General features: G+C 59.8%; 46 protein-coding genes, 2 tRNA genes, 3 rRNA genes and 4 pseudogenes (2 of these 55 only partly in view). 28 read left to right on the top strand and 27 right to left on the bottom strand.

What is annotated here, in order from left to right; all coding sequences use genetic code 11:
* Together ACYZTM_RS05655 and ACYZTM_RS05650 are read left to right on the top strand one after the other, a co-directional pair.
* A protein-coding gene (locus tag ACYZTM_RS05655) for a non-ribosomal peptide synthetase (RefSeq protein WP_461987516.1) crosses the window boundary here: on the top strand, positions 1–6,383 show its end. 6,601 nt of this gene lie to the left of the window's left edge; the window shows 6,383 of its 12,984 coding nt (coding positions 6,602–12,984); the start codon falls outside the window, past its left edge; it ends in the stop codon at positions 6,381–6,383.
* 175 nt (positions 6,384–6,558) lie between these two features.
* Complete coding sequence (locus ACYZTM_RS05650) at positions 6,559–7,371, top strand: alpha/beta fold hydrolase (protein ID WP_461987514.1); 813 nt, start codon at positions 6,559–6,561, stop codon at positions 7,369–7,371.
* A 118-nt stretch (positions 7,372–7,489) separates the two neighbouring features.
* On the opposite strand, the gene dsbG is transcribed toward ACYZTM_RS05650, so the two are convergent.
* From dsbG to ACYZTM_RS05630, 4 genes are all read right to left on the bottom strand, one after another.
* Positions 7,490–8,260 carry a thiol:disulfide interchange protein DsbG gene (gene dsbG / locus ACYZTM_RS05645; RefSeq protein ID WP_131060089.1) on the bottom strand — a complete coding sequence of 257 codons (771 nt, stop codon included), beginning with the start codon at positions 8,258–8,260 and terminating at the stop codon, positions 7,490–7,492.
* The gene (locus tag ACYZTM_RS05640; protein WP_461987512.1) at positions 8,236–9,102 is read right to left on the bottom strand and encodes a TlpA family protein disulfide reductase; all 867 of its coding nucleotides are present in this window, start codon (positions 9,100–9,102) and stop codon (positions 8,236–8,238) included. The genes dsbG and ACYZTM_RS05640 overlap by 25 nt, the downstream gene beginning before the upstream one ends.
* On the bottom strand, positions 9,102–10,835 hold the full coding sequence (gene dsbD / locus ACYZTM_RS05635) for a protein-disulfide reductase DsbD (RefSeq protein WP_461987510.1): 1,734 nt from the start codon (positions 10,833–10,835) through the stop codon (positions 9,102–9,104). The genes ACYZTM_RS05640 and dsbD overlap by 1 nt, the downstream gene beginning before the upstream one ends.
* A gap of 82 nt (positions 10,836–10,917) precedes the next feature.
* On the bottom strand, positions 10,918–11,610 hold the full coding sequence (locus ACYZTM_RS05630; RefSeq protein WP_131060092.1) for a hypothetical protein: 693 nt from the start codon (positions 11,608–11,610) through the stop codon (positions 10,918–10,920).
* A 295-nt stretch (positions 11,611–11,905) separates the two neighbouring features.
* Between ACYZTM_RS05630 and ACYZTM_RS05625 the strand changes: the two genes are divergently transcribed.
* From ACYZTM_RS05625 to ACYZTM_RS05605, 5 genes are all read left to right on the top strand, one after another.
* On the top strand, positions 11,906–12,589 hold the full coding sequence (locus ACYZTM_RS05625; RefSeq protein WP_131060093.1) for a response regulator: 684 nt from the start codon (positions 11,906–11,908) through the stop codon (positions 12,587–12,589).
* The gene (locus tag ACYZTM_RS05620; RefSeq protein WP_131060094.1) at positions 12,586–13,911 is read left to right on the top strand and encodes an ATP-binding protein; all 1,326 of its coding nucleotides are present in this window, start codon (positions 12,586–12,588) and stop codon (positions 13,909–13,911) included. Before ACYZTM_RS05625 ends, ACYZTM_RS05620 begins: the two co-directional genes overlap by 4 nt.
* A gap of 252 nt (positions 13,912–14,163) precedes the next feature.
* Positions 14,164–14,649 (top strand): GNAT family N-acetyltransferase, encoded by a 486-nt coding sequence (locus ACYZTM_RS05615; protein ID WP_461955008.1) that lies wholly within the window; start codon positions 14,164–14,166, stop codon positions 14,647–14,649.
* Positions 14,650–14,726: 77 nt separating this feature from the next.
* Positions 14,727–16,139, top strand: a complete 1,413-nt coding sequence (locus ACYZTM_RS05610) for a diaminobutyrate--2-oxoglutarate transaminase (protein WP_461987507.1) — start codon at positions 14,727–14,729, stop codon at positions 16,137–16,139.
* An 81-nt stretch (positions 16,140–16,220) separates the two neighbouring features.
* Positions 16,221–16,448, top strand: coding sequence for an MbtH family protein (locus ACYZTM_RS05605; protein ID WP_131060097.1), 228 nt, complete (start codon positions 16,221–16,223; stop codon positions 16,446–16,448).
* A gap of 174 nt (positions 16,449–16,622) precedes the next feature.
* Here ACYZTM_RS05605 and ACYZTM_RS05600 read toward each other — a convergent pair whose 3' ends face one another.
* The 8 genes from ACYZTM_RS05600 to ACYZTM_RS05565 form a co-directional block, all read right to left on the bottom strand.
* Positions 16,623–17,594, bottom strand: coding sequence for a metal ABC transporter substrate-binding protein (locus ACYZTM_RS05600; protein ID WP_461987504.1), 972 nt, complete (start codon positions 17,592–17,594; stop codon positions 16,623–16,625).
* Positions 17,595–18,494 carry a metal ABC transporter permease gene (locus ACYZTM_RS05595; RefSeq protein WP_461987502.1) on the bottom strand — a complete coding sequence of 300 codons (900 nt, stop codon included), beginning with the start codon at positions 18,492–18,494 and terminating at the stop codon, positions 17,595–17,597.
* Positions 18,494–19,195: a metal ABC transporter ATP-binding protein gene (locus ACYZTM_RS05590; protein WP_371928412.1), complete on the bottom strand. Its 702-nt coding sequence runs from the start codon at positions 19,193–19,195 to the stop codon at positions 18,494–18,496. The genes ACYZTM_RS05595 and ACYZTM_RS05590 overlap by 1 nt, the downstream gene beginning before the upstream one ends.
* Positions 19,196–19,326: 131 nt before the next feature.
* On the bottom strand, positions 19,327–20,253 hold the full coding sequence (locus tag ACYZTM_RS05585; RefSeq protein ID WP_461987500.1) for a metal ABC transporter substrate-binding protein: 927 nt from the start codon (positions 20,251–20,253) through the stop codon (positions 19,327–19,329).
* A gap of 35 nt (positions 20,254–20,288) precedes the next feature.
* The gene (locus ACYZTM_RS05580) at positions 20,289–20,861 is read right to left on the bottom strand and encodes a DUF6162 family protein (protein ID WP_131060101.1); all 573 of its coding nucleotides are present in this window, start codon (positions 20,859–20,861) and stop codon (positions 20,289–20,291) included.
* The gene (locus ACYZTM_RS05575) at positions 20,858–21,181 is read right to left on the bottom strand and encodes a hypothetical protein (protein WP_131060102.1); all 324 of its coding nucleotides are present in this window, start codon (positions 21,179–21,181) and stop codon (positions 20,858–20,860) included. Before ACYZTM_RS05575 ends, ACYZTM_RS05580 begins: the two co-directional genes overlap by 4 nt.
* Positions 21,178–21,720, bottom strand: coding sequence for a thiamine pyrophosphate-binding protein (locus ACYZTM_RS05570; RefSeq protein ID WP_131060103.1), 543 nt, complete (start codon positions 21,718–21,720; stop codon positions 21,178–21,180). Before ACYZTM_RS05570 ends, ACYZTM_RS05575 begins: the two co-directional genes overlap by 4 nt.
* On the bottom strand, positions 21,717–22,910 hold the full coding sequence (locus ACYZTM_RS05565; protein WP_461987497.1) for a PepSY-associated TM helix domain-containing protein: 1,194 nt from the start codon (positions 22,908–22,910) through the stop codon (positions 21,717–21,719). Before ACYZTM_RS05565 ends, ACYZTM_RS05570 begins: the two co-directional genes overlap by 4 nt.
* A 430-nt stretch (positions 22,911–23,340) precedes the next feature.
* On the opposite strand from ACYZTM_RS05565, the pseudogene ACYZTM_RS05560 reads away from it, so the two are divergent.
* Positions 23,341–23,643 (top strand): annotated as a pseudogene (locus ACYZTM_RS05560) (aconitase family protein); the annotation flags it as partial.
* On the opposite strand, the pseudogene ACYZTM_RS05555 reads toward ACYZTM_RS05560, so the two are convergent.
* Both ACYZTM_RS05555 and ACYZTM_RS05550 read right to left on the bottom strand, forming a co-directional pair.
* Positions 23,631–23,834 (bottom strand): annotated as a pseudogene (locus ACYZTM_RS05555) (alpha/beta fold hydrolase); the annotation flags it as partial. The pseudogenes ACYZTM_RS05560 and ACYZTM_RS05555 overlap by 13 nt on opposite strands.
* Before the next feature lie 425 nt (positions 23,835–24,259).
* The gene (locus ACYZTM_RS05550; RefSeq protein WP_461987495.1) at positions 24,260–24,718 is read right to left on the bottom strand and encodes a VOC family protein; all 459 of its coding nucleotides are present in this window, start codon (positions 24,716–24,718) and stop codon (positions 24,260–24,262) included.
* A gap of 254 nt (positions 24,719–24,972) precedes the next feature.
* On the opposite strand from ACYZTM_RS05550, the gene ACYZTM_RS05545 reads away from it, so the two are divergent.
* The 3 genes from ACYZTM_RS05545 (at position 24,973) to ACYZTM_RS05535 (ending at position 27,705) form a co-directional block, all read left to right on the top strand.
* Positions 24,973–26,187, top strand: a complete 1,215-nt coding sequence (locus tag ACYZTM_RS05545; RefSeq protein WP_461987493.1) for an SfnB family sulfur acquisition oxidoreductase — start codon at positions 24,973–24,975, stop codon at positions 26,185–26,187.
* A 3-nt stretch (positions 26,188–26,190) separates the two neighbouring features.
* Positions 26,191–26,856, top strand: a complete 666-nt coding sequence (locus tag ACYZTM_RS05540; RefSeq protein WP_461987491.1) for a methionine ABC transporter permease — start codon at positions 26,191–26,193, stop codon at positions 26,854–26,856.
* Between the two features lie 78 nt (positions 26,857–26,934).
* Positions 26,935–27,705 carry a MetQ/NlpA family ABC transporter substrate-binding protein gene (locus ACYZTM_RS05535; RefSeq protein WP_461987489.1) on the top strand — a complete coding sequence of 257 codons (771 nt, stop codon included), beginning with the start codon at positions 26,935–26,937 and terminating at the stop codon, positions 27,703–27,705.
* A gap of 92 nt (positions 27,706–27,797) precedes the next feature.
* On the opposite strand, the gene soxR is transcribed toward ACYZTM_RS05535, so the two are convergent.
* A complete protein-coding gene (soxR, locus tag ACYZTM_RS05530) occupies positions 27,798–28,271 on the bottom strand; it encodes a redox-sensitive transcriptional activator SoxR (protein WP_461987487.1) in 474 nt (157 codons plus the stop codon).
* Positions 28,272–28,366: 95 nt separating this feature from the next.
* Here soxR and ACYZTM_RS05525 point away from each other — a divergent pair, with 95 nt between their 5' ends.
* Positions 28,367–28,732 carry an antibiotic biosynthesis monooxygenase gene (locus tag ACYZTM_RS05525; RefSeq protein ID WP_461987485.1) on the top strand — a complete coding sequence of 122 codons (366 nt, stop codon included), beginning with the start codon at positions 28,367–28,369 and terminating at the stop codon, positions 28,730–28,732.
* Here the strand turns inward: ACYZTM_RS05525 and ACYZTM_RS05520 are convergent.
* The 4 genes from ACYZTM_RS05520 to msuE all read right to left on the bottom strand — a co-directional run bounded on the left by ACYZTM_RS05520 (position 28,729) and on the right by msuE (position 32,911).
* Entirely contained in the window at positions 28,729–29,832 is a 1,104-nt protein-coding gene (locus tag ACYZTM_RS05520; protein WP_131060111.1) for a sigma-54 interaction domain-containing protein, read from the bottom strand. The two genes, ACYZTM_RS05525 and ACYZTM_RS05520, sit on opposite strands and share 4 nt — an antisense overlap.
* Positions 29,833–29,870: 38 nt before the next feature.
* Complete coding sequence (locus tag ACYZTM_RS05515; RefSeq protein ID WP_461987483.1) at positions 29,871–31,058, bottom strand: acyl-CoA dehydrogenase family protein; 1,188 nt, start codon at positions 31,056–31,058, stop codon at positions 29,871–29,873.
* Between the two features lie 133 nt (positions 31,059–31,191).
* Positions 31,192–32,337, bottom strand: coding sequence for an FMNH2-dependent alkanesulfonate monooxygenase (gene ssuD / locus ACYZTM_RS05510; protein WP_131060113.1), 1,146 nt, complete (start codon positions 32,335–32,337; stop codon positions 31,192–31,194).
* A gap of 10 nt (positions 32,338–32,347) precedes the next feature.
* Positions 32,348–32,911: an FMN reductase gene (msuE, locus tag ACYZTM_RS05505; RefSeq protein ID WP_461987480.1), complete on the bottom strand. Its 564-nt coding sequence runs from the start codon at positions 32,909–32,911 to the stop codon at positions 32,348–32,350.
* Between the two features lie 400 nt (positions 32,912–33,311).
* Here msuE and ACYZTM_RS05500 point away from each other — a divergent pair, with 400 nt between their 5' ends.
* From ACYZTM_RS05500 to ACYZTM_RS05485, 4 genes are all read left to right on the top strand, one after another.
* Positions 33,312–33,581, top strand: a complete 270-nt coding sequence (locus ACYZTM_RS05500; RefSeq protein ID WP_131060115.1) for a hypothetical protein — start codon at positions 33,312–33,314, stop codon at positions 33,579–33,581.
* A gap of 102 nt (positions 33,582–33,683) precedes the next feature.
* Entirely contained in the window at positions 33,684–34,298 is a 615-nt protein-coding gene (locus ACYZTM_RS05495) for a LysE family translocator (protein ID WP_461987478.1), read from the top strand.
* Between the two features lie 204 nt (positions 34,299–34,502).
* Positions 34,503–35,660 carry an aminotransferase class V-fold PLP-dependent enzyme gene (locus ACYZTM_RS05490; protein ID WP_461987476.1) on the top strand — a complete coding sequence of 386 codons (1,158 nt, stop codon included), beginning with the start codon at positions 34,503–34,505 and terminating at the stop codon, positions 35,658–35,660.
* 65 nt (positions 35,661–35,725) lie between these two features.
* On the top strand, positions 35,726–37,534 hold the full coding sequence (locus ACYZTM_RS05485; protein ID WP_461987474.1) for an aminopeptidase P family protein: 1,809 nt from the start codon (positions 35,726–35,728) through the stop codon (positions 37,532–37,534).
* Here the strand turns inward: ACYZTM_RS05485 and ACYZTM_RS05480 are convergent.
* Positions 37,527–38,228 (bottom strand): annotated as a pseudogene (locus ACYZTM_RS05480) (substrate binding domain-containing protein); the annotation flags it as partial. The gene ACYZTM_RS05485 and the pseudogene ACYZTM_RS05480 sit on opposite strands and share 8 nt — an antisense overlap.
* 63 nt (positions 38,229–38,291) lie before the next feature.
* On the opposite strand from ACYZTM_RS05480, the pseudogene ACYZTM_RS05475 reads away from it, so the two are divergent.
* Positions 38,292–38,761 (top strand): annotated as a pseudogene (locus ACYZTM_RS05475) (zinc-binding dehydrogenase).
* Here ACYZTM_RS05475 and ACYZTM_RS05470 read toward each other — a convergent pair.
* Entirely contained in the window at positions 38,758–39,348 is a 591-nt protein-coding gene (locus ACYZTM_RS05470) for a 2-hydroxychromene-2-carboxylate isomerase (protein ID WP_131060119.1), read from the bottom strand. The pseudogene ACYZTM_RS05475 and the gene ACYZTM_RS05470 overlap by 4 nt on opposite strands.
* Positions 39,349–39,387: 39 nt before the next feature.
* Positions 39,388–40,116, bottom strand: a complete 729-nt coding sequence (locus ACYZTM_RS05465; RefSeq protein ID WP_461987472.1) for an SDR family oxidoreductase — start codon at positions 40,114–40,116, stop codon at positions 39,388–39,390.
* 93 nt (positions 40,117–40,209) lie between these two features.
* On the opposite strand from ACYZTM_RS05465, the gene ACYZTM_RS05460 reads away from it, so the two are divergent.
* Positions 40,210–40,782, top strand: coding sequence for a TetR/AcrR family transcriptional regulator (locus tag ACYZTM_RS05460; protein WP_131060121.1), 573 nt, complete (start codon positions 40,210–40,212; stop codon positions 40,780–40,782).
* Here ACYZTM_RS05460 and ACYZTM_RS05455 read toward each other — a convergent pair.
* Both ACYZTM_RS05455 and rhtA read right to left on the bottom strand, forming a co-directional pair.
* Positions 40,769–41,050 carry a hypothetical protein gene (locus ACYZTM_RS05455; RefSeq protein ID WP_131060122.1) on the bottom strand — a complete coding sequence of 94 codons (282 nt, stop codon included), beginning with the start codon at positions 41,048–41,050 and terminating at the stop codon, positions 40,769–40,771. The genes ACYZTM_RS05460 and ACYZTM_RS05455 overlap by 14 nt on opposite strands.
* 168 nt (positions 41,051–41,218) lie before the next feature.
* Positions 41,219–42,106: a threonine/homoserine exporter RhtA gene (gene rhtA / locus ACYZTM_RS05450; RefSeq protein ID WP_131060123.1), complete on the bottom strand. Its 888-nt coding sequence runs from the start codon at positions 42,104–42,106 to the stop codon at positions 41,219–41,221.
* A 661-nt stretch (positions 42,107–42,767) separates the two neighbouring features.
* On the opposite strand from rhtA, the gene ACYZTM_RS05445 reads away from it, so the two are divergent.
* The 5 genes from ACYZTM_RS05445 (at position 42,768) to rrf (ending at position 47,992) form a co-directional block, all read left to right on the top strand.
* Positions 42,768–44,306 (top strand): 16S ribosomal RNA (locus ACYZTM_RS05445).
* Positions 44,307–44,429: 123 nt separating this feature from the next.
* A tRNA-Ile gene (locus ACYZTM_RS05440) sits at positions 44,430–44,506 on the top strand.
* A 9-nt stretch (positions 44,507–44,515) separates the two neighbouring features.
* Positions 44,516–44,591 (top strand) — tRNA-Ala (locus ACYZTM_RS05435).
* A 239-nt stretch (positions 44,592–44,830) separates the two neighbouring features.
* Positions 44,831–47,722: ribosomal RNA gene (locus tag ACYZTM_RS05430) — 23S ribosomal RNA — on the top strand.
* Between the two features lie 154 nt (positions 47,723–47,876).
* Positions 47,877–47,992: ribosomal RNA gene (gene rrf, locus ACYZTM_RS05425) — 5S ribosomal RNA — on the top strand.
* Together the 16S, 23S and 5S rRNA genes with 2 tRNA genes alongside form the textbook arrangement of a ribosomal RNA operon.
* Positions 47,993–48,107: 115 nt before the next feature.
* Here rrf and ACYZTM_RS05420 read toward each other — a convergent pair.
* Both ACYZTM_RS05420 and ACYZTM_RS05415 read right to left on the bottom strand, forming a co-directional pair.
* Positions 48,108–48,515 carry an LLM class oxidoreductase gene (locus ACYZTM_RS05420; protein WP_461987469.1) on the bottom strand — a complete coding sequence of 136 codons (408 nt, stop codon included), beginning with the start codon at positions 48,513–48,515 and terminating at the stop codon, positions 48,108–48,110.
* A 48-nt stretch (positions 48,516–48,563) separates the two neighbouring features.
* Positions 48,564–49,031, bottom strand: a complete 468-nt coding sequence (locus tag ACYZTM_RS05415; RefSeq protein ID WP_461987467.1) for an LLM class flavin-dependent oxidoreductase — start codon at positions 49,029–49,031, stop codon at positions 48,564–48,566.
* Between the two features lie 273 nt (positions 49,032–49,304).
* Here ACYZTM_RS05415 and mrdA point away from each other — a divergent pair, with 273 nt between their 5' ends.
* The 5 genes from mrdA to qhpG all read left to right on the top strand — a co-directional run bounded on the left by mrdA (position 49,305) and on the right by qhpG (position 57,022).
* Entirely contained in the window at positions 49,305–51,197 is a 1,893-nt protein-coding gene (mrdA, locus tag ACYZTM_RS05410; RefSeq protein WP_461987465.1) for a penicillin-binding protein 2, read from the top strand.
* 249 nt (positions 51,198–51,446) lie between these two features.
* Positions 51,447–53,351, top strand: a complete 1,905-nt coding sequence (locus ACYZTM_RS05405; RefSeq protein WP_461987463.1) for a sigma-54-dependent Fis family transcriptional regulator — start codon at positions 51,447–51,449, stop codon at positions 53,349–53,351.
* Positions 53,351–55,069, top strand: a complete 1,719-nt coding sequence (locus ACYZTM_RS05400; RefSeq protein WP_461987461.1) for an ABC transporter ATP-binding protein — start codon at positions 53,351–53,353, stop codon at positions 55,067–55,069. The genes ACYZTM_RS05405 and ACYZTM_RS05400 overlap by 1 nt, the downstream gene beginning before the upstream one ends.
* The gene (gene qhpE, locus ACYZTM_RS05395; RefSeq protein ID WP_461987459.1) at positions 55,059–55,736 is read left to right on the top strand and encodes a subtilisin-like serine protease QhpE; all 678 of its coding nucleotides are present in this window, start codon (positions 55,059–55,061) and stop codon (positions 55,734–55,736) included. The genes ACYZTM_RS05400 and qhpE overlap by 11 nt, the downstream gene beginning before the upstream one ends.
* Complete coding sequence (gene qhpG / locus ACYZTM_RS05390; protein ID WP_461987457.1) at positions 55,733–57,022, top strand: flavin-dependent monooxygenase QhpG; 1,290 nt, start codon at positions 55,733–55,735, stop codon at positions 57,020–57,022. Before qhpE ends, qhpG begins: the two co-directional genes overlap by 4 nt.
* A gap of 113 nt (positions 57,023–57,135) precedes the next feature.
* Here qhpG and ACYZTM_RS05385 read toward each other — a convergent pair whose 3' ends face one another.
* Positions 57,136–57,202, bottom strand: partial view of an aldehyde dehydrogenase family protein gene (locus ACYZTM_RS05385; protein WP_461987455.1) — the 3' end only. The gene runs 1,424 nt beyond the window's last position; 67 of the gene's 1,491 nt are visible here — the last part of the coding sequence; its start codon lies off the right edge, out of view — the gene reads right to left on this strand; it ends in the stop codon at positions 57,136–57,138.

The raw sequence follows: 57,202 nt of genomic DNA, 5'->3' as shown, positions 1-57,202 counted from the left end.
CTCCGGCGTTGACGTTTGCGGGTCAAACCCTGAGCTACGCCGAACTCGACAGCCGCGCCAATCGCCTGGCCTGGATGCTCCGCGAGCGCGGCGTTGGCCCGCAGGTTCGCGTCGGCCTGGCGCTTGAGCGTTCGCTGGAAATGGTCATCGGCCTGTTGGCGATCCTCAAGGCCGGCGGCGCTTATGTGCCGCTGGACCCGGAATACCCGCTGGATCGCCTGCATTACATGATCGAAGACAGCGGCATCGGTCTGCTGCTCAGCGATGCGGCGATGTTCGACGCGCTCGGCGAGTTGCCGACAACCGTCGCTCGCTGGTGCCTCGAAGAGGACGCCGCCGAGTTGGCCAATTACCCAGCCACTGAACTGCCGTTTATCAGCCTGCCACAACATCAGGCGTACCTGATTTACACCTCGGGCTCTACTGGCAAACCAAAAGGCGTGGTGGCGTCCCACGGTGAAATCGCCATGCACTGCCGCGCCGTGATCGAGCGCTTCGGCATGCGCCCGGACGACTGCGAGCTGCATTTCTATTCAATCAACTTCGACGCCGCGACCGAGCGTTTGCTGGTGCCGTTGTTGAGTGGGGCGCAAGTCGTTCTGCGTGCGCAAGGCCAGTGGGACGCGGAAGAAATCTGCGGTCTGATTCGCCGTCACAACATCAATATCCTCGGCTTCACCCCAAGCTACGGTAGCCAGTTAGCGCAATGGCTGGCGACCCAGGGCGAAACCCTGCCGGTGCGCATGTGCATCACGGGTGGCGAAGCTCTGACCGGCGAACACCTGGCGCGAATTCGCGCGGCGTTCAAACCGAGCCTGTTTTTCAACGCCTATGGCCCGACCGAAACCGTGGTCATGCCGCTGGCGAGCCTGGCACCTGAGCAACTGGAAGAAGGCTTGGGCAGCGTGCCGATCGGCAGCGTGATCGGCGCGAGGGTGGCGTACATTCTCGACGCTGACCTGGCCTTGGTGCCGCAAGGCGCGACCGGCGAGTTGTACGTCGGCGGTGCCGGCCTGGCGCAGGGTTATCACCAGCGTCCGGGCATGACCGCCGAGCGGTTTGTGGCGGATCCGTTCGCAGCCAATGGCGGGCGTCTGTACCGCACGGGCGACCTTGTGCGCCAGCGTGCCGATGGTCTGGTGGAGTACCTCGGGCGCATCGACCATCAAGTGAAGATTCGCGGCTTCCGCATCGAACTCGGTGAAATCGAAACCCGCCTGCTGGAGCATGAGTCGATCCGCGAAGCCGTGGTGCTGGCCCTCGACGCACCGAGCGGCAAACAACTGGTCGGCTATCTGGTGACCGACGTCGCCGAGCAGGACGAGACGCAACAAGCGGCGCTGCGCGAAGCGCTGAAGATTCACCTCAAATCGCAGTTGCCGGATTACATGGTGCCGACGCACCTGATCCTGCTGGCCAGCATGCCGCTGACCGCCAACGGCAAACTCGACCGCCGCGCGTTGCCGGCACCGGACCCGGAACTGAACCGTCAGCACTACGTGGCGCCGAGCAACGAGCTGGAACTGACCTTGGCCGGCATCTGGTGCGAAGTGTTGAACGTTGAGCAAGTGGGCCTCAACGACAACTTCTTCGAACTGGGCGGCGATTCGATCCTGTCGATCCAGGTGGTCAGCCGTGCGCGGCAGCAGGGCATTCATTTCAGTCCGCGTGACCTGTTCCAGCACCAGACCGTGCAGACCCTGGCTGCCGTGGCGACCCGCACGGAGCAGGTCGCTGCCGAGCAGGGCTTACTCGCTGGCGAATCGCGTCTGACGCCGATTCAGCACTGGTTCTTCGACACCGACATTCCCCAGCGTCAGCACTGGAACCAGGCGTTGATGCTGGAACCGACCGTCGTGCTGGAACCCCATCGCCTGGAGCAAGCGCTGCTGGCGGTGATCGAACAGCACGATGCGTTGCGCTTGCGTTTCATCCAAGCCGGCGCGCAATGGCACGCCGAGCATCAGCCGATTTCTGACGTGCCGGTGTTGTGGCAAGTGCGTGTTTCGTCCATGGACAAATGCGCCGCGCTGTTCGCCGATGCCCAGCGCAGCCTCGACCTCGAACATGGGCCGCTGATGCGCGTGCTGCTGGTCGATGGTCCTGAAGGCCAACAACGGTTGTTCATCGCCATTCACCACCTGGTGGTGGACGGTGTTTCGTGGCGTGTTTTGCTGGACGATCTGCAAACCGTTTACCGTCAGCTGGACGCGCAACAGTCGGTCAAACTGCCGGCGAAAACCAGTGCGTTCAAGGATTGGGCCGCACGCTTGCAGGCGTATGCCGGCAGTGAATCCCTGCGTGAAGAACTGAGCTGGTGGCAATCTCGGCTGGCTGGGCCGAGCGTTGAGTTGCCGTGTGATCGTCTGCAAGGTGGCCAGCAAAATCGTCATGCACAAACCGTCAGCGTGCGGTTGGATGCCGAGCGTACTCGCCAGTTGCTGCAACAGGCCCCGAGCGCCTATCGCACCCAGGTCAACGATCTGCTGTTGACTGCGTTGGCCCGGGTGCTGTGCAACTGGAGCGGACAGGAATCGGCGCTGATTCAACTCGAAGGCCATGGCCGCGAAACCCTGTTCGACGAGATCGACCTGACCCGCACCGTCGGCTGGTTCACCAGCGCTTATCCATTACGCCTCGTGCCGGCGAACGGGCAGGGCGCTTCGATCAAGGCGATCAAGGAACAACTGCGCGCCGTGCCGCACAAAGGTCTGGGTTATGGCGTGCTGCGTTATCTGGCTGATGACCTGAGTCGTCAGACCCTGGCCGCGTTGCCGGTGGCGCCGATCACCTTCAACTACCTCGGTCAATTCGACCAGAGCTTCGGCGCGGACGCGTTGTTCCGTCCACTGGACGAGCCCGTCGGCGCGGCCCACGATCCGCACGCGCCGCTGCCCAATGAGCTGAGCGTCGACAGCCAGGTTTATGGCGGTGAACTGGTGCTGCGCTGGACGTTCAGCGCCGAACGCCACGAACCGCAAGCAATCACCGACCTGGCGAATGCTTACCTGAGCGAACTGCAAAGCCTGATCGCGCATTGCTTGCAGGACGATGCCGGCGGCCTGACGCCGTCCGACTTCCCGCTGGCCAAACTGACTCAGCCACAGCTTGACGCGCTGCCGATTCCGCCCGCGGTCATCGAAGACGTCTACCCGCTGACCCCGATGCAGGAAGGCATGCTGCTGCACACCTTGCTGGAACCGGGCACCGGCCTCTACTACATGCAGGATCGCTACCGCATCAACAGCGAACTCGATCCGCAGCGTTTCGCCCAGGCCTGGCAAGCGGTGATCGCCCGCCACGAAGCCCTGCGCGCCTCGTTCTGCTGGAACGTCGGCGAAGACATGCTGCAAGTGATACACAAACCCGGCAGCACGCCGATTGAAGTCCTCGACTGGACCGCGATTGCCGAAGCTGAGCAGGAGCCAAAACTGCAAGCACTGCTCAAAAGCGAGCGCGAAGCCGGGTTCGATCTGCTCAATCAGGCACCGTTCCACCTGCGCCTGATCAAGGTCGGCGCGGCGCGTTACTGGTTTATGATGAGCAACCACCACATCCTCATCGATGCCTGGTGCCGCTCGCTGTTGATGAACGATTTCTTCGAAATCTATACCGCCCTCGGCGAAGGTCGAGAGGCACAACTGGCCGTACCGCCGCGTTATCGCGACTACATCGGCTGGCTGCAACGCCAGAGCCTGGCTGAGGCGCGGCAGTGGTGGAAATCCAACCTGCAAGGTTTCGAGCGGACCACGCCGATCCCGAGCGACCGACCATTCCTGCGCGAACATGCCGGTGAAAGCGGCGGCATGGTCGTCGGTGACCGCTACACCCGCCTCGATGCCCGTGACGGTGCGCAACTGCGCGAACTGGCGCAAGCGCATCAGCTGACCATCAACACCTTCGCTCAAGCGGCGTGGGCACTGGTGCTGCGGCGATTGAGCGGTGATCGCGACGTGTTGTTCGGTGTCACGGTGGCCGGGCGTCCGGTGGAAATGCCGGAAATGCAACGCACCGTCGGGCTGTTCATCAACAGCATTGCGCTGCGGGTGAAAATGCCCGAAGACGATCAACGTTGCAGCGTGCGCCAGTGGCTGAGCGGTTTGCTCGACAGCAACATGCAACTGCGCGAGTACGAATACCTGCCGCTGGTGAGCATCCAGGAAAACAGTGAACTGCCCAAGGGCCAGCCGCTGTTCGACAGCCTGTTTGTGTTCGAAAACGCGCCGGTGGAAGTCTCGGTGCTGGACCGTGCGCAGAGCCTCAATGCCACGTCGGATTCGGGCCGCACCCACACCAACTTCCCGCTGACGGCGGTCTGCTATCCGGGCGATGACCTGGGGCTGCACCTGTCTTACGACCAGCGCTATTTCGACGAATCGACCGTCGAGCGCATGCTCGGTGAGTTCAAGCGGTTGCTGCTGGCGCTGGTCGACGGTTTCCATGGCGACATGGCCGATCTGCCGCTGCTGGGCGCCGAGGAACAGGATTTCCTGATCCATGGCTGCAACCAGAGCGAGCACGATTACCCGCTGGAGCAAAGTTATGCCGCGTTGTTCGAAGCGCAGGTCGCTCAGCATCCGCAGCGCATTGCCGCCAGTTGCCAGGACCAGCAACACAGTTACGTTGAGCTGAACCAGCGCAGCAACCGCCTCGGTCATGCGTTGATCGCGGCCGGGGTCGGGCTGGATCAACCGGTGGCGTTGTTGGCTGAACGTAACCTCGATTTGCTCGGCATGATCATCGGCAGCTTTAAGGCGGGGGCGGGTTATCTGCCGCTGGATCCGGGGCTGCCGAGTCAGCGCCTGAGCCGGATCATCGACCTGAGCCGCACACCGTTGCTGGTCTGCACGCAGGCCTGCCGCGAGCAAGCCATCGCACTGCTGGAAGAGTTCGGTTGCGCCATTCGGCCGAAGTTGCTGGTCTGGGAAGAGGTGCTGGCGAGCGGTGTCTCGGTGGCGAATCCGGGTATTTACAGTGGCCCGGACAACCTCGCTTACGTGATCTACACCTCGGGTTCCACCGGTTTGCCGAAAGGCGTGATGGTCGAGCAGCGCGGCATGCTCAACAACCAATTGAGCAAAGCGCCGTACTTGAATTTGAGCGATGCCGACGTGATCGCCCAGACGGCTTCGCAAAGCTTCGACATTTCGGTCTGGCAGTTCCTCGCCGCGCCGCTGTTCGGGGCGCGGGTGGACATCGTGCCGAACACCATCGCCCATGATCCACAAGGGTTGCTGGCGCACGTGTCGACCCAAGGCATTACCGTGCTGGAAAGCGTGCCGTCGCTGATTCAGGGCATGCTCGCCCAGGAACGCATGAGCCTCGATGGCCTGCGCTGGATGTTGCCGACCGGTGAAGCAATGCCACCGGAGCTGGCGCATCAATGGCTGCTGCGTTACCCGGACATCGGGCTAGTGAATGCCTATGGCCCGGCGGAATGCTCGGACGACGTGGCGTTCTTCCGCGTGGACATGGCCTCGACCCGTGGCAGCTACCTGCCGATCGGTACGCCAACCGACAACAACCGTTTGTACCTGCTCGATGGCGCGCTGGAATTGGTGCCGTTGGGTGCGGTGGGCGAGTTGTGTGTCGCCGGCACCGGGGTCGGGCGCGGTTATGTCAGCGATCCTTTGCGCACCGCTCAGGTGTTTGTACCGAACCCGTTCGGCGCGTCGGGGGATCGTCTGTATCGCACCGGCGACCTGGCCCGTCGGCGCAGTGACGGTGTGCTGGAATACGTCGGGCGTATCGACCATCAAGTGAAGATCCGCGGTTACCGCATCGAACTGGGTGAAATCGAAGCGCGTCTGCATGAGCAACCGCAAGTGCGTGAAGCGGCGGTCGGCGTGCAAGAAGGCGTGAACGGCAAGCATCTGGTTGGCTATCTGGTGGCGGCTGACTCGGCGCTGAACCCGTCCGAATGCCTGGAACGCATCAAGCAACGCTTGCGCGCCGAACTGCCGGAATACATGGTGCCACTGCATTGGTTGTGGCTGGACCGGATGCCGCTCAATGCCAACGGCAAACTCGATCGCAAGGCGCTGCCGGCGCTGGAGATCGGGCGGTTGCAAAGCCAGGACTATCAGGCGCCGCGCAATGAGCTGGAGCAGACGTTGGCGGATATCTGGGCTGAGGTGCTGAAGGTCGAACAGGTAGGCGTGCGCGACAACTTCTTCGAGCTGGGCGGGCATTCGTTGCTGGCGACGCAGATCGCTTCGCGGGTGCAAAAAGCCCTGCATCGCGATGTGCCGTTGCGGGCGATGTTCGAGTGCAGCACGGTGGCGGAGTTGGCCGAGTACATCGACGGGTTGGCGGCGAGTGACATCACCGAGGAGAAGGTGGATCGCCTGAATGACCTGATGGCGGAGTTGGAGGGGCTGTAATTCTCTAGCGTCTGCGCGGGCCCCTTCGCGGGCAAGCCTCGCTCCTACAGGTTTTCACGCATCCCTGTAGGAGCGAGGCTTGCCCGCGAAGGGGCCGCCGCAAGTACCACAAGGTTGACTGCGGATCGCCGGCGGCACAGTCTCCCGACTCCAGTTTTCACCAAGGAGACAGTCAATGCCCTTCGTAACGATTGACGGACAAGCCCTTCACTACATCGATCAAGGCACCGGCCCGGCAGTGCTGCTGGCTGGCAGCTACCTGTGGGACCAGGCCATGTGGGCGCCGCAGATTGCTGCGTTGTCGCAACACCACCGAGTTATTGCCCTGGACCTGTGGGGTCACGGTGAATCCGGGCCACTTCCCGAAGGCACGCAATCGCTGGATGACATCGCCCGTCAGGCCTTGGCGCTGCTCGATCATCTGGACGTTGATCGTGTCACGCTGGTCGGTCTGTCGGTGGGTGGCATGTGGGGCGGGCGACTGGCGCTGGCCGCGCCACAGCGGATCAACGGCCTGGTGCTGATGGACACCTACGTCGGCGTCGAGCCGGAACCGACTCGCCAATACTATTTCTCGTTGTTCAAGCAGATCGAAGACTCCGGCATGATCGCGCCGCAGCTGCTCGACATTGTGGTGCCGATTTTCTTTCGTCCGGGGATCGATCCGCAGTCGGCGCTGTATCAGGATTTCCGCGCCAAACTGGCTGCGTTGCCGTCCGAACGTCTGCGTCAAAGCATTGTGCCGATGGGGCGGATTACGTTTGGTCGGGATGATCTGTTGCCGCGTCTGGGCGAGCTGAATCCTGAAACGACGTTGGTGATGTGTGGCGATCAGGACAAACCGCGGCCGCCGTCGGAAACGAAGGAAATGGCTGCGTTGATCGGTTGCCCGTACGTGCTGGTGCCGGAGGCGGGGCATATCTCCAATCTGGAGAATCCGCAGTTTGTGACCGAGGCGTTGTTGAAGTTTCTGGCTGAAAGAAATTAGTCGATCTTTCGGACGCCTTCGCGGGCAAGCCTCGCTCCTACAGGATTGTGTCGATCACAGAATCGCGAACGACACGATCCTGTAGGAGCGAGGCTTGCCCGCGAAGGGGCCGGTGAGATCACTTCGGCCCTAGAATCTTCACCAACTTGTCCGGCGAAGGCGCGCCTTGCTGTTGTTGCAGCTCGCCCTTGTCATCCATGTAGAAAATCGCTGGGGTGGCCTGCAGCTCCAGGTCTTCCATCAGTTGCATGTTTGCCGCCAGTTTCGCCTGAATCGCTGGCGGCACGTCTTTCAAGGCTTTCAGCGAGCTGCTCTTGCCTGACTTTTCGTGATCTTCCAGCGCCTTGCTCGGGTCCTTGGCGGCCAGCAGCGCGGCGGATTTGCCCGGGCTGTCTTCGCGAATGATCCCGACCATGATGTGCCGCAGCTGTACCTTGCCAGCCTTGACCCATGGCCGCGCCTGTTCCCAGAACATGTTGCAGTAAGGGCAGTTCGGATCGCTGAACAGATAGACGACGCGCGGCGCATCCTTTTTGCCGTCACCGATCCAGTTGCTGGCCTCCATCTTGCCCCAGACTTCCTTGGCCATCGGTGCATAAACCAGTTTCTGCAATGGCGCGCTGCTCAGGTCATTGCCGTCGGCGTCGTACAAATTACCGAGCAACACGTGCTTGCCGTCCGGAGTCAGGTACAGCGCCATGCCGCGGCTCTGGTATTGCGCGGCATAACCGCGCAGACCGTCGGGTGCGTCGAACTGACCGACGATTTTTGCGCCCTTGGCTTCGATCTTCTTGATCGCCTCAGGCAATTCTTCGGCGGCCTGCACCGACGGCAGGTGCAGCAACGCTGCGCCCAGGGTCAGCGTCAGCAGGTGGCGGAGGCGGGGCATGGCAGTTTCCTTGAAGAGGTGGCCGGTACGGCAGGAGAGGGTGTGTCGAAGTTTTCCAGGGCGCGGGCCAGGCTGGCGTCCGAGAGTTCGCCCAAATGGCTGCCCAGCAATCGACCGTCGGGGCTATAGAACAGCGTAGTCGGCAATGCCATGGAACCCACGGCCTGACCCAATCGGCCGCTGCCGTCGAACAGCACGTTGGTCAGGCTCAGGCCCTGGGTTTCGAGGAAGGTGCTGACGCTTTGCATGCTTTCGGCCTGATTGACGAACAGGAAGGTCAGGTCCGGGCGCTGTTGCTGGGCGTTTTCCAGCACCGGCATTTCCCGGCGGCACGGCGGGCACCAGGTGGCCCAGAGATTGATGACCAACGGCCCACCCTTGTAGTCCGCCAGTTGCACGGTTTCGCCGGCGGCATTGCGCAGGGCGATTTCCGGCAGGCGCGTGCCTTGTTCGTAAATACTCAGGGAGAAGGTCGCCAGCAGCCAGAACGCCAGACCGCTGGCCACGCCGAAGCCCAGCGGGCGGCGCAAACCCGGTCGACGCCAACCGCGAAACAGCGCGGTGAGCAACAGCACAATCACCCCGGGCCAGGCGAGGAAACCGCCATCGCGCAGGTCGATGATCTGCCACGGATCGTTGCGATAGTGCGCCCAGTAGGCGACCACGAAACCGATCCGCGCCGCCAGCATTCCGAGCAAAAACAGGCTGAACAACGCCGACTCGGGGTTTTCGCCACCGCGCTTGGCCACCCGCCAGCCGACAAACGTCGCCAGCGCCAGGGCACTGATCAGCAGCAAATGGTTAAGCGCGATGGCAAAGGTGCCGAGGGTAAAGGTCAGCATTAACGGGCGTCTCGGGTGGTGGTCCAGCGTTGCAGGAAGGTGTCGGCATCGACCTCGCCGGTGATGCGCTGGCTGCGGCGCTCCTGGCCGTCTGCGCCGATCCACAGAAAACTCGGTGGCCCCGGCACTTTATAACGGCCGAGCAGTTCGCGGCTGGCGGCATTGTCGGCGGTCACGTCCAGCCGTAGCAAGCGCACATCACTTAGCGCTTCCATCACATTGGCTTTGCCGAAGACCTGTTTTTCCATGACCTTGCACGACACACACCAGTCGGCGTAGTAGTCCAGCAGCACCCATTGGCTCTGGGCCTGGGCGGCGTCCAGTTCCCGTTGCAGCGCGGCGGGGTCATTGATGGTCGTGAACGCCTCATGACCGGTCGGACGAGCAGCGTTGCCGGAAGCGGAGGCGCTGTAGACCTGCAACGGTTTGAGCAAATCATCACCGCCACCGGCGGCGCCGATCATCAGCAGACCACCCCAAATCCCGAGCAACAGCGAACTGGCGCCGAACAGATGGGCGACCCGGCCGAACCCTTCCGACTGTTTCCAGGCGCTGTAAGCGGCAATCAGCAGCAAGGCACCGCACAAACCGATCCACAGCGATTGGTCCAGCACCGGGCGCAACATCAGCAGCGCAGTGGCGAGGAACAGGAAACCGAACACGCCTTTAAGCAGGTTCATCCACGCGCCGGGTTTGGGCAGAAATCGATTGCCGACGGTCACCAGCAACAACAGCGGCACACCAATGCCGATCCCCATGGTGAACAGAATCAGGCCGCCATGCAGCGCATTGCCGCTTTGCGCGATGTAGAGCAGGGCGCCGGCCAATGGCGCGGTCATGCACGGGCCGACCAGCAACCCCGACAATGCCCCCAGCACACCGGCACCGATCAGACTGCCGCCGCGTTGATTGCGCGAGACATTTTCCAGCCGATCACGCACGGCCACCGGCAATTGCAGCTCAAAGAAACCGAACATCGGCAACGCCAGCAGGACAAATATCGCCGCGAAGCTGCCCAGCAGCCACGGGTTCTGCAACAGGGCCTGAAGGTTCGCACCAAGCAGCGCGGCCAGCACGCCCATCGCCGCATACACCAGCGCCATGCTCACCACGTAACTGGTGGCCAATGCGAAACCGCGTTTGGGCGTGGCCCCACTGCCGACGATCAACCCGGCCAGGATTGGCAGCATCGGCAACGAGCAAGGGGTGAAGGCCAGCAACAGGCCCAGACCAAAGAACACCAGCAAGCTCCAGCCCAGCGCCCGTTGTTGCAGGCCGCTGGCCAGGGCCTGGTCCGGTGCTTCGTTTGCGGGGGCCGCGACGCTGCCGCCCAGATCCACGACCTGGGTTTGCGGTGGATAACACAAACCGGCATCGGCACACCCCTGGAATCCCACCTTGATCTGACCGGTGGCACCCGCCGGAATCTTCAGCTCCAGGCCTTGGCGATAAACCTGTTGTTCGCCGAAGAACTCATCACTGTGCGCTTCGCCTTCAGGTAATGGCGGATGCTGCTCCGGGGGCAAACCCTCGAATTTCAGGCGTTTCTGATAAAGGTAGTAACCATCGGTAATCTGCCAATAAAGCTGTGTTTCACCCGATTCAAGGCGTTCGGAGGTAAAGACGAAGGCCTTTTCCACCGGCAGGAATTCAGGTTTGGTATCGAACGGATTGGTCCCTGCCTGGGCCACACCCGAGATCAAGAGAACAAAAAACAGAAACAGTCGACGCATGGGTAAGCCTTATCCCTGTGCAAGTGAGGTGCACAATGGGAGGCGGCGATTAACCGATGATTAACCGCGCCTCCACGGGGACTCAGTCGCGGAACAAACCTGGCCAAGCCTCGTCATTCATCCCGTGCGGGCCGGAATGCAGATAGTTTTGCTGGATGTTGTAGATGAGAAATTGGCCTCTATCCAAAAAAATATAGTAGTAACTGTCGGCAAACGTTCTATCGTTTTGTGCGGCTGTAACGATGCGGTGTTTAAATGGCTCTAATCCTGGCATGGAGGTGGCGGTAATTTTTTCGTGGATCAATCGATTTTTTAGATAGTCAAAAGAGAGGTAGTGTCCGTCGTTCAGAAGGAAACGAAACAGGAACTTTTTGCCCCCAAGTTGCCACCAGGTCCCCGCTACAATGCGGTCGAAATAAGGGAATATTGGTGCCCATATCGAACGTTCAACGCGATAGTGGTTTACTGCCTTGTCTTGATCCTGGTCGTATTTACAGACCATCGGGGTTTCGCCGTGGTAATAAAACAACCAGGTAAAATCGTCGGAGCCGTCACTGTTGTTCAAGTCTGTGGTGGTGAAGCCGAATCGCAGGTGTTTGGCGTATTGGTGAAAGCCAGGCCATGAGTCTTGCGTGGTTTCTCTAGGGTAACTCTCAGGGACTCGATGATCCCCCAGATCAAATCTTGTGTAGGTGTTTGTGTCTTTAAAGAAAAAGTAAATGCGGTCTTTGCCGGCGCGCCAATCGGTGGCGACAAAGTTGTTGAAGTTTGGCATGGGCTGACTCCTTTCAGCTGAGTGAGGACTCTTTCTTTTGTCGGATGAAGTCTTCATGTCTTTATATCGTTAGTTTTTGTGTTGCGTGTTTTTCTGCGGGAGTAAGCTTATCGTAGTAAGTCTTTTTATAATAAAAATTTTTAAAGTTGTTTGTTTCGCTGTGCAACTAAGTTGTTCGAGCAGGCTCGTGTAATCAAGATGACAGAAAGCTGCGCTGTTCGTCAGGCGCCGCAGTTGCCATAATTGCGCCTTAATCCTCAACTGCTTGAATCGCGTTTTTACTCCTGGAGCGCCCATGCACGTACTGGTTTGCGAAGACGATGAGCTGATCGCCAGCGGCATAGTCGCCGGCCTCACCGCTCAAGGCCTGACGGTGGAGCACGTCGCTACCGCGTCGGCTGCCCGGGCGATGCTCAAGGTGGCTGAGTTCGACGTCATGGTGCTCGACCTTGGCTTACCCGATGAGGACGGCCTGAAGCTGTTGCAGCAGTTGCGCCACGGCGGCCTGGAGATTCCGGTGCTGATTCTCACGGCGCGGGACGCGGTCACTGACCGCGTTGACGGGTTACAGGCCGGCGCCGACGATTACCTGCTCAAGCCGTTCGACCTGCGTGAACTCGCCGCACGCCTGCACACTTTGTTGCGACGAGTGGCGGGGCGCAGCGTCAATCTGATCGAACACGGCCGTCTGACCTACGACCCGAGCAGCCGCGAAACCATGCTCGGCGGTCAGTCCGTCGACCTTTCGCGCCGTGAACAGTCGCTGCTGCAGGCCTTGTTGCATAACCGTGGCCGGGTACTGTCCACCGAACAACTGAAAGACAGCGTTTATGGTTTTAACGATGAGCTGGAAAGCAACGCCCTCAACGTGCATATCCATCACCTGCGGCGCAAACTCGGCAATGGCATTGTCGAGACCGTGCGCGGTCTGGGTTATCGCCTGGGGCCGGCCGATGGTGGAGAGGAATTGAAAAAGTGATGAGCCTGCGTTTGCGCCTGAGCCTGACGCTCGGCGCCGCCTTTGCGCTGATCTGGGCCCTGGCGGCGGCCTGGATGCTCAGCGATCTGCGCAACCAAATGATGTTTTCCCTCGACCAGCGGCTGGTGGCATCGGCGCGCATGGTCGCCGGCCTGATGGAGCAGTTGCCGGCGTTGCCGAGCAAGGGCGAGGGCACGCATTTCAGCGCTGAACAACTGAATATCCCCGGTGGCATGGCCTGCCAGGTCAGTTCGTTGCGCGGCGAAATCCTCGCCCGCAGTCACACCGACCCGCAACAAACCCTGGAAGCCGAGAAAATGGGCTTTCACGATCAGATGATCGACGGTGCGCCGTGGCGCAGCTTCACCCTGGCCCGCGGTGATCTGCGCATCACCACAGCCGATCGGCAAATCGAGCGCGAGGCGCTGAACATGTCGATCCTGCTGGCCGCTTCGGTGCCGGTGGGCGTGGCCTTGCTTGGCTGCTTGTGTCTGTTGTGGCTGGGGATCGGTCAGGGGCTGGCGCCACTGAACCGGATGCGCGATGCCTTGATGCGCCGTAGCGCAGACTCTCTCGAGCCCTTGCAGATTCAGCCGTTGCCCAGCGAACTTCAACCGTTGCTGGACACCCAGAATCAGCTGTTCCAGCGCATCGGCAAGACCATCGAACGCGAACGCCGCCTGACCGGTGACGCGGCCCACGAATTGCGCAGCCCGCTGACGGCGATCAAAACCCACCTGCAAGTGGCGCGCATGACCGAGGGCGCGGCCCGGGATCAGTCCCTGGCCCGAGCCGAAGAGGGCGCCGACCGCATGCACCGCACGCTGGAACAATTGCTGTTGCTGGCGCGGGTCGAGGGCAGTCTGTCGTTCGATGACGGCGTGCAATGCAGCGCCGAGCAAGTGGCGAAACTGGCGATTCAGGATGCCGCCAGCGGTGATCGTCGACGGATCAAACTCTCTATGCCGGCGAAGTTCTCCGATGCACCGGTGCAAATGCCCGCGGTGCTGTCGATCGCCGCATTGCGCAACCTGCTGGACAACGCCCTGCGCCATACCCCGGGCGATGGGGCGGTGGAACTGAGCCTGGAAACCACCGGCAGTCGTGCGCGCTTTCTGGTCCGCGACCACGGCCCGGGCATTGCCGAAGACGACCTGCAACACCTGACCCAACGCTTCTGGCGCCACGGCCAGAGCACCGGGTGCGGATTGGGCCTGGCGATTGTCCAGGCGATTGTCCAGCGGTGTGGCTGCACCCTGCATTTTGACAGCCGACCGGATGGGTTGCGTGTTGAATTGACGATGCCGTTACAACCCATCTAACCAACCCCCAATCCCCTGTGGGAGCGAGCCTCTGTGGCGAGGGGATTTATCCCCGTTGGACTGCGCAGCAGTCCCATTTTTTGGGGCCGCTTCGCAGCCCAACGGGGATAAATCCCCTCGCCACAAAAGCCCGCTCCCACAGGGATCTGCTGTGTTGCACATCAAATGTAACTTCTCTCCATTGGTATTCCGACGGCCACCAGCGCTATCGTCCCCGGCAGCTTTTTCTCAATGGATTGAGGTAACAGCGCCATGGATGCATCGATTCACATCTGCAAGGCAACCCCCGCCGACGCCGGCATCATCAGCCGGATCGTCGAGCGCTCCATTCGCGTCGGCTGCGCGCTCGACCATCGCAACGACCCTCGAACCGTCGCCACCTGGACCCACAACAAAACCATCGAACACGTGCAACCCTGGCTGACCGACCAACGGTTGTACCTGAACATCGCCCTGTTGCAGGACAAACCGGTTGGTGTCGCCATGGCGGCGATCAGTGGCAAGGTTGCGTTCTGCTACGTGCAGCCGGAATGGTTTCGTCGCGGTGCCGGAGAGGCGCTGGTACACGACCTCGAAGGCTGGTTGATCAACCGGGGGCTGGCTCAGGCACGACTTAACAGCACCCGCACCAGCGAGGCCTTTTACCGCCATTTGGGTTACCGGCCCTGCGCCGAAATCTTCACCGTGGCCGGGCTCCACGCCATTCCCATGCGCAAAGCACTGACACCGCCTTCATAGAAAGCTGATCGAGGGTCTAAATCCTCGGCGCCCTGATGCGTTTCCAGAACAGGAAAACCTTATTGAGGGGTCGAGAGATGTCAGTCGCTACCAGCCTTATGGAAGATCAGTCGACCCGGATCACTCCGGCGCCGGCCGAGACGCTTTATCAATTCAACGAATCGCCGCTGCTGGCCCGTCAAAACCAGCAGGAATCGAATGCCCGCAGCTACCCGCGGCGCATTCCCCTGGCGCTCAAACGCGCCAAGGGTATTTATGTCGAAGACGTCGAAGGCCGCCGTTTCATCGACTGCCTGGCCGGCGCCGGGACCCTGGCCCTGGGGCATAACCATCCGGTGGTGATCGAAGCGATCCAGCAAGTGCTGACCGATGAGTTGCCACTGCACACCCTCGACCTGACCACGCCGGTCAAGGATCAATTCGTCCAGGACCTGTTCGGTCTGCTGCCACCGACCCTGGCCGCTGAAGCGAAGATCCAGTTCTGCGGCCCGACCGGCACCGACGCGGTGGAAGCCGCGCTGAAACTGGTGCGCACCGCCACCGGACGCAGCACCGTCTTGTCGTTCCAGGGCGGTTATCACGGCATGAGCCAGGGCGCCCTGAGCTTGATGGGCAGCCTGGGGCCGAAAAAACCGTTGGGTGCCTTGCTCAGCAACGGCGTGCAGTTCATGCCGTATCCCTACGATTACCGCTGCCCGTTCGGGCTCGGCGGCGCGCAAGGGGTGAAGGTCAACCTGAGCTACCTGGAAAACCTGCTGAATGATCCGGAGGCCGGCGTGCAATTGCCGGCGGCAGTGATTGTCGAGGCAGTGCAAGGCGAGGGCGGGGTGATCCCGGCCGATCTCGATTGGTTGCGTGGCCTGCGACGTATCACCGAAAAGGCCGGCGTGGCGCTGATCGTCGATGAAATCCAGAGCGGTTTCGCCCGCACCGGCAAAATGTTCGCCTTTGAGCACGCCGGGATCATTCCCGACGTTGTGGTGATGTCCAAAGCCATCGGCGGCAGCCTGCCGCTGGCGGTGGTGGTCTATCGCGACTGGCTCGACACCTGGCTGCCGGGCGCCCATGCCGGGACCTTCCGCGGTAATCAGATGGCCATGGCGGCGGGTTCTGCGGTGATGCGTTACCTGACCGAATACAAGGTCTGCGAGCACGCCGCCGCCATGGGCGAACGCTTGAGCGAACACCTGCGCATCCTGCAGCGGGACTACCCGCAACTGGGCGATATTCGCGGGCGCGGCTTGATGCTGGGCGTTGAACTGGTCGATCCGACGGGTACGCCCGATGCACTGGGTCATCCACCGATCTTCGGTCGCCTGGCGCCACTGGTGCAGCGTGAATGCCTCAAGCGCGGGCTGATTCTTGAGCTGGGCGGCCGTCATGGCGGCGTGGTGCGCTTCCTGCCGCCACTGGTGATTACCGCTGCGGAAATCGATCGGGTGGCCGAGATATTCGGCCGGGCCATGGCCGCTGCGACTACCAGCCTGTAAATTTTTCCGCACCAGGAACGTTCCTTCTACATACCGGCTGCGCACGCAGTGCAGCCCACCCTACAGCGATGGAGATACACCATGACGTCAGTATTCGACCGCGAGGACATCCTCTTTCAGGTCGTGGTCAACCACGAAGAGCAATACTCGATCTGGCCCGACTACAAAGCCGTGCCTGGCGGCTGGCGCACCGTGGGCAAGAGCGGTCTGAAAAAGGAATGCCTGGCCTACATCGAAGAAAACTGGACCGATATGCGCCCGTTGAGCTTGCGTCAGAAGATGGACGAGCAGGCGGCAGTCGCGAACTAAGTCACGGCGCAAAAAGAAGCCCGCTGGACTGTTAGCAGTCAGCGGGCTTTTTCATGTCTTGTATTTGTATTGCCTGTCAGGCCGTCTTCGCGGGCAAGCCTCGCTCCTACAAGGATTGCGCAAGACCTGTAGGAGCGAGGCTTGCCCGCGAAGAATAACGCGGTCCAACTGACGTTACGCCCCGCTCAACCCCTTGATCAGCAAACCCACATTCCCTTCCAGCTCAGCCACCGGATCCGCCGCGTCCACACTCAACACCACCAACCGACTGCCAGATTCGGTAATAACCGCTTTCACCGCCTCCGACGGCTGTCGATGATGCAACACCACCGCCACATCATTGTCCTTTAGCGTCGCGCCCAATTGCTTGAGTGCTTCAGGTGTCCACTCGGCATCCGGGCGTGCATCGAGACCGATCAGCTCCAGATTCAGCCCGCCAATCAAATAGCTAAAGTGATCGCTCAGGCTCATCACGCTGAGGTTATCGGCACTGGCCAGGTGTGCTTCGCTGTCCGCGCTGAGCTTGAGCAACCGCTGCTTCAACGCCGCCAGGTTAGCCTCGATTTTCGGCTTGGCCTCGGGCGCCAGGCGCACCAGGTCTGCCGCCATCACATCCGCCATCCGCCCCATGTTGTTGCTGGAAAACCACGGCTGACTGTTCAACCCGTCGACCTTGTTGCCCGGCTGCACGGCGATACCGGCCAAGGCGCCGTCCACCGGGCGGGCGGCATCGATTTCAATGATGCGGATGTTGCTGCGACGAGCATTCGGGTACAGCGGATCGTCCGGCCACAATGAGCGCAGACCAATCACCGCATCTGCGTCGGTCGCCAGTTTGGCCAGCGCCGGAGCGCCACGCCCGGTGAAGTACGCCGTCTGCCGGGTCCCGGGCAGGTTGGCCGGTGCCGCGCGCTCGATGGAAACATCGGTGCCCTCCAGCAGCAAGCTGCCCAGGCCAAACGTAATTGGCAACGAGGCCAGGACCAGCACCTTGTGCGTCGATGTCGCGGCGAAGAGCGCGGTATTGCCGACACCATTACTGGCCAGCATGCGCATCGGTTCGAAGTGGTCGGCGGCGAACACGCTGAAAGAAGCGGATCCACACAGGGCCACGGTCAGGGTCAATTGACGCAGAGAAAAAGACATTTATCCGAGATTCCCTTTCAGACTTGGGACAACGCCACGCGCAATCGCGGCCAGGGCAAAAGCGATACCGGCAACCAGAATGATTGCGGCACCGGACGGAATCGGCAGGTCGAAGATGATCGGCGCGAGGATCCCGCACAGCGTGCTGACCGTGGCGATCAGCACCGAGCACCAGAAGAAGCCCTTCAGCGATTGGCTGAGCAAGCGTGCTGCCGCGGCTGGAATCACCAGCAGTGCACCGACCAGAATTGCGCCGATGACTTTCACCGCGGCCACGGTGATCAGGGTCACCAGAATCACAAACAGATAATCCAGGGTCTTCACCGCCACACCGCGAACCGCCGCCAGTTGCGGGTTGAAACTGGCCAGCATGATGCGGTTGTACAGCGGCAAGGCCAGCGCCATGACCAGTGAGCCGACGATGGACAGCACCAGCAGGTCATTACCGTTGACCGTCAGCACCGAACCGAACAGCACGTTTTCGAGGATGTGCACGTTGATCTTGCCCGCCAGGATCAGCAGCAGGCTCGCGCCCAGCGCCAGCGACACCGAGAGAAACACGCCGATCAACGTGTCCGGTGCCAATCCCGTGCGGTTGCGCAGGTAGTTGAGCAGGATGCCGAACAGCAGGCAGTAACCGAACAGGCTGCCGTAAGGCCCGGTGTACGGTTCGCCGAGCAGGATGCCGATGGCCACGCCGGTCAAGGCCGCGTGGCCCACCGCTTCGGAGAAAAACGCAAAGCGCTTGACCACCACCAGCGTGCCCAGACCGCCCAGCACCGGCCCGATCAGCAAACCGGCGAGCAGCGCGTTGACCACAAATCCGTAGGCCAACGCTTCAGGCAGGTAACCCGAAGACGCCCATCCCTGGACCATCAAACGAAAGGCTTCATAACTCATCAGGCAGCGCTCCGTGGATGGGTGGAGAACAGGGTCAGCAAGCGCTCCGGAGTCAATGCCTGCTTGGGCGTGGCATCGAACAGCACCCGGCGATTGAGCCCGGTGACGCGATCCGCCAGCCGTCCGACCGCTTCCAGATCATGCTCGATCCACAGCACGGTGATCCCGCTCTGGCGCCAGTCGCTGAGCAGCCGTTCGAACACCTGGATACCGGCCTCGTCGAGGGCCGACATCGGTTCGTCGAGCACCAGCAACTGCGGCGCCGGGATCAGCCCTTGAGCGAGCAACACGCGCTGACGCTCGCCGCCGGACAGCGCGCCCATGCGCCGCTTGCGCTTGTCCTGCATGCCGACCTGTTCCAGGGCTTCACCGATCGCTGCCGCGTAATGCTTGCTCAAACCGAGGAATGCGGGACGGCGCTGGCACATGGCGGCCATGAAATCGTCGACGGTCATTGGCAGGCCGCGATCGAATTCCAGCGCCTGAGGTACGTAGCCGATGGTCCCGGGTGTACCGGGCCATTGCAGGCTCAAGCGGCCCTGATGCGGCATCTGTCCGAGCAGGGTCTTGATCAACGAGCTCTTGCCGCCACCGTTGGGGCCTACCAGCGCATGCACGCTGCCGGGCTGGACCTGGAACGTCACGTGGTCGAGGATCGTCGTTCGCCCAAGCGTCAAACTGACCTCCACAAAATCCAGCATCGGCCCCGCACTTTGTGGGAGCGGGCTTGCTCGCGAAGAGGGAGTGTCAGTCGACATCAATGTTGACTGACCCACCGCTTTCGCGAGCAAGCCCGCTCCCACAGGGGATTCGCTGATGGTTTCTTTAGCCGTCATTGGCCCGACTCCTGAATCGCCCGCACCACCGTATTGAGGTTCCCGGTCATTTCCTTCTCATACTTGTCGGCGCTGTATTCGCCATAGGAAATGTGCGACAGCGGGTAGAGCTTCACCCCGGACTCACGCTGGATGGTCTCGACGTAGGTAGACGGGAAATCCATCTCCGAGAAGATCACCTTCACGTCCAGTTCCCGCAGTTGATCGATGGTCTTCTTCAACTGGCTCGGGCTCGGCTCGATGCCGTGGGCCGGCTCGACCACGGCGGTCACTTCCAGGCCGAATTCACGCAGCAGGTAGTCATACGCCGCATGCACCGTGGCCACCCGCAGTTCGGCGTTCGGCGCCTCGGTCAGTTTCGCCAGGGCGTCGGCGCGCATCTGCCGCAGGCGTTTGCCGTAGGCGCGGGCGTTCAGGGTGTAGGTCTTGGCATTGGCCGGGTCGAGCTTGCCCAGCTCCCGGGCGATGTTGTTGACCTGGGCAATCGAGGCGCTGATCGACAAGAAGGTGTGCGGGTTCACGACCTTGCCGGCACCACGTGCGGCGACCCCGGTGGCGGCCAGCAGCGGCACGTTTTCGTTGGCTTCGATCACCGGGACGTTCGGCGTTTCGCTGGCGGCGATCATGCGGTCGGCGAAGTCGTCATGACCGACGCCGTTGAGCACGACCACGTCCAGCCCGCTGATGCGCTTGATGTCTTCGGCGCGGGGCTCGTAGGCGTGCGGGTTGAAACCGGCCGGAATCAGCGGCACCACCTCGGCCTTGTCACCGACGATGTTGGCCACGTAGCTGTAGTAAGGGTGCAGGGTGATGCCGATGCGCAGGCGCTTGGCTTCCTCGGCGCTGGCCAGTGGCGTCAGCAGCAAGGCAAGCACGCCGACCAGCAGCGGGCGCAGGAATGAGCGTTGAGATGAAATAGGCATGGGAAAGCGGTCTTCTCTCGGGTGAAGGCGAGGGTTCAGTGCCGGTGCTGGCGGGTCACGCCGGCATCGAATTGCGCGACGATCTGCTGCCAGCCAGCGCTTTCGAGCGCGGCGTCAGTGAGGTCGGTCGGGGCCGCGAGGGCTTTGCCGCGGTGGAGCCAGACATCGGGTGCGTCGTCGTCAGCGGTCAAACGCATCAGAAACGAACCGGCCACGGCGGGCGTCTGGCTCTGACCGAAGTAAGCCTTGGCGGCGAGCAACTGCCAGGCATGGCCGCCGCGGCTGACGGAACTGGCGTCCTGGGCGAATGGCGCGAAGCCTTCATCGGCAAGATTTTGTGGTGTCGGCAGCGCTTGCTGTTCCTGGCGCAGCAGGTGAATTTCGTCCAGGGTCACCCGCAGGTCGGCGTAGATCCCTTGCTCGGATGCGCTCAGGTCGCGGCGGGCATCCAGTTGATGGCTGCCGACGCTGCTGACTTCCTGAGACTCATGGCGCCACGCGACCACAGAACCGGCCACCGCCAGGATCATCAGGCACAGCAGCAACACAAACAGGGTTTCATGGCCGGCACCGGCCGGGCGGACGACCTGCGTAGTTCGCGTACTCATGGGGCTTCGATGTCCGCTTGGTCGATCTCGACGACGTGGCCGGGGCCGGCGTCGAACAACACGTAAAACTCGGCGCCGGGCTTCTTGAAGGTCAGGGTCGAATCGGCGCCGAGCTTGCCCGGTACCAGGATGGTTTCGTCGTAGCCGATCACGTCCAGCGTCACCCCCGGCGCGCCGCTGCCGTCGGAGAAACCGCCCGTGCATTGGATTTGTTCGGCGTCGATGGCTTTGCATTCGCACATCGGGTTGTGGGCCAGGGCGCTGGCGCTGAAGCCGGCGCAGAGCACCAGCAAAGCCGCGTTTAGAGAACGTAGCGTCATGGTTTGCCTCCTTGTTTGTTCAGCCACGCGAGGGTGGCGGGGGATGCCTGGCTCAGGGGGATCGACGCTTGATGCATCGCGCCGTCCCAGCCTTCCATGGTGATCCACAGTTCGGCGTCGGCTTTGGTCTTTTCCGGAATCGGCAACATGGCGCCCATGCGATACGGCGTGCCGAAGAAAATCACCCCGGCGGCGCGCAGGCTGCGCGGTTTGCCGATGCGCAAGTACGTCGCCTTGACCTGATCGCGACAGCTGTCGCACAGCGCCGCGTTGAAGTTCTTCATATAGCCGGCCGGGCCGTCAAGGGTCGGTGCTTCGTTGCGCAATTCGGCGAGGCGCAGGCTCCAGGGCCCGACCTGAACTTCACCGATTTCCCGCTCACCAAGGCCGGTGTCGCCGCGAAACAGCGCCGCGTCGGCAAAGTACTTGGGCATGAACCCCAGCGGCACCAGCAACAGCAGAACGTTGATGTGGAAGCGCCATTTGTGCCAGAAGCGGCTGAGTTTCGAGGCCGGTTTGTCGGCGGCGAACAGGCTCATTGGCTGACCTCCGTGGTTTCACGGCTTGTGACGGCGGCCGCGAGCGGACGTTTGTCTTTTCGCTTGAGGGCATTGGCCGTGGCGAGGGCGCTGCGTTTGGTCCAGATCAACAGGCCGCTGAGGACCATCATGCTCAGGATCAAACCGAAGAAGAACCAGATCAGCTTGATCCAGATGCCGCCGAAATCACCGGTATGCAACGGCCGCATGGATTCGGTCACCAACTCAAGGCCGGAACGGTCCGACAGCAAGCGGGTGGCGGCGATATCGCCGGTGTACGGGTTGATCTCGGCGGTCTGGAACATCAAGGGATACCAACTGCGACCGCCCACCGTGAGGTAGCTGTAGGCATTGGCGGGCATGCTGACGAAGCTGTCTTCCAGACCGGGGATGCGTTCCTTGGCCTGCGCAATCGCCGCCTCCAGACTGATCATCGGCGCGGGCGAGCCATCGGTGCTCACTGGCACGCTCTCACGGGGGACCACCAATGCCACGGGAGCAGTGGAAATCGACACTTGGTTATCGAACATGAACGCTTGAATCAGGAACCAGGTGCTGGTGATGGAGATCACCGCGATGAACCAGATCGACCAGATGCCGCTCAGGCGGTGAAAGTCGCCCCAGAAAATCCGTGCGCCATGACGGATGCGCAACGTCGGGCGCAAGAAGCCCTTCCAGAAACGCTTGTAGACCACCAGCCCGGTCACCAGGGACGCCAGCAAGGGCAGGCTCAGAAACGACACCAGGTACCAGCCCCAGCTGTAACCGTTGGTGAACGGCACCAGCCACCAGCCATGCAATGCACGGGTAAAGGCCTGGAAATTGAATGGCGGGGCGGTGCCCTGAATCACGCCGCTGTACGGGTTGACGTAAACCGTCAACGAGCGACCATCGGGGTAGCTGAGGTTGACATCAAGCGCGAAGTGCGACTCGTCGGGCCGGCTGATGCCCTCGACCAGCGTGTTCGGTTCCGCCTTCTTGATGGCGGCGATGATCTGGTCATAGCTGAGCAGCGGCGCATCGGCCGACGGCTGACTGGCGCGCATTTGCGGGTTGGCCAGCCAGACGATTTCCTGACTGACCACCGCCAGCGTGCCGGTGACACAAACGATCAGCACGAAAAACCAGATCGGCAAGGCCAGCCAGCTATGGACCAGAAACCAGAGTTTTGAGCGGGATTTCTTCGACATGATTAAAGGTCTTGTATCGATGAGAGGGCCTCTGCTGCGGGCTTCCCAGCGGTGAGGTCCATGAAAGCCGGCCCGTGGCTTTTGCCTACGCGGACTGACTGCATCTATATAGGACGGATGAGGATCGGAAATCCCGAAGCGGCATATGAAAGTAAATGTTTCGCGTTCCCGCCAACCCACACACACAACCCCTGTAGGAGTGAGCCTGCTCGCGATAGCGGTGGTTCAGCCAACATCAACGTGACTGACACACCGCTATCGCGAGCAGGCTCACTCCTACAAGAGATGTGCATTCACTTCAGGCTGGGTGTTCCTCGATCCAACACGAACCATGGTTCACGGGATCACTGTCCGGCCATTGATGGCGATGGCCCACTCCCTAAGATGGAACTCAGACGCCTTTCACCCGCGAGCCTGAGCGAGCACCTCCATGACTCGAGCAAGAACCCTCTACGACAAACACATCGACTCCCACACGGTGTGTCGCGTCGATGACCAGTGCCACGTCCTGTTGTACATCGATCGCCAAGTCATCAACGAATACACCAGTCCCCAGGCGTTCAGCGGTTTGCGCGAAGCCGGACGCGGAGTCTGGCGTGGCGGAACCGCGCTGGCCGTGGTCGATCACGTCAACCCCACCGCCCCGGTGCGCGTCGCCGCCATGCCGGACCCCGGTGGCGCGCGGCAGGTGTCGTACCTGGCGGAAAACTGCCGGGACTATGGTTTGCCACTGTCACCGTTACCGCGCAGGTCGGCGGCGACCACGGTGAAGTGCTCGGCCAGTTGTTCGGCGACCTTGTGCCAGATGACGTGGGTCTGCGGGTGACCGTGCAGCAACAGCAGGCCCGGCCCGCTGCCGCCGATGCGGTAGGCAATGTCCACACCGTTGACGTGGCGCTGGTCTTTCAGGAATCCGGCGAACATGGGGCGAGTCCTTGTTGTAGTTGCCTGCATCCTGAAATCGTTGCGCGGTCAGGGCAAGGCGCAAAGCGTGGTGCGCTTGTTCATGAAGTGTGTTCGAGGAGATAGGCGGTGCCTTTGAGGGCCTCTTCGCGAGCAAGCCCGCTCCCACATTTGATCTTCATCAGGCACAAGTTGTGTGTTCACAGAAAATCAAATGTGGGAGCACTCTGGCTGGGCACCACGCTTGTACTGTTCGAGGTCGGCTCGTTCAACTGTTCGGGCTCAATAACCAGAGTGGAGAGGTGAATGGCAGCATGGGCTCCCACACGTGCTTTAAGCACCCCGGGCGTTCAGCTTGCCACTCACCGCTCTCATCCTCAGTCTAAATCCTGCGCAAGACACAAGCGGGCTTGCTCGCGAAGGGGCCATAGGCTCCACCGAGGATCTCAACCCTGCAGAAACATCTCCTTAGCCCGCTGCTCAATCTGCTCCTGCGTCAAATCCTCCTTGCGCGTAGCCAGGAACCACAAATGCCCATAGGGATCTTTCAACGTCCCCGAGCGGTCGCCATAAAACTGATCCTTGACCTCGGACACCACCGTGCCGCCCGCCGCAATCGCCTGTTTATAAGACTTGTCCACATCGTTCACATACAAATGCAGACCCACGGACGGCGATTTGTCCGGATTGCTCAACGGCCCCTGATCACACGGTGTGCCCAGCATGATCGGGCAATCGCCGATGCGCAGTTCGGCGTGGCCAATGCTGCCATCAGGCATGGACAGGCGCATGATTTCGGTGGCGCCAAAGGCTTTCTTGTAAAACTCGATGGCTTCGGCTGCTTTCTGAATGCCCAGATAAGGCGTGATGCTGTGATAACCCTCTGGTATGGGTTTGACGCTCATGACGGTGCTCCCTTGTTGTTGTGAGTTGAAGGTGTTCCTTCGCCGATTTCCGGTCGGATAACTATAGGTCAGCGCCTCTTGCGCAACCGAGTGCCCGACGAGCAGCAGCGTCACTGTTCAGCCATCAACAGTGCAGCAGCAGATTGCTCGGGTTTATCCTTTTTCAATCGACAAAACCCCTGAAAACACGGGGCGAAGTGATCGGCACAGAAGCTGCAATGTCCTTTCGAAAACATCAGTACCGAGAGACTTGTATGCCTGAATCTGCCGTTTATCCGATCAACCCGCCGGCCGCCCATCGGATCGCCGATGAAGCCGAAGCCTTGCGCGTTGCCGAGCGCGTGGCCGCGGTTTTGCTGGAACAGGACGCCGAACGCGACCGCACCCGCCAAGTGCCTGCCGAGATTGTCGACTTCTATTCCAACTGTGGCCTGTGGGGCATCAGCGTGCCGAAAGCGTTTGGCGGCGCGCAGGTGTCCTATGCGGTGCTGGCGCAGGTCATCGCGATCATCTCGGCGGCGGATCCCTCCTTGGGGCAGATCCCGCAAAACCACTATTGCCTGCTGGAAGACATTCGCCTGCAAGGCACACCGGAGCAACAGGCGTATTTCTTCGAACGGGCGCTGCAAGGCCATCGCTTTGCCAACGCCTTGTCGGAAACCGGTGGCAAGAACGTGCAGGACATTCAGGCGACCATTCGCCGCTACGGCGACGGCCATGTGATCAACGGCCGCAAGGGTTATTGCACCGGTTCGCTCTACGCCCACTGGCTGGCGGTGCTGGCGCTGGATGAAGAGCAGAAGGGCCAGTTGGCGTTCGTCGAGCGCGGAACGAAAGGGCTGGTGATCGTCGACGACTGGGACAGCATCGGCCAGCGCACCACGTCCAGCGGCACCGTGCTGGCCGAGGACCTGCACGTTTCGCCGTTCAATCTGTTCCCGACCTATCGCTCCTATGAAACGCCCACCCTGGCCGGCCCGTTCGCGCAGTTGACCACCGCGGCCATCGATGCCGGCATTGCCCGCGCAGCCCTGCGTGACACGGTCGCGTTCGTCCAGCAGTTCGCGCGGCCATGGATCGACGCGGGTGTGGAAAAGGCCAGTGAAGATCCGCTGACCATCATTCAGGTCGGTGGCCTGGAGATTCGTCTGGAAGCCGCCGAAGCCTTGCTGGAACGGGCGGGGCGAGCGCTGGATGCAGCGCGTCCGGCACCTGATGAAGACAACGTCGCTCAAGCGTCCCTGACGGTGGCCAAGGCCAAAGTGCTGACCACCGAAATCGCGATTGAGGCGACCAACAAACTCTTCGAACTCGGCGGCACCCGCTCGACCTTGAAGAAGCACAATTTTGACCGTCACTGGCGCAACGCCCGGGTCCACACCCTGCACGACCCGGTGCGCTGGAAGTACCACGTGGTTGGCAACTGGCTGCTCAACGGTGTGAAACCACCGCGCCACGACTGGTCGTGATCCGTGGCCGAATTGCTGAAAAACATATATTGGGCCGACATCGCCCAGGCCTGCCTCGACACCCTGAGCATGCTGGTTGCCGCCCTCGGATTCACCGTGTTGCTGGGATTGCCGCTGGGCGTGGTGTTGTTCCTCACCGGCAAGCGCCAACTGCATGAAGCCGTCGGGGTTCACCGGGTGCTGTCGGTGATCGTAAACATGCTGCGTTCGCTGCCGTTCATCATTTTGCTGATCGTGCTGATTCCCCTGACCACGCTGTTGGTTGGCACTTCGCTCGGCGTACCGGGGACTATCCCGCCGCTGGTGGTGGGGTGCACGCCATTCTTCGCGCGGCTGGTGGAAACCGCCTTGCGCGAGGTCGATCGCGGGGTGGTGGAAGCGACCCAGGCCATGGGCGGCACCACCTGGCAAATCATCCGCCACACCTTGTTGCCGGAAGCCCGGGGAGGGTTGCTGGCGGCGGTCACGGTGACCGCGATTGTGCTGGTGGATTACACGGCGATGGCCGGGGTGATCGGCGGCGGCGGACTGGGCGACCTGGCGATCCGCTACGGCTATCAACGGTTTCAGACGGACGTGATGGTGGTCACCGTGGTGCTGCTGCTGATCCTCGTTCAGGCCCTGCAAATGACCGGCGACCGGTTGGTGGCGCGCTACAGCCGACGATAAACATTGGATTTCGTTTTATTCAAAAGAAGGCCCCACGTCCACCTAACGACGGCCACTCAATCTGCTTAGGAGCACAGCATGAAAAAGACCCTGGCCATTCTGGCTGCCCTCGTGTCGTTGAGCGTTCACGCCAACGAAAAACTCGTCGTCGGCGCCACTCCGGTACCGCACGCGGAAATCCTCGAATTCATCAAACCGACCTTGGCCAAGGAAGGCGTGGACCTGGACATCAAAGTCTTCACCGACTTCATCCAGCCCAACCAGCAGTTGGCGTTGAAGAACCTCGACGCCAACTATTACCAGTACCGACCGTTCCTCGATGATTTCAACAAGACTCGCCACACCGACCTGGTGCCGGTGGTGGGCGTGCACATCGAACCGTTCGGTGCCTATTCGACCAAAATCAAAAACATCGCCGAGCTGAAGGATGGCTCCACCGTGTCGATCCCCAACGACCCGGTGAACACGGGCCGGGCGCTGGTGCTGCTGCACGAAGCCGGGCTGATCAAACTCAAGGACCCGAGCAACACCCTGGCGACCCAGCGGGACATTATCGACAATCCGAAACACCTGAAAATTCGTGAACTGGAAGGCGCGTTGCTGGCGCGTTCGGTGAGCCAGGTGGACCTGGCCTTTGTGTTCGCCAACTACGCCCTGCAAGCGGGGATCGATACCAACAGCGCGCTGATCGTCGAAAAGGGCAAGAGCCTGTACATCGAATTCCTCGTGGCGCGGCCGGACAATATCAATGATCCGGGTGTGCAGAAGCTGGCCAAGGCGTTGAACTCTGATGAGGTTCGGCAGTTCATTTTGATCCGCTACAAAGGGCAGATCGCGCCGGGGTTTTAGATCTTCGTTGGCTGTCAGCCCGCCTTCGCGAGCAAGCCCGCTCCCACAGTTGACCGCGATCCCCTGTGGGAGCGGGCTTGCTCGCGAAGGACTCAACCCGGTCTCGGATCAGTCGTCGATTCCAGCAGCTGCGCCCCCGGCCCCTGTTCCCCAAGCACATCACCAGAATTGCGTAACGGACACGCCTCCATCGACAAACACCCACACCCGATGCAGCCATTAAGCCGATCCCGCAACAGCACGAGCTGGTTGATCCGCTCATCCAGATCCCGACTCCACTGCGCCGACAACACCTTCCAGTCCGCCGCCGTCGGCGCGCGGTTATCCGGCAAGGCTTTCAGCGCCTCGCCAATCTCCGCCAACGGAATCCCCAACCGCTGGGCCACTTTGATCAACGCCACTCGCCGCAACACCTCCCGTGGATAGCGCCGCTGGTTGCCCTGATTGCGATTGCTTTTGATCAACCCCTTGGATTCGTAAAAGTGCAGCGCCGTGACCGCCACGCCGCTGCGCGTAGCCAATTGGCCGACGGTGAGTTCCTTGTGCAGATGTTCCGAGGTGATCATTTGAAAAATGCCTCTTGACCTCTAGTTAACTTGAGGTTTTACCCTGCAGGCCTTCGGATCGCAAGGTCCGGCTTACACGTCAGTGGGGACTCTTCATGCAAGCGCCAGAGAAAAATCGCAGCTTCACTCAGTTGATCGAATTCGAGATCGAACCCCATCAGCAACCCGCGTTGGTGTCGGCATTATCAAAGCAGACTGAACGTCTGGCCCAAGGCTACAGCGGTTTTCTGAGTGCGAGCATCCAGGCCAGCGACGATGGCCGGCGGGTGCTCAATTACCTGCAATGGCAATCTCGCGAGGCGGGGGAAGCCGCGTTTCAGAGCTTTGAAAGCGGCGAGCAGGATTTCTGGCAGCTGATCCGCGCGCATCAGGCGAAGACCGTGACCTTTGGCTCGTTCCAGGTGCTGCACAGTCTGGAGCGCAGCCACGACGACGCGCTGCACTGCAACCTGGTGAGTTAAATCGATAGCTGCATCAAGCGCTCACCCTGCACGTTTTCAGTGGGCCGGCGCTTATTGACCGCCAGTTCGCCGATCTTGATCAGCCGCGTGCGCGTGACGTTGCGGCTCAAGCCCAGCAGGGCGGCGGTGTGCACCTGGTTGTAATGGCTGAACCGATAAGCCGCTCGCAACAAGGCGTCCTCGACTTTTTCGTGGAGCGCACCGGCCTGTTCTTCGAAAAGCTTCTGAAAGGCCCGATCGAGCAAGGCTTCCGGTGAGTCGTCGACGTTGCTGTGGTGATCGTCCTGACGCTCGATACGCATGTTCGACAGGCGCAGGTCATCGCGTTCGATCACGCCGTTGCGGCAGATCAGCAGGGTGTGGTGAATCACGTTTTCCAGTTCACGGATGTTGCCCGGCCAGCTGTAGCTGCGCAGTTTCAGTTCGGCCTCTTTGCTGATGGTGATGGTGCCGTAACCCAGACGCTGGCTGTAGGCTTCGACGAAATGTCGGGTCAGCGGCAGGATGTCGCCGGGGCGGTCGCGCAGCGGGCTCAGTTCCAGGCTGACCACGTCGAGACGGTAGTACAAATCCTCGCGAAAATGCCCGGCGTTGATGGCTTTTTCCAGCTGCACGTTGGTCGCTGCCAGCACCCGCACGTCGATGGGAATGCTCTTGCGCGAACCGAGGCGCACCACTTCACGCTCTTGCAGCACGCGCAGCAACTTGACCTGAATCGCCATTGGCAAATCGCCGATCTCGTCAAGGAACAAGGTGCCGCCATCGGCCTCTTCGAACCAGCCGGCCTTGGCGCTCAAGGCACCGGTAAAAGCACCTTTTTCGTGGCCGAACAACTCGGCCTCCACCAGGGATTCGGAGAACGCGCCGCAGTTCACCGCCACGAACGGCCGGTTGCGTCGGGCGCTGAGGTTGTGGATATGTCGGGCCACCAGCTCCTTGCCGGTGCCGGTTTCGCCGATGATCAGCACGCTGGCTTCACTCGGCGCGACTTGTTGAATGTGGGCGAGCAAGGCCTGGGATTTAGGGTCTTCGAACACCTGCGCGGTCGCGCGGATCGAAGTGGCCAGAGCGGGCGAGGGCGGTAAGGTCAGAAGTTGCATCAGGCAGGCTCCATGAATGGAAAGCTATGAATAGAAAGCTATGAATAGAAAGTCGGGATCGGCAGGGACTGGTTCAGCGCCCAGTCACCCAGTTCATGGAGTTTGTAATCCACCGGGTCGTGCAGGGTCTGCGTGCGCAGGTTGCGCCAGTGGCGGTCCAGTCGCAGGGAGGCATGGGTCGAACGCGCACCAGTGACTTCGAACAGCCGGCTACAGATTTCCAGGCCATTGCGCGTTGCCGCGACTTTCGCGGTGGCGATGGCCGTGGCGAGATGCCCGCGTTCTTCGGCGCTGAGATTCGGGCCTTTGGCCCACGCCTTGTCGAGCAACTCGGCGGCACGTTCCACCAGCAGTCGAACGCCTTCGAGGGCGACCCAGAATTCGCCGTAATGGCCGAGTACATACGGATCCTGACGCACATCCTGCGCGCTGGATTTGTGCCACGGACGGGTTTCGGTGAGCGTGTATTGTCGCGCTTCTTCGAACGCACCTTCGGCAATGCCGAGGAACATGTGCGTGAAGGTCAGTTGGGCAATCAACGGCCGCAGGCAGGCGAACGGTGTGCTCAGCGGACCCGGATCGAGCAGCAGTTCCGATTCTTCGACCCGAACCCGTTCGAACGTCGCGCTGCCGCTGTCGGTCTGGCGCTGGCCCATGTTGTTCCAGTCGTTGTGCAGGGTGATACCGCTGCGACCGCTTGGAATCGCGGCGATCAACAGCTTGCCGCCGGCACTTTCGTCAACGGCCGAAGCGATCAGCATTTCCGAGTCAGTGGCACCGGAGCAGAAACTTTTTTTGCCGGAAAACTCCCGCCAGCCGCCGAGGTTTTTCACCACGGTGCGGGTGTCCAGCGGGTTGAGGGCATTGCCCCAGAACCAGTTCTTGCGCGCGGTCTGTTCAAACCACGGCTGCCACTGCTCGGGCCTGGCGAACAGGCGCACGGTGGCGAGCATCAGGTGATGGAAACCGAAGACGTGGGCGATCGAACTGTCGACCTTGGCGAACTCGCGCACGATGTTCAGGGTTTCACTCCAGCTGGCGCCGAGGCCGCCGTACTGGACGGGAATGCTTAACGCGAGCAGACCGCTGTGGCGCAGCGCGTCACGTTCAGCCTTGGGCGTACCGCCACGCTCGTCGCGCTCGACTGCGGTCAGGGCAAACTCGGCGGCCAACTGGCGGGCGGTCTGCAAGGGGGACAACAGGGCGCTTTGCGGCTTGGCAGTCACGCGGGGTTCCTCATATAAACGATGCCGTACCTGTAGGAGCGAGGCTTGCCCGCGAAGAGGCCATCACATTCAACACAAATGTCGACTGACAGATCGCCTTCGCGGGTAAGCCTCGCTCCTACAGGATCGTGGGTCAGGCTTTGGCGTGAGCCGGGAGTACGTCATTGGCAATCATTTCGCCAAACGGCCCGGTGAGGTTGGTGACGCCGCGCCCCGCGAGACTCGCGTACGGCTCGGGCAACAGCGGGAACACCAGTTCGGCAAAGCGATAAGCCTCTTCGAGGTGCGGGTAGCCGGAGAAGATGAAACTCTCGATGCCCAGGTCCGCGTACTCCTTGATCCGCGCCGCCACTTGCTGCGGGTCACCGACCAGCGCCGTGCCGGCACCGCCGCGCACCAGACCGACGCCGGCCCAGAGGTTGGGCGAGATTTCCAGGTTGTCGCGGCGCCCGTCATGCAACGCGGCCATGCGTCGCTGGCCTTCGGAGTCGAAACGCGAGAACGACTTCTGCGCCGCGGCGATGGTCTCGTCACTGATGTGTTCGATCAGTTTGTCCGCCGCTTTCCAGGCCTCCTCGGCCGTCTCGCGAACGATCACATGCAAGCGAATCCCGAACTTCACCGTACGACCGTTTCGCGCCGCACGCTCACGCACATCCGCCAGTTTTTCCGCGACGGCGGCCGGCGGCTCGCCCCAGGTCAGGTAGACATCAACCTGCTCGGCGGCGAGTTCATGGGCGGCTTCGGATGAACCGCCGAAGTACAGCGGCGGATGAGGTTTCTGCACCGGCGGATACAGCGCCTTGGCGTTCTGCACTTGCAGGTGTTTGCCTTCGAAGTCAACCGATTCGCCTTGCAGCACGCGGCGCCAGATTTGCAGGAATTCGTCGGTGACTTCGTAGCGTTCGCTGTGATCGAGGAAGATGCCGTCACCGCGGTTTTCATCCGGATCACCGCCGGTCACCACATTAATCAGCAAACGGCCATTGGACAGCCGATCCAGCGTGGCGGCCATGCGTGCCGAAACCGTCGGCGAGATGATCCCGGGGCGGATCGCCACCAGATACCGCAGGCGTTCGGTCAGCGGCACCAGCGCCGAGGCGATCACCCACGAATCCTCGCAGGAGCGCCCGGTAGGAATCAGCACGCCGTGGTAGCCAAGGCTGTCAGCGGCTTGCGCCACTTGTTTGAGGTAGTTGAGGGTCACCGGGCGCGCGCCCTGAGTGGTGCCCAGGTAATGGCCGTCGCCGTGGGTCGGCAGGAACCAGAAAACATCCATGAAGAAATCCTTAAGCGATTTTCAGCAGATTTTTGGGGGGGACGCCAAACAACGGCGCAGCGCGTTCTGCAGCAAGACGAATGCGGGCCTTCAAGGGCTCACTGGTTATTTGGTAATTGGCGAAATCGGCTTCGGTGGCGTAGACGCCAATCGGCAAGGTCAGGGCCTGGAAGAAACTGAACAGCGGCCGCAACTGATGATCGAGCACCAGCGCATGCCGTTCGCTGCCACCGGTGGCGGCCAGCAACACGGGCGTGTCGATCAGCGCGTTGAGGTCGATCAGGTCGAACAGGTGCTTGAGCAGGCCAGGGTAGGAACCGCGATAAACCGGCGCGGTGACGATCAGCAAGTCGGCGTTCTCGATCGCTTGCAGCTCGGCTTCGATCTCGGCGCTCAATTCCTGGCGCGACAGCGCGGCGCCCAGTGGCCGGGCGATGTCGCCCAACTCGATCTGCTTGCTCTCGATCGGTAACTGCTCGGCCAACTCGGCCAATAACGCTTGGGTCAACACCAGCGTGCGAGACGGACGCCAGGTACCGCCGGAGAGGGCAACGACTTTCAATGGACGCGACATGATCAGTTCCTTTTTAAACAGTTGCTCAGCGAGCAGTGAAGAGTCACTGACTTGAGCAAGAGCTGTACCAATCCATACAGGCCCCGTTTTACGGGGCTTGCAGCGCATCGGTCAGTTAACGCTGTGCGATTTCGAGGGCTGTTTGTTGAATGACTGTTGCGTGGCAAACAGTTGCGTGAGCAACAGTGCGTGGAGGCGATGAAGTTGTTATAGAGGCTCGTTGTTATTCCGTAAAAGACCTTAAATTAATATTTATAGATCGTTTGGAGATATGTGACTGACTGGCTAAGCGTCGTTAGCCAAATTCGATAGCCACTATCGAGAGCGTTGATTTCTGCCCATCGAAGGGCGCGAGTAGCCTGTGTTCATTGCCCCGAACCCAGATGCCAGGACGCCACAGATGAAACCTCTAATCGCCACTTTCTTGCTGCTCGCGGTCTCCGTTCTCGCCGGATGCGCCAGTCATGTTTCGCCTGAATTGCGGCCGTACACCGCAGAAGAAAGTCGCGAACTGGCGTTGGAAGCCTTGAATCGTCGTGGTTTGTCCTTCGACGAGTACCATGCGAAAAAAGCCGAATTGCTCGGCCAGCCGCAAAAATCGTTCAGTTTCGACAAGCAGGGCGAAATGAACGCAGAACGTGCTGTACAGCTTCACGGTCGTCCTAGCTGATCGTAAACTGTACTGCTCGAAGTTTCACGTAACTGTCCATGGGTTTCCCCCGGGGCGTGCGATAGGGTCATTACCTGACTGACTCTGATTGGACTGCCGCTCATGACGCTCTCGCTCGACCTGCTGATGGGCTTCGCCCTGTTTGCTCTCGTCACCTCAATTACTCCCGGCCCCAACAACACCATGTTGCTGGCATCGGGCGTGAACTTCGGCTTTCACCGCACCATCCCGCACATGTTGGGCATCACTTGCGGCTTCTTCGTGCTCGTCGTGGCAGTTGGTTTCGGTCTGGGCGCGGTGTTTAAGACCTATCCATTGCTCTATACGGTGCTGCGTTACGTCGGCGCGGCGTACTTGCTGTATCTGGCGTGGAAAATCGCCCATTCAGGTCCGGTTTCCGAGAGTGAAAAGGGCGACAGCAAACCGATAAGCTATCTGGGGGCGGCGGCGTTTCAGTGGGTCAATCCCAAGGCGTGGATCATGGCGATCGGTGCCATCAGCACCTACACGCCAATGCAGGGCTACTTCACCAATGTGATCGTGATTGCCGCGGTCTTTGCCGTGATCAACCTGCCGAGCGTTGGCGTCTGGGCCGGTTGCGGCACGTTGTTGCGCAATGTGTTGAAGGATCGTCGCTGGTTGCGGCTGTTCAACTGGGGCATGGCCTTGCTGTTGGTGGCTTCGCTGTATCCATTGATGCTCGAGAGCTTTAGCTGACACATCGCTTCAACCGGTTGGCCGATGCCTGTTAAGCTCGACTTCAGGAGCGTTCCTACGCACTTTTAAATGAAGTTGTTCTTCTTTAACGGCCTCCGATCAGGTATTTCTAACGCACTGAACGATCAGCGCAGCTCACGAGGTTGCGCCTTGATGGTTCAGTGACGAGCCTCCTGATCCCGGAACATGCTCTGCGAGTTCTCTATGAATAAACGTCCTCTGTATTTCGACTATGCCGCCACCACGCCGGTGGATGAGCGGGTCATCAAGGTCATGGTCGAGTGTCTGGGTTTCAACGGAAACTTCGGCAACCCGGCGTCCAGCTCCCATGCCTTCGGCCAACAGGCCCGGCAGACGGTCGAGCAGGCGCGGCGTCAGGTCGCCGAACTGGTCGGCGCCCAGGCGGAACAGATCGTCTGGACCTCCGGTGCCACCGAATCGAACAACCTTGCTCTCAAGGGCGTGGCCCAGGCTCGCGGGGTGTCCGGCGGCCACATCATCACCAGCCAGATCGAACACAAGGCCATCCTCGACACGGCGAAGCAGTTGCAGGACGCCGGTGTTGCCGTGACTTATCTGGTGCCTGACGCAGAGGGGCTGATTACTCCGCAAGCGGTCAGCGAGGCAATGCGCGAAGACACCTTTCTGGTGTCGCTGATGCTGGTCAACAACGAACTGGGCACGGTCAATGACATCGCGGCCATCGGCCAGATCGTGCGTGATCGTGATGCGTTGTTCCATGTCGATGCGGCTCAGGGCGCGGGCAAAGTCGCGATCGATCTTGCTGCATTGCCAGTGGACCTGATGTCGTTTTCGGCGCACAAGATTTACGGCCCCAAAGGCATCGGCGCCCTGTACGTCGGCCCACGCGCGCAGCAACGTTTGCAGGCGCAGATTCACGGTGGCGGTCACGAGGGCGGTTTGCGTTCCGGGACCCTGGCGACTCACCAGATCGCCGCCATGGGCGTGGCCTTCGCCTTGGCGGCGGTCGGGTTCGAGGAAGAAAAAGCCACGATCGTGCGGCTACGCGAACGCTTGCTCGAACAACTGCTGGGCATCCCCGGCGTTCGGCTCAATGGCAGCCTGACCCAGCGCATTCCCCATACCCTGAGCCTGACCTTCAACGAAGGAGAGTTCAATTCCGCGGCGCTGAGCAACTCGATCGCATTTTCCGCGACCTCGGCCTGTAACTCCGCCAGCAATGCGCCTTCCCATGTGCTGCTGGCCCTGGGGCATGACGCCCGCTCGGCGAGTCGCACCATCCGCTTGAGTCTTGGCCGGTTCACCACCGAGCAGGACATCGACCAAGCGGTACAACTGATTAAAGCAGCCTGCGCCAGTGCCCCGGCATTCTGGCAGTAAGGCCTGAAAGTGCCGGCGTTGATCGGCACTCAACAATAATGATGAAGTGATTAGCAGGAGACATGATGAGTACGCAGCTTTCGATCAATGGATCGGTGCCCGAGCGCCTGGCGCAAACCCGCGAACTGATGAGCCGGGAGGGCATTCATGCCCTGCTGGTGCCGTCGGCCGATCCGCACCTGTCCGAATACCTGCCGGGCTATTGGCAAGGGCGTCAGTGGTTGTCGGGCTTTCATGGTTCGGTCGGCACACTGATCGTTACCCCTGACTTTGCCGGTGTCTGGGCCGACAGCCGTTATTGGGAACAAGCGACCAAGGAACTCAACGGCAGCGGCATCGAACTGGTCAAGCTGCAACCGGGTCAGCCAGGCCCGCTGGACTGGCTGGCCGAGCAAACTCCTGAAGGCGGCGTGGTCGCGGTGGACGGTGCGGTAATGGCCGTGGCGTCGGCGCGTACGCTGGGTGGCAAACTCGAAGAGCGCGGTGCGCGTCTGCGTACCGACGTCGACCTGTTGAGCGAAGTCTGGAGTGACCGTCCGACACTGCCGAACGAGCCGATCTATCAACACTTGCCGCCTCAAGCGACCGTCAGCCGTGGTGAAAAAATCGCCAAACTGCGTGAGGTCTTGAAGGGTCGTGACGCTGACTGGCACTTCATCGCAACCCTCGATGACATCGCCTGGCTGTTCAACCTGCGTGGCGGCGACGTGTCGTTCAACCCGGTGTTCGTTTCCTTCGCCTTGATCAGCCAGGAGCAGGCCACCCTGTTCGTGGCCCTGAGCAAGGTCGATGCCGAGCTGCGTGCGGTCCTCGAACAGGACGGCGTGACCCTGCGCGATTACAGCGAAGTGGCAGACGCCTTGCGTGCGGTGCCGAGTGGCGCAAGCCTGCAAGTCGATCCGGCGCGCGTGACGGCCGGTTTGCTGGATAACCTGAACAGCGGCGTAAAACTGGTCGAAGGTCTGAACCCGACCACCTTGGCCAAATCACAGAAGAGCCTGGCCGATGCCGAGCATATTCGTCAGGCCATGGAGCAGGACGGCGCAGCGTTGTGCGAATTCTTCACCTGGCTGGACACGGCGTTGGGTTCTGAACGCATCACTGAGCTGACCATCGACGAACACCTGACGGCCGCGCGTACTCGACGTCCCGGGTACGTTTCGCTCAGTTTCAACACCATTGCCGCCTTCAATGCCAATGGAGCGATGCCGCACTACCACGCCACCGAAGAAGAGCACGCGGTGATCGAGGGCGATGGTCTGTTGCTGATCGACTCCGGCGGTCAATACTTGGGGGGGACCACCGACATCACGCGGATGGTGCCGGTCGGTACGCCGACGGATGAGCAGAAACGTGATTGCACGCGGGTGCTTAAAGGCGTCATTGCGTTGTCCCGAGCTCAATTCCCTCGTGGCATTCTCTCGCCGTTGCTCGATTCGATTGCCCGCGCGCCGATCTGGGCCGAAAGCGTAGATTACGGACACGGCACCGGTCATGGCGTCGGCTACTTCCTCAACGTGCACGAAGGTCCGCAGGTCATCGCCTATCAGGCCGCCGCAGCCCCGCAAACCGCGATGCAACCGGGCATGATCACGTCGATCGAACCGGGTACTTATCGCCCAGGCCGTTGGGGTGTGCGGATCGAGAACCTGGTGTTGAACACCGAAGCGGGCAAGAGCGAGTTCGGCGAGTTCCTGAAATTCGAAACCCTGACCCTGTGCCCGATCGACACCCGTTGCCTGGAACCGTCGCTGCTGACGTTGGACGAGAAGCAGTGGTTCAACGCTTATCACGCCGAGGTGCGCGAGCGCTTGAGCCCGTTGCTGGATGGCGCGGCCCTCGAGTGGCTGAACACCCGCACTGCGGCTATTTGATCGGTTGGAGTTCAGGCGTTGTTTCGAGCGCCTGACTCATGTAGTCGACAAAGGCTTTGACCCTGGCGGATTGGCGACGATTCGCCGGGGACACGGCATGAATCGGCAGCGACTGCGCGGTGTAGTCCTGCAAAATCGCGGTCACTCGACCGGCGTTCAGATCCTCACTGAACAACCACACCGGCGACAACGCAATCCCCAGTCCTCCCAGCACCAACTCGCGGATTGCCTCGGAGTTGTTGCTTTGCGCATTGCCCTTGATTCGCACTTCGTGACGTTGGGCGCCTCGCCCATAAATCCATAGGTTCTGACTGTTCAGCAGGTTGAATTGCAGGCAATTGTGTCCGCGCAGTTCTTCCGGTGTTGTCGGCTGGCCGTGTTGCTTGAGATAGCCTGGCGCAGCGACCGTCACCCGGTGGGTGGTGCCGATGCGGCGGGCGATGAGGCCGCTGTCTGTCAACTCGCCGATTCTGAACGTAACGTCCAGGCCTTCGCTGAGCAGGTCCTGATTCTGATCACTGAGTTGAAGGTCTATCTGAACCTGGGAGTGTTGTTGCAGAAACTCTGGGAGTCGCGGTGCAATCTGCAAGCGCCCGAAACTGACGGAGGAACCGATCTTCATGTTGCCGGCAACGGTTTCGCGTCCTGATTGGAAACTGTGTTCAGCCACGTCCACGGCCGCGATATAGCGTCTTATCGGCATGAGTGAGTGAGAGGAAGGTCGGTCCTACAGCCACCTCTTACGGGAATTTGCGAAATGACTGACTCATTTGAAATGCGTGCTCTGATTGTTGATTCGGCCAATGGGCCTTTACGCTTGGCTACCATCCAGCGACCCGTGCCTGGACCGGGTCAGGTGTTGGTCAGGATCAAAGCCAGCGGGGTGAACCCGTTGGATGCAAAGATTCGTTCGGGGCAGGCTGCTCATGCACGTCTCGGGTTTACGAGGGGCATGTTGTGAGCTGTCTCGGATGGGGGCAACACAGTTTGGCGCCGCTGTCGTTTCGGGGCGCGACCTACTCCGGGGTGTTTACCTTGTTGCCATTGTTGACCGGCAAGGGAGGCGAGCATCACGGGCAGATTCTTCGGGACGCCGCTAAGTTGATTGAGGCCGGTCAGCTGAGGCCGTTACTCGACCCGCGGCAGTTCACATTGCAAACCGCCGGGGCTGCCCATGAACTGCTCGCTAATGGAGCGGCTCAAGGTCGCTTGGTCATCGAGATTTAACTCAGGGCCTCAAGGACGAAGTCCAGCCGATCCTGACCGAAGAACATCTGATCACCGACAAACATGCACGGTGCGCCGAATACACCTCGTAGGACCGCTTTCTCGGTGTTGTCCTTGAGAGCAGCTTTGACTTCTTCGTCGGCGGTGAGCGCCAGTACCTCGTTCGGATCGAACCCGTTTTGCGACAGCACGGCTGCAACAGTCGCCGGATCATCGAGGTTGCGTCCCTCGACCCAGAGTGCGTAGAACAGGCAATCGATAAACGCGTGGAAGCGTTCGGGATGACGCAGCTGCATACCCGTGACGGCACGCATGAGCATCAGGGTATTGATAGGAAAGTGGGGGTTGAACTTTAGTGGTACGCCGTAACGTTTTGCGTAGCGGTCCAGGTCCTGAAACATGTAGCGACCTTTGGCCGGGATGGTTGCCGGTGACGCGTTGCCGGTGGCTTTGAAGACCCCACCCAGCAGCATCGGTTTGTAGATCAGCTGGCTGTCGGTCTGCTTGCAGATTTTCGGCAGTTGGGTGTACGCCAGGTAGGTGGCGGGGCTGCCCAGATCGAAAAAGAACTCCACGGTTTTGCTCATGGTCGGTGCGCTCTGCTTATTGTTGTAGGGGAGGAGGGCTTACCAGCGTTCGTTCCAGGGGCGCAGATCCAGCTCGAAAGTCCAGGCGTCCCGCGGCTGGCTGTGCAAGTACCAATAGTTCTCGGCGATGTGTTCGGGATTGAGGATGCCGTCCTCGTCCTTGGTCGCGTACTTTTCCGGAAAGCTGTTGCGAATGAAGTCAGTATCGATGGCGCCGTCGACTACGACATGGGCGACATGAATGTTCATCGGCCCCAGTTCGCGGGCCATGCTTTGAGCCAGTGCGCGAATTCCGTGCTTGGCGCCGGCGAACGCTGCAAACCCCGCCGCCCCGCGCAGGCCAGCGGTGGCACCGGTGAACAGAATCGTACCGCGTTGGCGCTTGGCCATCCGCTTGGCCACTTCACGAGCATTGAGAAAACCCGAGAAACAGGCCATTTCCCAGATCTTGAAATACTTGCGGGCGGTTTCTTCGAGAATGCTGCACGGCACATTGGCGCCGATGTTGAAAACGAACGCCTCGATGGGGCCTATCTCGGTTTCAATCTGCTCGACCAGCGCAATCACGTCCTCTTCCTTGCGTGCATCACAGGCAAATCCGTGGGCGTCACCGCCATTGGCCTTGATTGCATCAACCAACGGCTGGAGTTTGTCAGCGCTGCGACGGGTGACGCAGGCAACGAAACCTTCCTGGGCAAAGCGCTTGGCTATGGCGCCGCCGGTTGCATCACCTGCGCCGACAACCAGTACGACCTTCATGTTGTTCATGGGTAGATCCCCTTTGCTAAACGATCGTTAACTGAACGAACGTTATGCTAGGATTTGGTATGCGTCAAGACGGTCAATCCTGAGGGCAAGGCAATGCGTTACTCGGCCAATCACAAGCTGGAAACAAGAGAGAAACTGCTGACAAGCAGCGCGGTGTCGGCCAAAAAGTCCGGTTTTTCCACAGTAGGTGTCGACGGGCTGATGAAGGCGATCGGCTTGAGTGGCGCTGCTTTCTACAGTCATTTTTCCTCGAAGGACGAACTGTTCGCCTCGATCGTCGAGCGCGAGTTGTGCCAAAGCCTGGAGCGATTGGGGGCTGATCAGGATCGCGACAGACTGGAACGTTGCCTGAAGCACTATCTGAGCATGGCCCATGTCGAGCACCCGGAGTCCGGTTGTGCGTTACCTGTATTGGGAGCCGAAATTGCCCGTTCAGATATCGCTATTCGCCAGCAGGCGGAGATCTGGATTTGTCAGCTGCAGGAGAGTTGGGCGAGGATCCTGGAAAGCGACAGCCTGGCATGGTCGGTGCTGTCGCAATGCATCGGTGCGTTGGTGGTGGCGCGAATGTTGGCCACTCCAGACATTCAGCGCACCGTGCTGAAGTCCAGTCATCATGAGATTGGCCGCCAGATTGCCGGGCGGCATCAATCTACTTGCAGATAACGATCATGCTTCGGCTGGTATAACCGGCAGGGTTGAGACCAAATGGATAATCGCCTGGCTCTTCCACGGCATCCCCCGACTTGGCGATGACCTTGTAACCCTTGGGCGCGCACGAGTTGGCGGCGCTGGTGTAGCACTTGTCCCAGGATGAGGAGAGCCCTGAACAGTTGATATGCAGCCCTTTTTTGCCATGTTTGACTTCTGTTTTCGATGTCGCCGCGCAGCCCGCAACTGCAAGTACGGCGATCAGTAGCAAAATTCGTTTCATTACTGTCCTTATACCGTTCCCGGATCTCGTGCCCGGGTCTGGCTGCATTCGCTTTCAATTGAAGCGTTCTGATATCCCTATCCTGAAAAATCCATGTCTGGCACTGGGTTACGGGCCTAAACATGGCCTAATTGAGCGGCAAATACCAGAACTGCGTCAAATCCTGTATCAATCCGCCGCGACCGCAGGCTTGGCAGCGCTTCCCATGGTCATGGTCGCTCCGACGGAAGCCAGAATGATGCACATGATCGCCATCCACTGTGACAGCGTGAGGTACTCGTGGAGGAACAGCAAACCTGACAGCGCGCCGAAAGCGGGTTCAATGCTCATCAATGTGCCGAAGGTCCGGGTTGGCATTCGGGTCAGAGCGACCATCTCCAGCGTGTAGGGCACGGCGGTGGACAGAAGTGCGACAGCGATGGCCACGGGGATCAATGACGGAGTTAGCAGGGCGGCACCGGCATGGACAATGCCGATAGGGGCGACGAACAGTGCGGCAATCATCACTCCCAGAGCTGCGGTCTGCACCCCATTGTCGGCGCCGGCCTTCTGGCCGAACAGGATGTACACTGCCCAGCAGACACCCGCGCCCAAGGCATAACCGGCACCTACCAGGTCGATTCCCGCAGTGGTCGCTCCTGTCGGTATTAATAGCAGCAAGCCGATGGCAGCGAGGGCTATCCACAAAAAGTCGATCGCGCGGCGTGAAGCATAGATAGCCACCGCCAGTGGTCCGGTGAACTCCAGAGCTACGGCAATCCCCAGGGGGACGGTGCGCAGAGACATATAGAAGAGGAAGTTCATGCCGCCCAGTGCCATCCCGTAGACGATGACGGTCCGCAGGGACTTTGCGGTGAGCTTTGCCCGCCATGGGCGTAAAAGGACGAGCATGATCACGCTGGCGAAGATCAGCCGCAGGGTGGTGGTCCCTTGAGCGCCGATAATCGGGAACATGCTTTTAGCCAGTGACGCGCCGGACTGGATCGACGCCATGGCTATTAATAGCAGGCCAACCGAGAACAGGGTCGAGGCGAGGCTGCGGGGATGGTCATTCATTTGCGTGGCATCGTCCGAAGTAGTGTTGCTTTGTGTGTTGGGCAATATACTGCGCATTCGTGACGGTTGCGTCTATATATAAGCGATGATTTTGAGCGTCCTGGTAGAAAAGCCAAATTAGGGGTTGACGGCAGATTCTGGAAGTCTATAATTCGCCCCACTTCCGGCGCAGTCGAAACGGAAAACTCCTTGGTAAACAAAGAGTTACGCAGTTTTCGGCAGCGAGTTGCTTCAGTTTATCGAAGCCCAGAAGGAGTTGATCAGGCAGGGTTGTTTAGCTTGATTGACGGTTCGATCTTCTCGGTCGAAAGCGGAGAAAAAGAGGTGTTGACAGCAGCGAGTAACGCTGTAGAATTCGCCTCCCGCTAACGAGAGATCGGAAGCGCAAGTGGTTGAAGTTGCAAAGGAAACTTTGAAAACTTCTGAAAATAACCGCTTGACAGCAACAGAGGCTGCTGTAGAATGCGCGCCTCGGTTGAGACGAAAGATCTTAACCAACCGCTCTTTAACAACTGAATCAAGCAATTCGTGTGGGTGCTTGTGGAGTCAGACTGATAGTCAACAAGATTATCAGCATCACAAGTTACTCCGCGAGAAATCAAAGATGTAACCAACGATTGCTGAGCCAAGTTTAGGGTTTCTTAAAAACCCAAAGATGTTTGAACTGAAGAGTTTGATCATGGCTCAGATTGAACGCTGGCGGCAGGCCTAACACATGCAAGTCGAGCGGCAGCACGGGTACTTGTACTTGGTGGCGAGCGGCGGACGGGTGAGTAATGCCTAGGAATCTGCCTGGTAGTGGGGGATAACGCTCGGAAACGGACGCTAATACCGCATACGTCCTACGGGAGAAAGCAGGGGACCTTCGGGCCTTGCGCTATCAGATGAGCCTAGGTCGGATTAGCTAGTTGGTGAGGTAATGGCTCACCAAGGCGACGATCCGTAACTGGTCTGAGAGGATGATCAGTCACACTGGAACTGAGACACGGTCCAGACTCCTACGGGAGGCAGCAGTGGGGAATATTGGACAATGGGCGAAAGCCTGATCCAGCCATGCCGCGTGTGTGAAGAAGGTCTTCGGATTGTAAAGCACTTTAAGTTGGGAGGAAGGGCATTAACCTAATACGTTAGTGTTTTGACGTTACCGACAGAATAAGCACCGGCTAACTCTGTGCCAGCAGCCGCGGTAATACAGAGGGTGCAAGCGTTAATCGGAATTACTGGGCGTAAAGCGCGCGTAGGTGGTTTGTTAAGTTGGATGTGAAATCCCCGGGCTCAACCTGGGAACTGCATTCAAAACTGACAAGCTAGAGTATGGTAGAGGGTGGTGGAATTTCCTGTGTAGCGGTGAAATGCGTAGATATAGGAAGGAACACCAGTGGCGAAGGCGACCACCTGGACTGATACTGACACTGAGGTGCGAAAGCGTGGGGAGCAAACAGGATTAGATACCCTGGTAGTCCACGCCGTAAACGATGTCAACTAGCCGTTGGGAGCCTTGAGCTCTTAGTGGCGCAGCTAACGCATTAAGTTGACCGCCTGGGGAGTACGGCCGCAAGGTTAAAACTCAAATGAATTGACGGGGGCCCGCACAAGCGGTGGAGCATGTGGTTTAATTCGAAGCAACGCGAAGAACCTTACCAGGCCTTGACATCCAATGAACTTTCCAGAGATGGATTGGTGCCTTCGGGAACATTGAGACAGGTGCTGCATGGCTGTCGTCAGCTCGTGTCGTGAGATGTTGGGTTAAGTCCCGTAACGAGCGCAACCCTTGTCCTTAGTTACCAGCACGTAATGGTGGGCACTCTAAGGAGACTGCCGGTGACAAACCGGAGGAAGGTGGGGATGACGTCAAGTCATCATGGCCCTTACGGCCTGGGCTACACACGTGCTACAATGGTCGGTACAGAGGGTTGCCAAGCCGCGAGGTGGAGCTAATCCCAGAAAACCGATCGTAGTCCGGATCGCAGTCTGCAACTCGACTGCGTGAAGTCGGAATCGCTAGTAATCGCGAATCAGAATGTCGCGGTGAATACGTTCCCGGGCCTTGTACACACCGCCCGTCACACCATGGGAGTGGGTTGCACCAGAAGTAGCTAGTCTAACCTTCGGGAGGACGGTTACCACGGTGTGATTCATGACTGGGGTGAAGTCGTAACAAGGTAGCCGTAGGGGAACCTGCGGCTGGATCACCTCCTTAATCGACGACATCAGCTGCTCCATAAGTTCCCACACGAATTGCTTGATTCATTGAAGAAGACGATAGAAGCAGCTTTAAGCTCCAAGCTGATAGCTCACAGCTAACAGTTACGCGCTCGAAATTGGGTCTGTAGCTCAGTTGGTTAGAGCGCACCCCTGATAAGGGTGAGGTCGGCAGTTCGAATCTGCCCAGACCCACCAATTTTGTATGGGGCCATAGCTCAGCTGGGAGAGCGCCTGCCTTGCACGCAGGAGGTCAACGGTTCGATCCCGTTTGGCTCCACCATTAACTGCTTCTGCTGTTAGAGTTTAGAAATGAATATTCTGAAGTGAATATTGATTTCTAGTCTTTGATTAGATCGTTCTTTAAAAATTTGGGTATGTGATAGAAAGATAGACTGAACGTTACTTTCACTGGTAACGGATCAGGCTAAGGTAAAATTTGTGAGTTGCTCTTAATTGAGTATTATCGAATTTTCGGCGAATGTCGTCTTCACAGTATAACCAGATTGCTTGGGGTTATATGGTCAAGTGAAGAAGCGCATACGGTGGATGCCTTGGCAGTCAGAGGCGATGAAAGACGTGGTAGCCTGCGAAAAGCTTCGGGGAGTTGGCAAACAGACTTTGATCCGGAGATGTCTGAATGGGGGAACCCAGCCATCATAAGATGGTTATCTTAAGCTGAATACATAGGCTTAAGAGGCGAACCAGGGGAACTGAAACATCTAAGTACCCTGAGGAAAAGAAATCAACCGAGATTCCCTTAGTAGTGGCGAGCGAACGGGGACTAGCCCTTAAGTGGCTTTGAGATTAGCGGAACGCTCTGGAAAGTGCGGCCATAGTGGGTGATAGCCCTGTACGCGAAAATCTCTTAGTCATGAAATCGAGTAGGACGGAGCACGAGAAACTTTGTCTGAATATGGGGGGACCATCCTCCAAGGCTAAATACTACTGACTGACCGATAGTGAACTAGTACCGTGAGGGAAAGGCGAAAAGAACCCCGGAGAGGGGAGTGAAATAGATCCTGAAACCGTATGCGTACAAGCAGTGGGAGCCCACTTTGTTGGGTGACTGCGTACCTTTTGTATAATGGGTCAGCGACTTATTTTCAGTGGCGAGCTTAACCGAATAGGGGAGGCGTAGCGAAAGCGAGTCTTAATAGGGCGTCTAGTCGCTGGGAATAGACCCGAAACCGGGCGATCTATCCATGGGCAGGTTGAAGGTTGGGTAACACTAACTGGAGGACCGAACCGACTACCGTTGAAAAGTTAGCGGATGACCTGTGGATCGGAGTGAAAGGCTAATCAAGCTCGGAGATAGCTGGTTCTCCTCGAAAGCTATTTAGGTAGCGCCTCATGTATCACTGTAGGGGGTAGAGCACTGTTTCGGCTAGGGGGTCATCCCGACTTACCAAACCGATGCAAACTCCGAATACCTACAAGTGCCGAGCATGGGAGACACACGGCGGGTGCTAACGTCCGTCGTGAAAAGGGAAACAACCCAGACCGTCAGCTAAGGTCCCAAAGTTATGGTTAAGTGGGAAACGATGTGGGAAGGCTTAGACAGCTAGGAGGTTGGCTTAGAAGCAGCCACCCTTTAAAGAAAGCGTAATAGCTCACTAGTCGAGTCGGCCTGCGCGGAAGATGTAACGGGGCTCAAACCATACACCGAAGCTACGGGTATCACTTAGGTGATGCGGTAGAGGAGCGTTCTGTAAGCCTGTGAAGGTGAGTTGAGAAGCTTGCTGGAGGTATCAGAAGTGCGAATGCTGACATGAGTAACGACAATGGGTGTGAAAAACACCCACGCCGAAAGACCAAGGTTTCCTGCGCAACGTTAATCGACGCAGGGTTAGTCGGTCCCTAAGGCGAGGCTGAAAAGCGTAGTCGATGGAAAACAGGTTAATATTCCTGTACTTCTGGTTATTGCGATGGAGGGACGGAGAAGGCTAGGCCAGCTTGGCGTTGGTTGTCCAAGTTTAAGGTGGTAGGCTGGAATCTTAGGTAAATCCGGGATTCTAAGGCCGAGAGCTGATGACGAGTGTTCTTTTAGAACACGAAGTGGTTGATGCCATGCTTCCAAGAAAAGCTTCTAAGCTTCAGGTAACCAGGAACCGTACCCCAAACCGACACAGGTGGTTGGGTAGAGAATACCAAGGCGCTTGAGAGAACTCGGGTGAAGGAACTAGGCAAAATGGCACCGTAACTTCGGGAGAAGGTGCGCCGGTGAGGGTGAAGCATTTACTGCGTAAGCCCATGCCGGTCGAAGATACCAGGCCGCTGCGACTGTTTATTAAAAACACAGCACTCTGCAAACACGAAAGTGGACGTATAGGGTGTGACGCCTGCCCGGTGCCGGAAGGTTAATTGATGGGGTTAGCTAACGCGAAGCTCTTGATCGAAGCCCCGGTAAACGGCGGCCGTAACTATAACGGTCCTAAGGTAGCGAAATTCCTTGTCGGGTAAGTTCCGACCTGCACGAATGGCGTAACGATGGCGGCGCTGTCTCCACCCGAGACTCAGTGAAATTGAAATCGCTGTGAAGATGCAGTGTATCCGCGGCTAGACGGAAAGACCCCGTGAACCTTTACTATAGCTTTGCACTGGACTTTGAATTTGCTTGTGTAGGATAGGTGGGAGGCTTTGAAGCGTGGACGCCAGTTCGCGTGGAGCCAACCTTGAAATACCACCCTGGCAACTTTGAGGTTCTAACTCAGGTCCGTTATCCGGATCGAGGACAGTGTATGGTGGGTAGTTTGACTGGGGCGGTCTCCTCCTAAAGAGTAACGGAGGAGTACGAAGGTGCGCTCAGACCGGTCGGAAATCGGTCGTAGAGTATAAAGGCAAAAGCGCGCTTGACTGCGAGACAGACACGTCGAGCAGGTACGAAAGTAGGTCTTAGTGATCCGGTGGTTCTGTATGGAAGGGCCATCGCTCAACGGATAAAAGGTACTCCGGGGATAACAGGCTGATACCGCCCAAGAGTTCATATCGACGGCGGTGTTTGGCACCTCGATGTCGGCTCATCACATCCTGGGGCTGAAGCCGGTCCCAAGGGTATGGCTGTTCGCCATTTAAAGTGGTACGCGAGCTGGGTTTAGAACGTCGTGAGACAGTTCGGTCCCTATCTGCCGTGGACGTTTGAGATTTGAGAGGGGCTGCTCCTAGTACGAGAGGACCGGAGTGGACGAACCTCTGGTGTTCCGGTTGTCACGCCAGTGGCATTGCCGGGTAGCTATGTTCGGAATAGATAACCGCTGAAAGCATCTAAGCGGGAAACTAGCCTCAAGATGAGATCTCACTGGGACCTTGAGTCCCCTGAAGGGCCGTCGAAGACTACGACGTTGATAGGTTGGGTGTGTAAGCGCTGTGAGGCGTTGAGCTAACCAATACTAATTGCCCGTGAGGCTTGACCATATAACACCCAAGCAATTTGAGCGTAAAAGCCAGATTGCGGTGTGTGAAGACGAAACGAACCGAAAGTTCGAGATACTCACAAAACACCAAACTATCGCATACCCATTCGCTGGAGCGTGAACCTGAAAAGGCCCACGACCTGGCTACCGAATTTCTTGACGACCATAGAGCATTGGAACCACCTGATCCCATCCCGAACTCAGCAGTGAAACGATGCATCGCCGATGGTAGTGTGGGGTTTCCCCATGTGAGAGTAGGTCATCGTCAAGATTAAATTCCGAAACCCCAATTGCGAAAGCGGTTGGGGTTTTGTTTTGTCCGCAGGAAAGTGGCGTGACAAAAACAGGGATTGCCCCGACGGCTATTCCTGGTTCTAGCAGCACCGTTAGTGAAACTTCGGCAGAACGTATTCAGCGATCTCTTCAATAATTTCAGCAACGGGTCGCTCGCTACTGCGCAAATGCAAGCCGACATGCTGAACCCCCGCGTCACGCAGCGCCTGAAGCTCATTAATCAATGCCAACCGTCCACAACTGCCGCCGAAACGCACACGTCGCAACGGTGCATGAGGGTTGGCGGATAGATCCAGGTGAACGAAGCTGATGTAGGGTTTATCGCCTCCGACTTCCTGCCACAGTCCCGCTCGGTGCCGATGCTCATCCGGAGTACCCGGATCGGCGAGCCAGCCATCCATGTGTTGGCCAATCCAGGCCGGGGATTGTTGACCAAGACCCGCAACCAGCAAGGGCACCGGCTGATCTCGCTCCGGCAACAGACGAGCACCTTCGGGCAAGCGGCCTTCACCTTGGATGCGCAATAGCTCAACCGTGTCGCGAAAGATCTACCCGCGCTGATCGTAGTCCACCCCAAACAGCGGATACTCCATCGGACGGTCACCACTGGCGACCCCAAGGAGCAGACGTCCGTCACTCAATTCATCGACACTGGTGGCGGCCTTGAGCGTTAGCCAAGGCTGACGCAACGGCAGCACAACCGCCGCCGTACCCAGCATGGTGTTCTCGGTGATCCCGGCCAAATACCCAAGGTAGGAAAAGGTTTCAAAGACCTGGGCGGCATCGCCAAAGTTGGGTTCATAAACCGGTACATCACGTACCCAAAGTGCTCGATAACCGGCGTTGTCAGCCAATCGTGCCATCGCCGCGTGCTGCTTCAAATCGTGGACACCGAAAGGCCGCTCCTCCTCAATCCGTAGCCGCTGTCCATCGCTGGACCAGTCGTTATCCAGCAGCAGTTCCAGTCCGATGGAAAACCCATTCGAGCCGAGTAATCGTTGAAATCGTGGATGCATGAAAAGACTCCAAAACAACAAAATGGAATGACATGCACCCAGTATCTATAGGCCCATCTGCAAGAGAAATGCATGAATCGGAATCTCAATCTTGAGCAAAACGCACGACTCAGACAAAGAGCCGATTGTCGTTCTGGCCCTCAAGGACAACCGTTCGAGAAAATCGCGGTAAAGTGACCGCACGGTTTTTGGTATGGTGCAGCTCGTTTTTTACGGACTGATTTCAAGCCTACGGATCGGCCCCCCCTTTTTAGTCAAAGAGCTGCTGCAGAAATGCCCGAACCGATACCCATCAAGGATCACGAAAAAGAGACGCGCCTGGTCAACAAGCGGCTGACTGCCTGCGCCTTGTTCGTCGCCGCCATTTCCTGCGCACTCATGGTGCGCATGTATGTGTTGCAAGTGGTCGAATTCGACTATCACTCGACCATCTCCGAAAACAACCGCGTACATGTCCTGCCTATCACCCCCACGAGAGGGCTGATCTACGACCGCAACGGTGTCGTCCTCGCAGACAACCGCCCCAGCTTCAACCTGACCATCACCCGTGAACGCGCCTCCGACGTCAAAGAAGAACTCGATGAGGTGGTCAACCTCCTGCACTTGCCCGCCGAGGACCGGACACTGTTCGACAAGGCAATGAAGCAGACACGCCATCCGTTCGTGCCGGTCACCCTGTTCTACGAGCTCAGTGAGCAGCAAATCGCAGTACTAGCGGTCAACGAGTTCCGACTGCCGGGGATCGATGTCGAGCCCCAGTTCGTCCGCCATTACCCGATGGGCGCACACTTCGCGCATTCGATCGGCTACGTCGGTCGTATCAATGAAAAAGAATCCAAGGCCCTCGACACGGTGGAGTACCGCGGCACCCAATCCATCGGCAAGACTGGCATCGAAAAATTCTACGAGTCCGAATTGCACGGCCAAGTGGGTTACGAAGAAGTTGAAACCAATGCGCAGGGCCGCGTACTGCGAGTGCTCAAACACACCGATCCGATCCCCGGCAAAAACATTGTCCTGAGCCTGGACGTCAAACTCCAGGAAGCGGCGGAGGAAGCCTTGGGCGATCGTCGTGGTTCAGTGGTCGCTCTCGACCCGTCGACCGGAGAAGTGCTGGCAATGGTCAGCAAGCCCAGCTTCGACCCGAACCTGTTCGTCACCGGAATCAGCTTCAAGGAATACGCGGCGCTGCACGACTCCATCGATCGGCCGCTGTTCAACCGCGTCTTGCGCGGCCTCTACGCGCCGGGTTCGACCATCAAGCCCGAAGTGGCCATTGCAGGTCTTGATGCCGGGGTCGTCACCCCTCAGACCCGCGTCTTCGACCCGGGTTACTACCAACTCCCGGACTTCGATCACAAATACCGTAACTGGAACCACAGCGGCGACGGTTGGGTCGACATGGACGCGGCGATCATGCGCTCCAATGACACCTACTTCTATGACCTGGCCCACAAGCTGGGCATCGATCGCCTTCATGACTACATGGCGATGTTCGGCCTCGGCGAGAAGGTTTCTCTGGACATGTTCGAGGAGTCTGCCGGGCTGATGCCATCCCAGGCATGGAAGCGTGCCACTCGCCGTCAGCCATGGTTCCCGGGCGAGACGGTGATCCTTGGCATCGGCCAGGGTTACATGCAGGTCACGCCGCTGCAGCTGGCCCAGGCGACCGCGCTGATCGCCAACAAAGGTGTGTGGAACCGACCGCACCTGGCCAAGACCGTGGATGGCGTAGCGCCCGTGGACGAGCACCCGATACCGAACATCCTGCTCAAGGACCCGCGTGACTGGGAGCAGGTCAACCACGGCATGCAAATGGTGATGCACGACGCTCGCGGGATTGCCCGGGCGGCCGCGCAGGGCGCCCAGTACCGCATCGCCGGCAAGAGTGGTACCGCGCAAGTGGTTGCGATCAAACAGGGCGAACGCTACAACCGGGCGAAAACCCTTGAGCGTAACCGCGACAATGCCTTGTTCGTCGGTTTTGCCCCGGCCGAGCATCCGAAGATCGTCATCTCGGTGATGATCGAAAACGGTGAGGCCGGTGGTCGCGTTGCCGGCCCGGTCGTGCGGCAGATCATGGACGCCTGGTTACTCGATCAGGACGGCCATCTCAAGCCGCAATACGCCACGCCGAGCAAAGCACCGGGCGACCCTCACGTCTAAGCACTCAAGGATTGATGGTGTCGGGTAAATCGCGAGCAGGCTCGCGCCCTCAACCAAAGAATCGAACCACAAAGTTGTGCACGACGTTGAACCTCTGGGAGCGAGCCTGCTCGCGATGAACGATAACGCGGTCCCCCAGATGAAGCACAAACGCCGTAAGACACTTGCCATCGCCCTGACGTTAACGTAAAGATTGCGCCAGGGCGCTGAATTAAAAAAAGCGCAAAGCGGACCGATCCGGAGCGCTTGATGACGCTAATAAAAACAACTCCTCCCAAGCTGCACCGCGAAGCCCGGCTGGCCCGGGAAAAGCTCCACCTTGAGGGCGAAGTCCCCGATGGTGTGCTGCGGGCAGAAATCGATGCGTCGTGGCGGCGCAGTCTCAGCCATGGCGTGCATTTCAATGCCAAGCACGAACTGACGCTGGAATCGAGCGCGGGTCTGGACGTGCTGTTGGCGAGCAATCGCCTGCTGATCGATGCCGCATTGCCGGCGATCGATTACCTGGCCGAACGCCAAGGCAAGGAAGGCCTGATTATCCTGGCCAATTCCGACGCCACCATTCTTGCCGTCGAAGGTCGGGCTGACCGCCTCAAGGGCAGCGGCCTGCAAGACATCACTCTCGGCGCCTGCTGGAGCGAAGCCGCACGTGGCACCAACGCACTGGGCACCGCGCTGGTGGAAGCCCGGCCAACGATGATCGATTGCGGCGAACATTACCTCGACCGTCTCAGCGATTTCTCCTGCACGTCGGTGCCGATCCATTGCCCTCAAGGCGACATCCTCGGCGTCCTCGACTTGACCCGCGAAGGCCCGCTCGGCCGCGTTCATGACAGCACCGCGTTGCTGGCCATGGCCGTCAGTCAGATCGAAAGCCGCGTGTTCAACGCCAGTTATCCGGACGAAATCGTCCTCGCCTTCCACAGCCGTCGGCAATACCTCGAATCCCCTTGGCAGGGCCTGTTGGCAGTGAGCCTCGGCGGACAGATTCTCGCGGTCAGCGCCCAGGCCTGTCAGTTGCTGCGTGCCGAGCGCTCGGCGTTGGTCGGTCGTCGTTGCGAAGAGTTTCTGGGTGTCGATGGCCTGCAACTGCTGTCGCGTCTGCATCAGGGAGGGGTTGGCAGTTTGCAGACCGCCAAAGGCGAATTATTCTACAAAACCCTGCGTGCGCCACAACGTTCGATCAATGTCAGTACGCCGCCGCGCAGCCCGGCAAAAACCGCCAAACCGCAACCGGATCTCGAATCCCTGGCTGGCAGCAACGTTCGTTATGCCCGGGCCTTGCGCATGGCCCGCCAAGGGCTGGCCAATGAATTGCCGGTGTTGCTGCTCGGTGAAACCGGCACCGGTAAAGAAGTCATCGCCCGTGCCCTGCACATGGCCGGAACCCGCTGCGACAAACCCTTCGTCGCGGTGAACTGCGCGGCGATCCCCGAAGGCCTGATCGAGTCGGAACTGTTCGGCTACCGCGAAGGCGCCTTCACCGGCTCACGTCGTGGCGGCATGATCGGGCGACTGCAACAGGCCCACGGCGGCACGTTGTTCCTTGATGAAATCGGCGACATGCCGCTGGCCTTGCAAGCCCGTCTGCTGCGGGTGTTGCAGGACCGTAAAGTGGCACCGCTCGGTGCCGGCGAGGAACAAGACATCGACGTCGCGCTGATCTGCGCCACCCATCGGGACCTCAAGCGCCTGGTGGAAGAAAAGCACTTCCGTGAAGACCTGTTCTACCGGGTCAACGGCATCAGCGTGATGCTCCCGGCCCTGCGCGAGCGTGACGATTTCAGTGGCCTGGTCGGCCGACTGCTGACCAGGCTCGATGCACCGACCGTCGTCTTGCACGACGATCTGACCCGTTTGCTCGACGGCTACCATTGGCCGGGCAACATCCGCCAACTGGAAATGGTCTTGCGCACCGCGTTGGCCATGCGTGAACCCGGGGACACGGTGCTCACCCTCGATCACTTGCCCGACAGCATGCTCGACGAACTGACCGCCACTGAACGCCCGGCGTCGGGCAGCATTCGCGAAAACGAACTGGAGCTGATTCGCCAGTCCCTGGACAGCCATCAGGGCAACGTCTCGGCCGCCGCCGACGCCTTGGGCATCAGCCGCGCGACCCTGTATCGCAAGCTCAAACAGTTGCGCTTGTGATGCAGCGCTTGATCGTTCGGCTGATCGACAGCCAGAACCCTGAAGCCCTGCAAGCGGCGTTGCGTTGGCTTTACAGCTTTGTGCGGCCCCATCGATTGGGGATTGCCGGGCTGCTCGGTCTGTCGGTCTGCGCCTCGTCGCTGGTGCTGGTGCAACCGTGGCTGACCAAGCTGCTGATCGACGATGGCTTGCTGGCGAAAAACTTTCCGATGCTGGTGTTGATTGCCGGGTTGATGATTCTCGCCGGGCTGCTCGGCACGGCGCTGTCGGGGATCAATCGCTACCTGCACACGCGATTGTCCGGGCGGATTCTGTTCTCGCTGCGTGACGACCTTTATCGACATTTGCAAACCCTGTCGCCGAGTTTCTACGGGCAGCGGCGCATCGGTGACTTGATGTCGCGCCTCGATGGCGACGTCGCGGAGATCCAGCGCTTCGCTGTGGATTCGCTGTTCTCGGCGGTATCAAGCATCATTGGCCTAGTGGTTGCGGTGGCGATGCTGCTGACCCTGTCGTGGAAACTTTCGTTGCTGGCGCTGGTGCTGATTCCCCTCGATGTGTTGTGGCTGCGCTGGATGCGGCGCAAGGTCGAGCGCGATGTGCGGCAGTTGCGCGAGCGTTCGGCGGACATGTCTTCGTTCATGGTCGAAACCTTGCCGGTGATGAAATTCATCCAGTCTGCCGGCCAGCAACAACGTGAATCGCGACGGCTGGAGACGCTCGGTCAAGGCTACATGAGCCAGTTGCTGCGCCTGCAAGTCACCGAGTTTTTCACCCAGGCGGTGCCCGGCACGCTGACGTCGTTGTCCCGGGCCTGCGCGTTTTTGATTGGCGGGTATTGGGTGGTGCAGGGGACCTGGCAACTGGGCGCGCTGATCGCGTTTTCCACTTACCTGGGGATGGCGGTCGGGCCGGTTCAGAGCTTGCTCGGGCTCTATGTCGCGATTCAACGAATGACCGTCAGCCTGGGACGGGTGATGGAGTTGCGCGGTGAAGAACCGACTGTTCTCACGCCGGTTGCACCCAAACCGATGCCGACGTCCGGCGAACTGCGTTTCGACGATGTGCACTTCAGCCATCCCGGTCGCCCGACGACCTTGCGCGGCATCGAAGCGCGAATTCCCTATGGCTTGAAAGTTGCTCTGAGCGGCGGCTCCGGGGTCGGTAAATCGACCCTGATCGACCTGCTGCAACGGCATCATGATCCGCAGTCCGGCCGTGTGTTGCTGGGTGAGGTCGACCTGCGGGAGCTGGACCTGTTCCAGCTGCGTCGACGGATAGCCGTGGTCAGTCAGGACATCGTGCTGTTTCGCGGCAGCCTCGCTGATAACCTCGCGTACGCAGTGCCGGACGCCAGCCGCGAAGCGATTGCCGAAGTCGCACGGCTGGCGCAACTCGACAGCCTGATCGAGTCGTTGCCCGAAGGTCTCGACAGCCCGTTGGGCGAGCGCGGCCAGCAACTCTCCGGCGGGCAGAAACAGCGCATCGCCATCGCCCGCGCGTTGTTGCAGGACCCGCTGATTCTGGTGCTGGACGAAGCCACTTCGGCGGTGGATGAAGCCACCGAGCGCGAAGTGATTGAGGCCATCGACCGACTGTTTGCCGGGCGTACGCGGATCCTGATCAGCCATCGTCCTTCCACGCTGGCCGATGCTGATCTGCGCTTTGAATTGCTCGACGGCGTGCTCACTTCAAAAACGGTGCTGCATGAAGCATGAGTTGCGCATTGGTGTGGTCGACAGCGGACATTCGGCGGCGCAACGGGTGCAGGTGATCGCGGGGCGGCGCTTTTCGCTGCTGGAGGATGGCCTGGCCGAAAGCGACTTGCGCGGTGACCCGCTTGGTCATGGCAGTGCGGTGATCGAGGCCATCGGACGACGGGCGCCTGCGGCGGTGTTTTGCGTGGGGCAGGTGTTTGATCAGCGCGGCGTCACCAGCGCCTTACAGATCGCCACCGCCATCGACTGGCTGGTGGCGCAGGACGTTCGGTTGATCAATTTGAGCCTTGGATTACGACAGGATCGAAGCCTGTTGCGCGAAGCCTGCGCGGCAGCGGTGGCGCGGGGCATTTTGCTGTGTGCGTCCAGCCCGGCGCAGGGCGAGGGCGTGTTTCCGGCGAATTATCCTCAGGTGCTGCGAGTCACTGGCGATGCCCGTTGCGCCGAGCATGAATGGTCGTGGCTCAACAGTGCCCAGGCCGATTTCGCGGCGTGCGTGCATGGGACTTATCCGGGGCAGTCTGGTGCAAGCCTTGGGTGTGCGGCGTTGAGCGGGCACATTGCGAGTTTCCTCGTCGCACATCCTGACGCATGCAACGAATACGTCATCGAATGGCTGCGCGAGCACGCCCGTTATCGCGGCCCTGAACGGCGTTTCGGCCGATGATTCTGATTCTTGGCGCCGGTCCCGCCGGGGCGGCGGTCGCCCTGGGTTTGCGGCGGCTCGGCTATGCGGTGACCCTGGTCAGCGAGTGGCGCCGGTTTGCGGCACTGGAAGGCGTTTCCGTGCGGGTGCTGGAGGCTTTGCGCGGTGCGGGCCTGCAACGGGCACTGGCGGATGCGGCGTTGCCTTCCCAGCGTCAGGTGTCGTGGAACGGTCAGCTACATGCGCAAAACATCGAATTTCTTTTGGACCGTCCGAGCTTCGACCGAGGCTTGCGCGAGGACCTGCGACTGGCCGGTGTCGAGCTGATCGAAGGTCGGGTGCTGAGCGTCCAGCCATCCGCTTCGGGGTGCCGGGTCGAGATTGAAGGGCGCGAGGCGCTGAACGCGGATTTCCTGGTGGAAGCCCGCGGACGTCAGGCACCCGCGCTTGGCAAAGGTCTGCGCGGGCCGGAGACGGTCAGCCTGCTCAATCGCTGGCAAGGCACGCCGGGCAGCACGGCCAGCGCGGTGGAAAGCCTTGAGGACGGCTGGGCCTGGATGGCGCGGCGAGCCGACGGTCAGTGTTATTGGCAATGGACGGTCGACGTGGCCAGTGCCGAGTTGCCGGGCAAGGCGAAGTTGCTGGATTACTGTCGCGGGCGACGTCAGGGCTCGGCCTTGGCGCGTGAGTTTTTCGGTGCCGGGCCTGAGATCGATCTTCAACTGCATGCGCGCAGCAGCACGGCGATTCTGTGTCCGCAGGTGTGTGGCGATCGCTGGATTCGGGTTGGCGATGCGGCGATGGCGGTGGATCCGCTGTCAGGCAATGGCATCTTTCAGTCCTTGTCTTCAGCGTTACAGGCGCCCGCGGTGATCAACACGTTGTTGTGTAAACCGGAACGCGCGGCGCTGGCCCAGCGCTTTCATCAGCAGCGGGTGGAGCAGCTGTTTTTGCGCTTTGCGCGGATCGGTCGGGATTTTTATGCCGATGAGCAGCGGTGGCTCGACCAGCCGTTCTGGCAGGCGCGGCGGCGCTGGCCGGATGCTGAGGTCGCCCATGCCGAGGCGGATTTTTCCTCGTTGAGCATCGAGCTTGCGCCTGTGCTGAAGGATGGTTTTGTGGATGAGGCCGAGGTGGTGATCACGGCGGATCAGCCGCTGGGGATCTGGCATGTGCAAGGCGTTGAACTGGCACCGTTGGTGCGGCGGTTGCGGACAGAGTCGGCCGAGCAGGCGTTGGGTGGGTTGACGGTGGAGCAGGGGCGGGTGGTTCGGGGTTGGTTGTTGGCCCAGGGGTTCAAACCTTGAATGTTTGGTGACTGGTCTGGCCTCTTCGCGGGCAAGCCTCGCTCCTACAGGGTTACGCAGCCCTTTGTAGGAGCGAGGCTTGCCCGCGAAGGCGGTCTGAAGAACGCCGAAGATCAGAGCTTGATCAACACCGACTTCAACTCCGTGTAATGCTCAATCGCCGCATACCCCATCTCACGC

It is taken from the genome of Pseudomonas sp. MDT2-39-1, from assembly GCF_054898085.1.
Note: the sequence above shows the minus strand (reverse complement) of the source record. Positions and strands in the feature narration are given on the sequence as shown.

Bases quoted from the DNA above. Each gene is read 5' to 3' on its own strand.
- ACYZTM_RS05650 (WP_461987514.1), top strand. From the start codon at position 6,559: ATGCCCTTCGTAACGATTGACGGACAAGCCCTTCACTACATCGATCAA.
- dsbG (WP_131060089.1), bottom strand. From the start codon at position 8,260: ATGCCCCGCCTCCGCCACCTGCTGACGCTGACCCTGGGCGCAGCGTTG.
- ACYZTM_RS05640 (WP_461987512.1), bottom strand. From the start codon at position 9,102: ATGCTGACCTTTACCCTCGGCACCTTTGCCATCGCGCTTAACCATTTG.
- dsbD (WP_461987510.1), bottom strand. From the start codon at position 10,835: ATGCGTCGACTGTTTCTGTTTTTTGTTCTCTTGATCTCGGGTGTGGCC.
- ACYZTM_RS05630 (WP_131060092.1), bottom strand. From the start codon at position 11,610: ATGCCAAACTTCAACAACTTTGTCGCCACCGATTGGCGCGCCGGCAAA.
- ACYZTM_RS05625 (WP_131060093.1), top strand. From the start codon at position 11,906: ATGCACGTACTGGTTTGCGAAGACGATGAGCTGATCGCCAGCGGCATA.
- ACYZTM_RS05615 (WP_461955008.1), top strand. From the start codon at position 14,164: ATGGATGCATCGATTCACATCTGCAAGGCAACCCCCGCCGACGCCGGC.
- ACYZTM_RS05610 (WP_461987507.1), top strand. From the start codon at position 14,727: ATGTCAGTCGCTACCAGCCTTATGGAAGATCAGTCGACCCGGATCACT.
- ACYZTM_RS05605 (WP_131060097.1), top strand. From the start codon at position 16,221: ATGACGTCAGTATTCGACCGCGAGGACATCCTCTTTCAGGTCGTGGTC.
- ACYZTM_RS05600 (WP_461987504.1), bottom strand. From the start codon at position 17,594: ATGTCTTTTTCTCTGCGTCAATTGACCCTGACCGTGGCCCTGTGTGGA.
- ACYZTM_RS05595 (WP_461987502.1), bottom strand. From the start codon at position 18,494: ATGAGTTATGAAGCCTTTCGTTTGATGGTCCAGGGATGGGCGTCTTCG.
- ACYZTM_RS05590 (WP_371928412.1), bottom strand. From the start codon at position 19,195: ATGCTGGATTTTGTGGAGGTCAGTTTGACGCTTGGGCGAACGACGATC.
- ACYZTM_RS05585 (WP_461987500.1), bottom strand. From the start codon at position 20,253: ATGCCTATTTCATCTCAACGCTCATTCCTGCGCCCGCTGCTGGTCGGC.
- ACYZTM_RS05580 (WP_131060101.1), bottom strand. From the start codon at position 20,861: ATGAGTACGCGAACTACGCAGGTCGTCCGCCCGGCCGGTGCCGGCCAT.
- ACYZTM_RS05575 (WP_131060102.1), bottom strand. From the start codon at position 21,181: ATGACGCTACGTTCTCTAAACGCGGCTTTGCTGGTGCTCTGCGCCGGC.
- ACYZTM_RS05570 (WP_131060103.1), bottom strand. From the start codon at position 21,720: ATGAGCCTGTTCGCCGCCGACAAACCGGCCTCGAAACTCAGCCGCTTC.
- ACYZTM_RS05565 (WP_461987497.1), bottom strand. From the start codon at position 22,910: ATGTCGAAGAAATCCCGCTCAAAACTCTGGTTTCTGGTCCATAGCTGG.
- ACYZTM_RS05550 (WP_461987495.1), bottom strand. From the start codon at position 24,718: ATGAGCGTCAAACCCATACCAGAGGGTTATCACAGCATCACGCCTTAT.
- ACYZTM_RS05545 (WP_461987493.1), top strand. From the start codon at position 24,973: ATGCCTGAATCTGCCGTTTATCCGATCAACCCGCCGGCCGCCCATCGG.
- ACYZTM_RS05535 (WP_461987489.1), top strand. From the start codon at position 26,935: ATGAAAAAGACCCTGGCCATTCTGGCTGCCCTCGTGTCGTTGAGCGTT.
- soxR (WP_461987487.1), bottom strand. From the start codon at position 28,271: ATGATCACCTCGGAACATCTGCACAAGGAACTCACCGTCGGCCAATTG.
- ACYZTM_RS05525 (WP_461987485.1), top strand. From the start codon at position 28,367: ATGCAAGCGCCAGAGAAAAATCGCAGCTTCACTCAGTTGATCGAATTC.
- ACYZTM_RS05520 (WP_131060111.1), bottom strand. From the start codon at position 29,832: ATGCAACTTCTGACCTTACCGCCCTCGCCCGCTCTGGCCACTTCGATC.
- ssuD (WP_131060113.1), bottom strand. From the start codon at position 32,337: ATGGATGTTTTCTGGTTCCTGCCGACCCACGGCGACGGCCATTACCTG.
- msuE (WP_461987480.1), bottom strand. From the start codon at position 32,911: ATGTCGCGTCCATTGAAAGTCGTTGCCCTCTCCGGCGGTACCTGGCGT.
- ACYZTM_RS05500 (WP_131060115.1), top strand. From the start codon at position 33,312: ATGAAACCTCTAATCGCCACTTTCTTGCTGCTCGCGGTCTCCGTTCTC.
- ACYZTM_RS05495 (WP_461987478.1), top strand. From the start codon at position 33,684: ATGACGCTCTCGCTCGACCTGCTGATGGGCTTCGCCCTGTTTGCTCTC.
- ACYZTM_RS05490 (WP_461987476.1), top strand. From the start codon at position 34,503: ATGAATAAACGTCCTCTGTATTTCGACTATGCCGCCACCACGCCGGTG.
- ACYZTM_RS05485 (WP_461987474.1), top strand. From the start codon at position 35,726: ATGAGTACGCAGCTTTCGATCAATGGATCGGTGCCCGAGCGCCTGGCG.
- ACYZTM_RS05470 (WP_131060119.1), bottom strand. From the start codon at position 39,348: ATGAGCAAAACCGTGGAGTTCTTTTTCGATCTGGGCAGCCCCGCCACC.
- ACYZTM_RS05465 (WP_461987472.1), bottom strand. From the start codon at position 40,116: ATGAACAACATGAAGGTCGTACTGGTTGTCGGCGCAGGTGATGCAACC.
- ACYZTM_RS05460 (WP_131060121.1), top strand. From the start codon at position 40,210: ATGCGTTACTCGGCCAATCACAAGCTGGAAACAAGAGAGAAACTGCTG.
- ACYZTM_RS05455 (WP_131060122.1), bottom strand. From the start codon at position 41,050: ATGAAACGAATTTTGCTACTGATCGCCGTACTTGCAGTTGCGGGCTGC.
- rhtA (WP_131060123.1), bottom strand. From the start codon at position 42,106: ATGAATGACCATCCCCGCAGCCTCGCCTCGACCCTGTTCTCGGTTGGC.
- ACYZTM_RS05415 (WP_461987467.1), bottom strand. From the start codon at position 49,031: ATGCATCCACGATTTCAACGATTACTCGGCTCGAATGGGTTTTCCATC.
- mrdA (WP_461987465.1), top strand. From the start codon at position 49,305: ATGCCCGAACCGATACCCATCAAGGATCACGAAAAAGAGACGCGCCTG.
- ACYZTM_RS05405 (WP_461987463.1), top strand. From the start codon at position 51,447: ATGACGCTAATAAAAACAACTCCTCCCAAGCTGCACCGCGAAGCCCGG.
- ACYZTM_RS05400 (WP_461987461.1), top strand. From the start codon at position 53,351: ATGCAGCGCTTGATCGTTCGGCTGATCGACAGCCAGAACCCTGAAGCC.
- qhpE (WP_461987459.1), top strand. From the start codon at position 55,059: ATGAAGCATGAGTTGCGCATTGGTGTGGTCGACAGCGGACATTCGGCG.
- qhpG (WP_461987457.1), top strand. From the start codon at position 55,733: ATGATTCTGATTCTTGGCGCCGGTCCCGCCGGGGCGGCGGTCGCCCTG.